This is a genomic window from Streptomyces sp. NPDC005281 (assembly GCF_040607495.1).
In the GTDB taxonomy this organism is placed as follows: Bacteria; Actinomycetota; Actinomycetes; order Streptomycetales; family Streptomycetaceae; genus Streptomyces.
This window is the reverse complement of record NZ_JBEXGX010000017.1, coordinates 1-55,790: the sequence shown is the minus strand read 5'-3', so window position 1 is coordinate 55,790 and position 55,790 is coordinate 1. Positions and strand designations below refer to the sequence as shown.

Here is a 55,790-nt window from a genome sequence, read left to right as displayed (position 1 = left end):
CGCGCGTGCTGGACCGGCTGCTGGCCCTCACGCGCGACGACGTCTGAGACACCCGTCCTCCTCTAGGATTCTGACGGCCTGTCAGAATCCTGAGGGGGTACGGATGATCGACACCACCCGCACGGACATCCCGGAGGGCGAGGAACGCCTCCGCCTCGACATCGAGGACGGCATCGGCGTACTCACCCTGTGCCGGCCGGCGAAGCTCAACGCGTGGAGCTGGGAGTCCACACGCCAACTCGGCCTGTTCGCCGACCGGATCCGCTTCGACCCGTCCATCCGGGCCGTGCTGCTGCGGGCCGAGGGGCGGGCCTTCTGCGCGGGCATCGACGTGAGCGCCCCGGGCGGCGCGATCACCGGCCGCTCGGGTTCCGAGCGCGCCCGCGCCTACTACGAGGGCATCCGCTGGGCCCACGAGCGCTTCGCCGCCTTCTCGCGGCTCCCGCAGCCCGTCGTCGCTGCCGTCCAGGGCTATTGCCTCGGCTTCGGGTTCGAGCTGGCGCTGATGGCGGACATCAGGATCGCCGCCCGCGACGCCGTGTTCGCCCTGCCCGAGGCCCAGTTGGGGCTCGCCGTCGACGCCGGCGGGGATCTGCGGATCGCCCGCGAGGCGGGCGCGGGGTGGGCGAAGTACCTCGCGCTGACCGGCAGGCGGCTGGACGCGGGGACGGCCGAGCGCCTGCATCTCGTCCAACTCGTCGCGGCGGAGGCCGAGCTGGAGGCGACGGCCCGAGCCGTCGCGGCCGAGATCGCGGTGAACGCGCCGCTCGCCGTGCAGGGCGTCAAGCACGACATCGACGCGTACGCCGAGGCCCCCGTGACCGCGGCTCTCGACCGGGTCGCCCTGTCCGCCGCGCTCACTCTCACCTCCGACGACGCGGAGGAGGGGTACGCGGCCGGAGGCGCCCGTCGCGCGCCCCGCTTCGAGGGAAAGTGACCCACGTGTTTTGATCGGTCACCGGCGCGTACGACGAGACTGGGGGATCGATGCACGACAGTGAAGTGCTCGCGGACGAGTTCGAGGAGCAACGGGGCCGGCTGCGGGCCGTGGCCTACCGGATGCTGGGGTCGCTGAGCGAGGCGGACGACGCGGTCCAGGAGACGTGGCTGAAGCTCGGCCGCACCGGTGCGGACGAGATCAAGAACCTGGGCGGCTGGCTGACCACCGTGACCGGGCGGGTGTGCCTGGACATGCTGCGCTCCCGCACCGCGCGCCGCGAGGACCCCCTGGAGCCCTCCGGCACCTTCGTTCCCGACCCCGTGGTCAGCCCTCTGGACCGGATCGACCCCGAACAGGAGGTGCTGCTGGCCGACTCGGTCGGGCTCGCCCTCCTCGTCGTCCTGGAGACCCTGGAACCCGCCGAGCGGCTCGCCTTCGTGCTGCACGACATGTTCGCGGTGCCCTTCGACGACATCGCGCCCGTCGTGGGCCGCAACCCCGCCGCCACCCGCCAGCTCGCCAGCCGGGCCCGCCGCCGGGTCAAGGGAGCCACCCCCGAGCCCGAACGGGACGTCGTCCGGCAGCGGGAGGCTCTCGGTGCTTTCCTCGCGGCCTCGCGCGACGGGGACTTCGAGGCGCTCGTCACCGTCCTCGATCCCGATGTCGTGCTGCGGGCCGACGCGGGCGCGCTGGTCGGCGGCGTGACCGTGTCCAAGCTGGTGCGCGGCGCCGAGGCGGTGGCCCGGCAGGCGCTCACCTTCCGCCGGTTCGCGGCGAGTTCGCGGCTCGTCCAGGTCAACGGGGAGGCGGGCGTCGTCTCGATCGTGGACGGCCGGCCGCAGTCGGTCATGGGTGTCACCGTCGTCGACGGCAGGATCGTCGCGATGTACATCCTGGCCGACCCCGAACGGCTCGCCCGGCTCGATCTGGCGGGGGAGCGGCCGGGGGAGTGACGGTCAGCCGGTGAAGGGACCACGCCCCAACTGGTCCCGCACCGGCGTGACCGGCGGGGTGACCAGATCCCTGCGCTGCCAGTTGGCGCCGTCCACCACCAGGGTGTGACCGGTGATGAAACGGGCGTAGGGCGACGCCAGGAAGGTGGCGGCCCAGCCGAGTTCACGAGGTGCGCCGACGCGCAGAGCCGGCTGACGCCGGTCGAGCGCGCCGCGCCGCCCGTCGTCCTCGCCGCCAGGGCCGCCCCCTCCGCCCTCCCCGGCTCGGGTGCGGGCGCCGTCCCCGGCGTTCGCGCCGTCCGCCGGGGCGGTTTCGGCCGCGGCCCGGGCCAGGTTGCCGCGGATGTCGTCCGTCATGTCCTCGTGCGGCATCAGCCCCGGCACCAGACCGTTGACCTGGATGCCGTACGGCCCCCACTCCACGGCCAGGGTCCGCACGAGGCTCTCCACGCCCGCCTTGGCGGCCGCGCTGTGCGCGAAACCGGGGCCGCCGGTCCAGGCGTAGGACGCGCCGACGTCGATGACCGAACCCGGTGTTCCCGCCGCCAGATGCCGGCGCCCGAACTCACGGGTCATCAGAAACGTTCCCGTGAGCGTGATGTCGACGACCGCCTGCCACGCGTTCGGGGACATGTCCTCCGTGGCGACGGGGAAGTTGGCGGCGGCGTTGTTGACCAGTACGTCGGGCAGCGCGCAGCCGTCGAACACCTCGGAGACGCGCTTGGGGTCCCGGATGTCGCAGACGGCGGACCTGACCCGGGTCCCCAGCCTCGCCAACTCCACCCGGGCCGGGGCGAGATGCCGCTCACGACGGCTGACGATCAGAAGATCGGCGCCCAGCCGGGCGAACTCCGCCGCGATCGCCTTGCCGAGTCCCGTTCCGCCACCGGTGACCAGTACCAGGGAGCCCTCGTACGTCCCGGCAGGCAGGGCGCTCGCGCCCAGCGGGGGAGGGGCGGGCAGGCCGGGGAACGCCGTGGAGTCCATGGCGGACTCGATACCCGGCGCCGCCGTGGAACATCCGGACGGGAAGCGCCGGGAACACCCCGCCTGCGGTCCGGGACGTCATGTCGGCCCGGCTCGGGGAGTGTTCCGCTGAGTAGGCTGGAGACCATGCACGAAGACGCAGGCACATCCCCCGACCCGCGAACCGAACTGCGAGCCGACTGCGGCCGGTGCTTCGGACTGTGCTGCGTCGCCCTGCCCTTCGCCCGCTCGGCCGACTTCGCGATCGGCAAGGGCGCGGGCGAGCCCTGCCCGAATCTGCGGAGCGACTCCCGGTGCGGTATCCACGACCGGTTGCGGCAGACGGGCTTCACGGGCTGCACGGTCTACGACTGCTTCGGCGCCGGGCAGCACGTCTCCCAGGTGACCTTCGGCGGCGTGGACTGGCGCTCGGGGTCCAGGGAGCGCGCCCGGCTGATGGTCGACGCGTTCCCCGTCGTACGCCACCTCCACGAACTGCTGTGGTACCTGAACGAGGCACTGACGCTCCCCGCCGCGCGTCCGGTGCACCCCGACGTACGGCGCCTGATCGCCACGACCGAGCGCCTCACGCGGGGGACCCCGGAGGAACTGGCCGCGCTGGACGCCGGCGCGCACCGGCAGGAGGCCGGCGATGTGCTGCTGCGGGCCAGTGAGCTCGTACGGGCGGGGGCGGGCGGGGGCAGGAGGAAGGACCGGCGCGGCGCCGATCTGATGGGTGCCCGTCTGAAGGGCGCCGACCTGCGCGGCGCGAGCCTGCGCGGGGCGCTGCTCATCGCCGCCGATCTCGCCGGCGCCGATCTGCGCGGTGCCGACCTGCTCGGCGCCGACCTCCGGGACACCGACCTCACCGACGCCGATCTGACCGGGGCCCTCTTCCTCACCCAGCCGCAGCTGAACGCGGCCCGCGGCGGCGACGGCACCCGGCTCCCGGACTTGCTCGCCCGCCCCGGCCACTGGACCTCTCCGAGCTGAGCGGGCCTGCGGGGACCTTGGGCCGGGAGACCTCCGGCCGGCAGTCGGGCCTCACTCGGCCGCACGGGCCAGGGTCGCCTCCCGCCCCGGAAGCACGGGCGGACGCCGTTCGAGGTGCAGGCGCAGGCCCTCCGGCATCAGCGTCAGCCGCTCGGCCACCCGCAGCCGGTAGCCGGGGTCGGGCCGCAGGTCGTAGCGGCGCAGCAGCAGTCCGAGGACGAGCGTCGCCTCGTGCAGCGCGAACTGGCGGCCGATACAGGCGCGGGCCCCGGTGCCGAACGGCTTGAAGGTGTGCGCGGGCCGGGCCCGTACCGCCTTCGCGTCGAAGCGGTCCGGGTCGAACTCCTCCGCGTCGGCGCCCCACACCTGCGGATCGCGGTGCAGCATCGCGGTCAGCACCAGGGCCCACGCCCCCTGCCGCATCGGATGGACACCGCCGAGCACGGTGTCGTGCCGGGCCTCTCGCGCGAACGCCGGGGCCGTCGGCCACAGCCGCAGCGACTCGTCGAGGACCCGGCGGACGTAGCGGAGTCTGGCGACCTGCTCGTAGGCCGGCCGGTCGGTGTCGCCCCAGACGCGCTCGACCTCGGCTCGCGCACGGGCGGCGGCCTCCGGGTGCCGGGACAGGTAGTGCAGGGCGAAGGACAGCGCGCCCGAGGTGGTCTCGTGGCCGGCGATCAGGAACGTGATGACCTGGCGGCGGATGTTCTCCGGGGTCAGTCGCTCCCCGGTTTCGGGGTGTGCCGTCTCCAGCATGCGGTCGAGCAGGTCGCCCTCGCCGCCGCCGGCGGCCCGGCGCGAGGCCACCACGGCGTCGACCGTGCGGTTGAGGTGGGCCATGTCCGCCGCGTTGCGCCGGGAGGCGCCCCGCAGCAGCAGCGGGGCCAGCGGGACGGGGACGACGTTGAGGCGCTGAGCGTAGGTCAGCGTGCCCACCATCGCGTTCACGAACGGGTGCGGCCGGGACCGCTCGAAGGAGGCGAAGTCATGGCCGAAGCCGGTCCTGGCGATCGTCTCCAGCGTCAGTTTGGTCATGTCGCCGGGCACATCGACCGTGCGGCCCGCGGCCTGTTCCCGGTCCCAGTGGTCCGTCAGCCGCTCGGTCACGGCCAGCATCATCGGGTGGTAGCCCTCCATGGCCTCGCGGCTGAAGCCGGGGGCGAGGACGTCGTGCGCCAGCTGCCAGTTGGGCTCGTGGTTGTAGGCGGTGAACAGTCCGTCCCCGGCGACCGGGCGGAGGTTGGCGACTCCCAGGCCCACGTGCTTGGCGAACCGCGACTCGTCGGCCAGTTCGGCGGCGAGATCCGCGCCCCAGACGAAGACGATCTCGTTGCGGAAGGCGCGGCGCCGGAAGATCGGTCCGAGTTGCCGCCCGAACTTCATGGAGTCCTGCAAGGGGGAGCGGATGTCGGCGCCGAGCACATCACCGACCAGAGGCACGCGGCGCGGCGGGTGCGGGATGCGGTGCAGCTCCGGCCAGCCCAGTTCCGCGCTGCGGAACCCCTTGGGCCGCGCCGCCTCCGTCGTCTCCGCCATCACGCCATCTCCCTTGTGTCCCGGGCAGGTTGACTCTGTTGTACTCGAGTTCAATAGCGGTGTTCAGTCTGATCCCGTTGTTGAACCGGCGTCAAGTAAAGTGCGGGCATGACGGGGAAGCAGGGGGAGCGCGCACGCCGCCGGCTCAGTACCGAGGAGCGCCGGGAGCAGCTGCTGTCGGTCGGCGCCTGCCTCTTCTCGGAGAGTCCGTACGACGACGTCTGGATCGAGCAGGTCGCCGAGATCGCCGGAGTCTCACGCGGGCTGCTGTACCACTACTTCCCGACCAAGCGGGACTTCTTCGCCGCCGTGGTCGAGCGGGAGAGCGGGCGGATGCTGCGGATGACCGCGGCGGTGCCCGGTGTCCCGGTGCGCGAGCAACTGGGCGCGGGCCTGGACACCTTCCTGGCGTACGTGGAGGAGCACGCGCACGGGTTCCGCGCCTTCCACCGCGCCGACGCGGCCGGTGACCGGACCGTGCGCCGGGTCTACCAGCAGGCGCTCGCCGCGCAGGAACAGCAGATCCTTCAGGCCCTGGCCGCGGATCCCGAGCTCGGCCGCTCCTCGGAGGACAGGCCCGAACTGCGTGTCGCCGTCCGCGGGTGGCTGGCCTTCACCACGGCCGTGTGCCTGGAGTGGCTCCGGGGCGCGGATCTGACCCGGGACCAGGTGCGGGATCTGTGCGCGCGGGCGCTGCTCGGCGCGATCACACCCTGAGGCCCGCCGTGCCGGGTGACCGCGTCGCCCGTGCCGGCGGGCGTTGATCCGGCGGCGCGCCCATCGGTCGGTGAGGCGTGGTTGGCGTACGCCCCGATCTTCGATAGGTTAGGCAAGCCTTACCTAAGGAGGAAGTCGATGGGTGACCGTCACACCTGGACGGCCGCGCCCGCCGCGGCGGAGCACGCCCGCTCGGTGCTCGCCGCGGCCTGGTCCTGCGCGGTGAGCGCCGAGGGCGGCCGGGAGGAGTTCGTCGGCTCGCACTCGGTCACGGCGGACGGCCGGGTGCTTCTGCGGGTGCCGGAGGACAGCGCGCTGCTCGCCGCCGCCATCTGCTCGCCGCGCGGAGAACCGTCCGCCGTCCTGGAGTTCGCCGATGTCGCGCCGGTGCCGGTACGGAACCGGATCCGGGCCCGGCTGTGGCTCGCCGGCTGGTTCGTCCCCGAGGGCGGGCGGCTGTCGTTCCGTCCCACCCGCGCGGTGCTGCGCCGGCCCGGCGGGACCGTGGTGGTCGACCTGGACGAACTGGCCGCCGCCGGGCCCGACCCGCTCGCCCTCGCCGAGGCCCAGCTCCTCACCCATCTCGCCGACGCCCACCCGGACGCCGTCGAGCGGCTCACCCGTCTCGTCGAACCGGACAGCCTGCACGGCGTGGTGCGGGTCCAGCCCCTCGCCGTCGACCGCCACGGACTCACCCTGCGCATCGAACGGGCGCGCGGCAACGGCGATGTGCGCCTGCCGTTCCACGCGCCCGCCGACGACGTCTCCCAGCTCACGGAGCGCATGCACGTCCTGCTCACGCAGGCGAGCGCCGCCTCCTGCCCGCGCCCGCTACAGCGGCAGCGCACAGACCGCGAGGGGTGAGGCGAACGGCTCGCCCGTGCGCCGGAGTTCACCGCTGTTCCGGTCGACCTCGAAGACCGTGACCGTGCTCGACCGCTGGTTCGCCGCGAAGAGCAGCCGTCCGTCCGGCGAGAACGCGATGTGGCGCGGGAAGTCGCCGCCGGCCGGCACCGTGTCCAGGAGCCGCAGTCGGGCGCCGTCCGCCTCGATCGCGTACCGCGTCAGGCTGTTGTGGCCGCGGTTGGCGAGATACGCGTACGAGCCGTTCGGCGTCACCAGGATCTCGGCCGGGTAACTCGTGCCGCTTCCCGTGCCCGTGGGCTGCGGTTCGCCCACCGAGAGGCGGCCGGTCGCCGGGTCGTAGCCGCAGACCGTCACCGTGTTGTCCACCTCGTCGGCGAGATACGCGTACCGGCCTCCCGGATGGAAGGTGAGATGGCGAGGGCCCGCGCCCGGCCTCGCCCGTGCCCTGGAGACCTCGGTGAGCGTGCCCCGGGTGTCGTCGAGGCGGTAGGTGTAGACCGTGTCGGTGCCCAGGTCCACGGCGAGCAGGTGCCCGCCGTCCGGAGTGGTGACGAACTGGTGCGCGTGCGGGCCCTGTTGGCCAGGTCCGGGCGCCGGGGTCGAGTGCGTCACCAGATCCGTGCGTTCGCCGAGCGCGCCGGAGGCGTCGACGGGATGCACCGCGACGCTTCCCGAGGCGTAGTTCGCGCTCAGCAGCCAGCGGCCGCTCGGATGCACGGACAGATGGCAGGGACCCGAGCCACCGGTGGGGCGGCTGCCCAGCACCTCGGCCCCCGGCAGGCGCACCGCCGTGACCGCCCCGGCGGCCTGCTCGTCGACCGCGTACAGCGTCCGGCCGTCCGGATGCGCCGCGAGGAACGACGGGTTGTCCACGCCCGCGACCACGCCCCCGCCGGTGATCGCGCCGGTCACCGGGTCGTACGTGGCGACACCGATCCCCTTCCCGCCGCCGTCGCCTGAGGTGTAGGTGCCCAGGAACAGCGGACGCGGACCGGAGCGGGGGGCCGGGGACGAAGGAGCCGACGCGGACGCCGAAGCGGAGGGGCCGGCCGGCGGCGCCTTCGGGAGCGGCGCCGCCACGGTGGGGTCCGCCCGGGGCGCGGCCGGTGCCGGGACCGTCGTGATCGCGGCGGCCCCCGCCAGCACGCCGACGAAGCGGCGTCTGGTCCAGCCGCCGCCCGCGCCGTGCGACGGCCGTGCGCCACTGCTCATGCCTGCACCTCGGGGTGTCGGTTGCCTCGGCCGGGACAGCCACCTTGGCGTGCGACACCCAGGAAGTGCAAGAAAGGCACCGCGCGTTGCACGGCACGCAACGCGGAGAGCCGTCGAGCGCTGCCGGCCGCCGTCCCGGACGGGCCCGCCCGGCGCGTCACCGGGCGGCCGCATCACATGGGACTCGTCACTTGGAAGGACGGGAGGCGGCGGAACGCTTCCGGCTGCGGCGCCGCGGACGCAGCCGGCTCCGCAGCCGGGTCAGGCGCGGCCGGCGCTCGCGCTGCTCACGGGTGCAGCGATCCAGCTCCTCGAACAGCCTGCGGGTGCGGTGCTCCGTGTCGAGCTCGTCGATGATGCGGGTGGTCTCGGTCAGGACGGAGCCGTGCAGCTGCCACTGGCTCGGATCGCGCCGGACGTCCTCGAGGAACAGCTGGGCCAGTTTGTCGCGGGTGGCGGCGGCGGTGGTGAGTTCGGCGCTGAGCCGCTCCTCGGCGGACGCGGCGTTCTGGGCGACATCGGTGGTCACCAGCACCGCGAAGCTGACGATCGCGTCGGCCACCTCGGAGAGCAGCTCCTGGAGGACCGCCCCGGCCTGCGGCTCGAACAGGGGCCGGGGCTCCCGTTCCTTGGCCAGGTCGGTGAGGCTGCGCGCGAGAACCCGCAGGACGACCGTGCAGATCTCCAGGGTGTCCAGGCCGGTACGCAGCACGACCCGGTGCAGCAGTCCCTCGCGCACCCGCGGGTTCAGCTTCAGACTGTCCTCGGCCTGCCGCAGGGCCGCGTCGACACCGGAGATGTCGTGATCGAGCCGACGGGCTTCATGCAATTGTTCGGCCGCCACGTGGTACGGGGTGTGCCCGGCGGCCTGATCGCCGACCCGCAGCATCAACTGGCGCATCCGGCGCGCCAGGTCCTCGATCTGCTCCCCGGCCATGTCGACCCACACAGGCGGCGCGAGCACGAGGTTGCAGGTGAGGCCCACGACAGCCCCGATCAGTGTCTCCAGCACCCGGGCCCACGCGGTGTCACCCACTCGGGTGACGCCGAGGACCAGCATGGCGCTGATCGCGACCTCGGGCACGAACTCGCTGACCCGGACCAGGTGTCCCACCGCCAGCGAGGCGAGGATGATCAGGCCCAGACTCCACCAGGTCAGGCCCACGAGGCTGCTGAAGCCGATGGCGATGACGACGCCCACCACCACGGAGTTCACGCGCCGGATCGCGGTGGTGATCGTCGAGTACAGGGTGACCTGGACGACGAGCAGCGCGGTCAGGGGCGCGGTCAGCGGCGCGGGCTCGGGACTGAGATGGATGGCCACCACGTACGCGATCGTCGCGGCGGCCGTCGAACGAAGTGTCTGGACGACCACCGGCTCCCGGCGCCGCTCCACGATCTTCGCGACGGATGCCGTCCACTCACCACGTGCCTCGCGCATCCTTGGGGCCTTCCCGTTTAACACGGGTACCGAACGTGCCGATTGCGGATAACACGGGTACCTGACGTGCCGATTGCGGACCGTATCTGTCCGCAAAGGGTCCTAGATTGAAGGCATCAGCTGGGTCGGACCGCATCAGGAGGCACCGGAATGAGCGCAACGAGCAACGTCGAGGGCATCGAACTGCTGACGCTGTCGCACGACCGGCTGCGCGCCGTGGTCGCGGGTGTGCCCGAGGGCGCCTGGTCGGTGCCGACGCCGTGCAGCGAGTGGACGGTGGCCCAGGTCCTCAATCACGCCCGCCTCGACCAGCAGGCGTACGGGGCGGCGGTCACCGGCACCGGGTGGCCCGAGGCGGACGCCTTCCACCCGGCGGACGCTCTGGACGTCGACGTGACGGCGGAGCTCGACAAGGTCCTCACCGGCGTCGCCGACGTCTACGCGGGGCTGCCCGCCGACGCGGAGGAGGTCGCGACGCCGCTCGGACCGCTGCCGTTCCGCGTGGCGGCGGCCGCGGCCGCCATGGACGCGGCCGTGCACGCCTGGGACATCGCCGTGGCGACCGGTCAGGCGTCCCCCCTCGACGACGCCCTGGCCGGGGGTGTCCGGCTCGCAGCGGACCGGCTGGCCGACCACCTCCGCGACGCGTTCGGCGTGTTCGCCGCCGCACGCGAGGTCCCGGAGGGTGCCGGCCGGGCCGAGGCGCTGCTCGCCTTCCTGGGCCGTGACCCGCACTGGGCGCCCGCCGGGGCCTGACGGGCTCCCGGCGTCCGAGCGGCGCCCCGCGAGCTCCCGGCGCCGGAGCGGCTCCCGGCCGTCTCACGGGCGTCCGTGCGGCCGCCGGGTTCAGTCGTGCAGCTTCGCCAGGAAGGCGGACAGGTTGTCCACCGTCCGGGCGATCTGCTGTTCCGTCGTGAGGGTCTCCTCGAAGCGGCTGCCCGGCCGGAGGGCCTTCCTGCCGCGGACGTAGAGGGAGCAGGCCAGGTCGGCGCAGATGTAGACGCCGACCGAGTTCCCCTGACGGCCCGCCGCGCCCGCCTTGCGGGCCGTCATCAGCGAGACCCCGTCCCCCGGGTGCGTGGTCAGGCACAGTGAGCACATGCTGCGGTGCGGAAACCCGCGCCGGGAGCAGGGCAGGCGCAGGGTGACGCCGATGAGGCCCCCGTCGTGTTCGGCCACGAGACAGCTCCGGTCGGGAGCGCCGGGATCGCGCCAGCCCAGGAAGTCCAGGTCGTCCCAGGGGCGTTCGCCGAGATCGCGGGGGACCGCGAGCCGTCCGGCCTCACCCCGGGAACAGTTGACGAACGAGTCGCGGACGGCCTGCTCGGTGAGTGATCTCAAGGGGTCCTCCTGGTCTTCCTGATGGGCTTCGATCGAAATCCGAGGCAAACCTAGGGGTACTAGGTTTTGACCGAAGGTACCTAGTTCAATGGCCAGGAGCCAGTGGATTTGAGGAGGAGCGACGACCGCCCCGACGCGATCGGCCGGGGTGCGAACACCCCGGCCGACAGCGTTTCCGGTGACTCAGGCCGCCTTGCTCGCACCCCTGCGATGCTCGCGGACGATCTCCGCGTAACGGTGACCGCTGCCCTTCACCGTCCGTACCTGCGTCTTGTAGTCGACGTGCACCAGACCGAACCGCTTGTCGTAGCCGTACGCCCACTCGAAGTTGTCCAGCAGCGACCAGGCGAAGTACCCGGCCAGCGGAACGCCCTTGCGGGCCGCCGAGGCGCAGGCCGCCAGATGCTGTTCGAGGTACGCGACGCGCTCCGGGTCGTCGACGGTGCCGTCGGGGCGTACGACGTCGGGATAGGCGGAGCCGTTCTCCGTTACGTACAGCTTGCGGGCGCCGTACTCGTTCGTCAGGCGCAGCAGCAGACGCTCGATGCCGGCGGCCTCGACCTCCCAGTCCATGCCCGTGACGGGGACGCCCGGCCGGCGGAGCGAGCGCGCGTACGGGGCCGGACCCGTCGGGTCGTCGACGACGCTGGACGGGAAGTAGTAGTTCAGCCCCAGCCAGTCGAGCGGCTCGGCCATCGTCTTCAGGTCACCCGCGACCTCCGGGAGCTCGACCCCGTAGACCTCGACCATGTCGGCGGGGAAGCCGCGGCCGTGCACCGGGTCGAGCCACCAGCGGTTGGTGTGCCCGTCCTGCCGCCTCGCCGCCGCGATGTCCTCCGGGCGGTCGGTGGCGGCCTCGATGCTGCCCAGGTTGTTGACGATGCCGATCTGCGCGCCCGGCACGGCCGCGCGGATCGCCTGGGTGGCGAGTCCGTGGCCGAGCAGGAGGTGGTACGAGGCCCGGACCGCGGCCGTGAGGTCGGTCAGGCCGGGGGCCATCCGCCCCTCCAGGTGGCCGATCCAGGCCGAGCACAGCGGCTCGTTGAGGGTGGTCCAGTGCTGGACGCGGTCACCGAGGCGCTCGGCGACGGCCGACGCGTAGGCGGCGAGGTGGTAGGCCGTGTCACGGGCGGGCCAGCCGCCCCGGTCCTGGAGCACCTGCGGCAGGTCCCAGTGGTAGAGGGTGACCGAGGGCGTGATGCCCGCCTCCAGCAGGCCGTCGATCAGCGCGTCGTAGTGGTCGAGTCCCTTGGCGTTGACCGGGCCGTCGCCGTCCGGCATCACCCGGGGCCAGGCGATGGACAGCCGGTAGGCGTTGGTGCCGAGCCCGCGCATGAGCCCGATGTCCTCGCGCCAGCGGTGGTAGTGATCGCAGGCGAGGTCCCCGTCGTCGCCGTTGTCGATCTTGCCCGGAGTGTGCGAGAAGGTGTCCCAGATGGACGGGGAGCGGCCGTCCTCGGCTACGGCGCCCTCGATCTGGTAGGCCGACGTGGCCGTGCCCCACAGGAAGTCCTCGGGGAGGGCGGCGAGGTCGATGGTCACTGAAGTCCCTTCGTCATCGGTGGAGTCGGTGGTGGTGGGATCCGTGGCGATGGAGTCCGTCACTTGACGGCTCCCGCCGTGAGACCGGCGACGAGATAGCGCTGGAGCAGCAGGAAGCCGGCCACCACGGGGACGCTGACGACCAGCGAGGCGGCCATGATCTGGTTCCAGTACACGTCGTTGAGCGTGGAGTAGCCCTGGAGACCGACGGCGAGTGTGCGGGTGGCGTCGTTGGTCATCACCGACGCGAACAGCACCTCGCCCCAGGCGGTCATGAAGGCGTAGACGGCGACCGCGACGATGCCCGGGATCGCCGCCGGAACGACGACCCGGAAGAGCGCCCCGAGCGGCCCGCAGCCGTCCACGAGCGCCGCCTCGTCGAGATCGCGGGGCACCGAGTCGAAGTACCCGATCAGCATCCAGATCGAGAACGGCAGCGAGAAGGTCAGATACGTGAGGATCAGGCCGCCGCGCGAGCCGAACAGCGCGATCCCGGTGGCGTTGCCGATGTTGACGTAGATGAGGAACAGCGGCAGCAGGAACAGGATGCCGGGGAACATCTGCGTGGAGAGCACGGTAACCGTGAAGACGCGCTTGCCGCGGAAGCTGTAGCGGCTGACGGCGTAGGCGGAGAAGACGGCGATCACGACCGAGCAGGCCGTGGCCGCCCCCGCCACGATCAGCGAGTTCACGAAGTACTTCGCCAGCGGCACGGTCGACCAGATGTCGATGTACGGCCGCAGGGTCAGACCGCTCGGTATCCAGCGGAACTTCCCCGAGACGTCCGCGAGCGGCTTCAGCGAGCTGGAGACCATGACGTAGACGGGCACCAGGACGAAGCTCGTGAGCGCGGTGAGGAAGATCCGCCGGGACCACAGGAAGGAACGCGGCGGCGCCATCGGGGAGCGGGGCGTGGTGGAGGTGCTAGACATCGGCCGTCTTCCTTCCCCGGGAGGTCAGCAGCAGGTAGGCGCCGGTCACCACGAGCAGGAAGAGCAGCAGGAGCACGGACATCGCCGAGCCGGTGCCGAAGTTCCAGGTGACGAAGGACGCCTGGTAGATGTGGACCGAGATGAGGTCCGCCTGGTCGGGGGCGGTCCTGCCGAACAGCACGAACGGCGTGTTGAAGTCGTTGAACGTCCACAGGAACAGCACGAGCACCAGCACCTGGTTGACCGGCCGCAGCGACGGCATCGTGATGCGGCGCAGCTGCTGCCACAGTCCCGCGCCGTCGAGGGCGGCGGCCTCGTACAGTTCGCCCGGGATGTTCTGGAGGCCCGCCATGACGATCAGGAAGGCGAACGGCCAGCCCTTCCAGACGGACACGGTGAGCAGGGCGTAGAAGCTGTTGTCGCCGATCAGCCAGAAGGACGGCTTGTCGGTGAGGTGCAGCTGGTCGTGCAGGACGTGGTTCACCAGGCCGTTGTCGTGCTGGAACATGAACACCCAGGTGATCACTGCCGCGTAGACGGGCAGCGCGTACGGCACCAGGAACAGGGCCCGCAGCACACCGCGCCCCACGAAGTTGTCCTGCATGTAGACCGCGGCCGCCGTGCCGATCAGCCAGCACAGGCCGACCGAGAGCAGGGTGAAGGCGATGGTGACGAAGAAGGAGTGCAGCAGCGCCTTGCCGACGGGCTCGTCGAAGTGCACCGACACCGAGTAGTTGTCGAAGCCGGCCCAGGGCGCCGTGCTCCAGTCGCGGATGTAGAACTGCGTGAGCTCCTTGAAGCTCATCACGATGCCGATCACCATCGGCACCAGGTGGACCAGGAGTTCGAGGACCAGCGCGGGCAGAAGCAGCAGGTAGGGGAGTGCGATGCGCTTGATCCGCCCGGTGCGGCGCGGGCCGCGCGCCGCACCGGGGGAGCTCTTGCGCACCGTCCGCTCGCCGGGTTCGGCGGAAGCGGCGGTCGTGGTGGTCATGGCGGTGTCCGCACTCACTTCTTCGGCATCTGCTGCTGGGCCTTCTCGAGCGCCGCCTTCACCGACGCCGTGGTCACCGCGCGTCCGGCGGCGGCTTCGGCGAACAGGCCCTTGACGGCCGTACCGACCGCGGTCTCGAACTGGGACTCGTCGGCGACCTGCGGCAGGGCGGCGGCACTCTTGGCCAGGGTGTCCTTGAGAACCGCGTTCGAGGGGGAGTTGAACGCGGTGTCCGTCTGGGCGGTCTTGACCGGCGGGATCGAGGTGTAGGCGCCGTTGAGGATCTTCTGCTCGGGGTCACTGGTCAGGAACTTCACGAACTTCGCGGCGCCGTCTAGGTTCTTGGTGTTCTTGAACACCGCGAGGTTGATGCCCGCGACCATCGAGTTGACGTTCGTGCCCGTTCCCGGGGCGCCGGACTGCACGGGCACCGGGGCGATGCCGTACGTGTCGTCGGCCATGCCCTGCGACTTGAGGTTGGCGGCCGCGGACTGCCACAGCAGCATCGCGTTCTTGCCCTTGGCGAAGTCGCTCACCGACTGGTTCTGGGCGTACTCGGCGTTGCCCGGGGCGATGATCTTGTCCTTGGCCATCAGGTCGACGTACTGCTTGACCGCGGAGACGACCCCGTCGTTGGTGAAGTCGGCAGTGCCGTCGGCGGTGAAGAAGTCGGCGCCGTGCTGCTTGGCGAAGACGAAGGCGTGGTGGATGTTCTCCGAGGCGTTCGAACCCTCCGCGCCGAGGCCCCACTTGCCGCCCTTGGAGAGCTTCTTGCCGTCGGCGACCAGCTCGTCCCAGGTGGCCGGCGGGCCCGCGATCCCGGCATCGGCGAACATCTGCTTGTTGTAGTAGAGCGCGTACGCCATCGAGTACAGCGGCACCGCGGCGGGGTCCTTGCCCTCGGCGCCGGTGGAGCCGAGGGCGGAGTCGACGAAGCGGTCCCTGCCTCCGATCTTGGCGAAGTTCTTCGCGTCCCACGGCAGCAGTGCGCCGGTGGCCTGGAGCGAGGCGCTCCAGGTGTTGCCTATGTTCAGGACGTCCGGGCCCTGGCCCGAGGTGGTGGCGGTGAGGATCCGGTTCAGCAGGTCGGACCAGGGCACGACCTCCAGCTTCACCTTGATGCCGGTCTGCTTCTGGAACTTGGCCAGCTCGGGTGCGAGCACCTTCTTGTCGATCTCGATGCTGGCGCCCTGGTTGGACGCCCAGTAGGTGAGCGTCTTCGGCGAGGCGTTGGACCCGCCGCTCGACGAGCCGCCGCCACAGGCGGTCGCGGCGGTCAGCAGGGAGATGGTGACCGCACCGGCGGCCGCGGCTCGGATTCTGCGCATGGCTGCGTATGTCCCTTTCCCGGAGGGAGCGCACGAGGGGCGTCCGTGTTCACTTCCCGAACGATCCTCATGGCTTAATTTAGGACGTGAGTTAAGACCCGGAAGAAAGTCGCGTCAAGGGATCGCGCAGGGGTATCTTGCAGGTCGGGCAGGCCGGAAGGGACATCACATGGCGGGGCGGAACGGGCGGACAGTGCGTGACCTGCGACGGGGCAATCGCACCGCCGTACTACAACGGTTGTATTTCGACGGGCCGATGAGCCGCTACGAGCTCGGTCCCGCGACCGGGCTGAGTTCCGGATCCATCAGCAACGTGGTCGCCGAACTCGTCGCCGACGGCCTCGTGGAGGAGGCCGGAAGCGTCGACTCCGACGGTGGCCGCCCCCGTACCCTGCTCCGTGTCGTGCCCGGCAGCGGCCACATGATCGGTGTCGACGTCGGCGAAACCCGCGTCCGCATCGAGCTGTTCGACCTCACCCTCACCGAACTCGCCCGCGTCGAAAGGCCGTTGGAGCGCCAGGGGTACGAGACGGACCGGCCGCTCAGGCGCCAGGAGTACGACGTCGACGTCATCGTGGGCCACATCCGCGACGGCATCGCGGAGGTCCTCGCCGAGGCGGACATCGCCCCCGAACAGCTCCTGGGCGTCGGCATAGGGGTGCCCGGCATCGTCGCCCGGACCCCCGAGCGCGGCGCGGTCGTGCACGGCCAGACCATCGGCTGGGACGCCGTCCCGCTGGAGTCCCTGCTCCGCTCCGCCTGCGAACTCCCCGACACCGTCCCGTACTTCGCGGACAACGGCGCCCGCACCCTCGGCCAGGCCGAGATGTGGTTCGGTGCCGGACGCGGTGCCCGCAACGCGGTGGTCGTGCTCTTCGGTTCAGGCGTGGGCGCCTCTCTCGTCACCGAGGACGTCGAGAACGGCCGCTCCGTGGAGTGGGGCCATCTGACCGTACGGGTCAGGGGCCGCCGCTGCCGCTGCGGCGCCCTCGGCTGTCTGGAGGCGTACGCGGGCGCGGAGGCGCTGCTCGACCGCTGGCGCGAGGAGGGCGGGCGGCCCCCGGAGGGCACCGACGAGGAGACCGCGCTCACCGCGATGCTCGCGGCCGCCTACCCGCCCGAGGGCACCGAACCCGACCCCATCGCGCTCGCCGTCCTGGAGGAGACCGCCGAGTACCTGGGCGCCGGACTCTCCGACCTGATCAACCTCTTCCAGCCCGAACGCATCCTCATCGGCGGCTGGGCCGGCCTTCAGCTCGGCTCCCGCTTCCTGCCCGCCGTCCGCCGTCACGCCTCCTCGTACGCCCTGCGCTACCCCGCCCAGCACGTCACAGTGGACCTCGGCCGCCTCGGCCCCGACGCCGTCACGGTCGGCGCCGCGATCCTGCCGCTGGCCGACTTCTTCGCCCGCGGCGGCCGGCGCGCGGAACCGGCGCCGACGGGCCCGTCACCCGCCTGGCGCACGGCCCTGGAGGAACGGGCTCCGCACTGACCGCGGGCGCATGACCCCGGAGGTAATCGACGTCGCCGTGGCGTCCCGGAACCATGAAGGGAAGAGCAACTCGCCCTGAGCACCACCGGATTCCGGGAGGTCCACATGCCCTGCTTCGAGAGCCCCGTCGACGGCGCCCGCCTGCACTTCGTCGACCACGGCCCCGCCACCGGGCAGGTCGCCGTGTTCGTCAACAGCTCCTACCTCGGCACGGAGATGTGGGAGTACCAGATGCTGCCGCTCGCCGAGGCCGGCTACCGCTGCGTCGGCTTCGACCGGCGGGGACACGGCCGGTCCGACGACGTCTGGGGCGGCTTCGACCTCGACAGCCTCGCCGACGACGTCGACGGCCTGCTCCGGCACCTCGACCTGCGCGAGGTGACCCTGGTCGGGCACTCCGTCGGGGCCGCCGAGGTCGTCCGCTGCCTCACCCGGCACGGTTCAGGGCGGGTCTCGAGGGTGGTGCTCGTCGCCGGCATGACGCCGGGACTCGTGCGGTCCGCGGACCACCCCGAGGGCGTCGACCCCGCGCTCGTCGAGACCGGCAACGAGACGTTCCGCCGCGACCGGGCCGCGTTCTTCGAGGACGGCGCCCGCGCGTTCCTCGCCCTCGACCTCCCCGGCAACGAACTCTCCGACGCCTACGTGCGGTCCTTGATCAACCGCTGCCTCGGATCCACCGCACGCGCCGGGACGGCCCTCGGCGACCTCGTCCTCACCCTGGACGTCGCGCCCGAACTCGCCAAGATCGACCTGCCCGTGCTCGTCGTGCACGGCACGCACGACGTGTCGGCACCGCTGGAACTCACCGGCCGCCGGGCAGCGCAGCTGCTGCCCGACAGCACGTTGAAGGTCTACGAGAACGCCGGCCACGGCCTGTTCGCCACTCACCGCGAACAACTGACGGCGGATCTGCGAGAGTTCATGTCGGGCTCCTGAAGGCAGAAGCCCGCGCGACTCACGCGAAGGCGTTCACTCCGGTCAGCTCCGCCGACAACTCCCAGAGCCGGGCGGCCTGTTCGGGGTCGGTGGCCCAGGAGCGCACGCCGGTGCGGGCACCGTCCGCCGGGGCGGGCTCGGCGATGTCGCAGTCCTCGCAGTACACCCCGCCCAGGCCGGCGAGCCGGGGCGAGGTCGCGGCCCAGACCTGCGTCGCCGCTCCCTGCTGGGGCGACTTGAAGCCCTCGGGGTTCAGCGGCCTGCCGTCCTCGTCGATCCAGCCGCGCTCGACCATCTCCTGCTTGGGCAGGTGCCGCTGGAGCGGGGTGAGGATGCCGCCGGGGTGCAGCGCGAAGGCCCGTACGTCGGACTCCTTGCCGCGCCGGTCGAGTTCCACGGCGAACAGCACGTTCGCCGTCTTCGCCTGCCCGTAGGCCTCCCACTTGTCGTAGCCGGTCCGCCAGTGCACGTCGTCCCAGCGGATGCCGGAGTAGTGGTGGCCCGCGGAGGACACGGAAACGACCCGCGCGCCACCCGGCGCGATCGCCGGCCAGAGCCGGTTGACGAGCGCGAAGTGACCGAGGTGATTGGTCGCGAACTGCGCCTCCCAGCCGGGACCGACCCGCGTCTCCGGGCAGGCCATGATGCCCGCGCTGTCGATGACGATGTCGACGGGGCGGCCCGAGGCGAGGAACCGCTCGGCGAAGGTGCGCACGCTGTCCAGGTCGCCGAGGTCGAGCTCGTCCGTCTCGACACCCTCGATGCCGTTCAGTGCCTCACGCGCGGTCGCCGGGCGCCGGGCGGGGACGACGACCCGGGCGCCCGCCCGGGCCAGCGCCCGGGTCGTCTCCATGCCGAGCCCCGAGTAGCCGCCCGTGACGATGGCGAGCTTTCCGGAGAGGTCGATCCCGTCGAGGACGTCGTCGGCGGTGCTCCGGGCGCCGAACCCCGAACCGATCTTGTGCTGTGCAGTGCTCATGCCTCGCACGCTACGAATTGGAGCGGACTCGAAGTCAAGCGGACACGGCCGGCGCGGCGGACGTCCGGCCCCGGCCCCGGCCCGGTGCGGGGCAAAGGAAAGACCCCGACCGGACGGGGGAATCTCGGTCGGGGTCGCCTGTGGTGGGCGCCGATGGCGGTCGCCTCGCGGCGAATCGCTCCACAGGGCTTCAGCCGGACGATCGTCCCTGCGGGCAGAGGTGAGGCCCGGGGACACTGTCCCATCCGCACCCACGGTTCGTTCAACGGGTAACTACCTGTCGGTGTTCCCCGGAACCGTGCCACCTGCGGTGACGTGCGTCACGGTGCCTCATGGGTCCGGAGTCGTGGTGTCTCCCGGGCCTGGGGGTCACTGAGTTTCCCGGGTCCGGGGCTCACAGCGTCCCCCGGAACCGGGAGTCACGGTGTCTCACGGGTCCGGGCCCAGGTGAGCAGCTGCTCCAGGGGCCATGTGGTGACGACACGCTCCGGCGGTACCCCGCACTCCTCGGCCCGCGCGCACCCGTGGATCTGCCAGTCGAGTTGTCCGGGCGCGTGCGCGTCCGTGTCCAGGGAGAACAGGACACCCGCGTCCACCGCCCGGCGCAGCAGCCGGCGCGGCGGGTCGAGGCGTTCCGGGCGGCTGTTGATCTCGACGGCCGTGCCGGTCTCCGCGCAGGCCGCGAAGACGGCGTCCGCGTCGAACTCGGACTCGGGCCGGCCGCGGCCGGCGATCAGCCGGCCGGTGCAGTGGCCGAGGATGTCCGCGTGCGGATTGCGGACGGCGGCGATCATGCGGCGGGTCATCGGCCGTGCGTCCATGCGGAGCTTGGAGTGGACGGACACGACCACCACGTCCAGCCGCTCCAGCAACTCCGGCTCCTGGTCGAGCGATCCGTCGTCGAGGATGTCGCACTCGATGCCGGTGAGCAGCCGGAAGGGGGCCCAGCCTTCGTTCAGGGCGGCGACCACCGCCAGTTGCTCGCGCAGCCGCTCCGGGGACAGGCCGTTCGCCACGGTGAGCCGGGGCGAGTGATCGGTGAGCACCGCCCACTCGTGGCCGAGCCGCGCCGCCGTACGCCCCATCTCCTCGATCGGGCTGCCGCCGTCCGACCAGTCGGAATGCAGATGACAGTCTCCTCGCAGCAGCTCGCGCAGTGCCTCACCGCCCTCGGCGAGCGGGCCCGCGGCCTCGCGCTCCACCTTCTCCAGGTAGCCGGGCACCTCGCCTGCCAGTGCCTCCCGCACCACCTGCGCGGTCTTCGGGCCGATGCCCTTGAGCGACTCCAGGGTCCCGTTCTCCGCGCGCTCACGGACCTCGGCGGGAGGCAGCCCGGCGAGCAGGGTCCGCGCGGTACGAAAGGCCCGTACGCGATAGGTGGGGGCCAGGCTCCGCTCCAGCAGGAACGCGATCCGGTCCAGGGCCTCGACGGGGTCCATCGGCGTCCCTCCCTGTCGTCGTGTCGGCCGTCGCACGCTCTCCCCAGCGTTGCCCAGCCGCCGCCCGGCCGCACGGCGGACGTCCGGTGCGTGCGCGGTGCCGTGCTCCGGACCCGCCCGGCCCGGAGCCTCACCCGACCGGGTGAACGCCCGGTTGTCCGCCGCTGCGTCCCGGCCGGGCCGCACGGGCGGCGGACTCGCGGCGCGCCACCGCTGACCAGCGGGAAGAGCGGAGACGCCCTTACGCTCGTGTCATGACCGAAAGCGCGAGCCCTCACATCTCCAACCCGCGGATCATGGTGCTCGGGGTGCAGCCGGGCACGCCGCCGTTCCGGATCATGGAGATCGACGGCGAGATGGTGGGCGAGGCGAAGGCGATCACGGACGTCCTGGAGTACGCGGCCGCCTACGGCATCACGGTCCACGATCTCGACGACCCCGACGTGGTCCGCTGGGTGGGCGGCGACAAACTCACCTGGTATCCCGGCTGACGCGGTTGCTCTGGAGCCGGAGTTCCTTCGCCCTGTCCCAGGCGCGCAGTCCCCAGCGGAAGGTGTGCAGGTCGCCGGGGCCGAGCTCCACCAGACCGGCGCCGCTGCGGAACGCGTCCGGCGGACACGACATCGGTTCCACCGCGACACCTCGGCGTCGAACCGGCCCGGACAGCGTGTCACCCGTGTACACCTGGAGGAAGTCGGCTCCTTCGCCCAGCCAGAGTTCGCTGCCGTGCGAACCCGAGGGGTGTTCGAGCCGTACCAGGGCACGGCTGGAGGAGTCCCGCCGGAGGTCGGTGAAGGGGGTGTCCAGGCGCTGTGAGCCGATGGCGCGCGGCGTGCGGAAGTCGAACGGCGTGCCGTCCACGGGCTGGGCCACGGCGAAGTCCCCACCGTCCGCGGCCGGGAGCCACTTGCGGGCCGGGAGGGTCAGCACCCCCTCGTCCACCGTGTCGGTGCCCACCGTCAGGTAGGGGTGCTGGCCGACGCCGTAGGGCGCGGCCACCGTGCCGAGGTTGCGCGCCGTCACAGTGACCGCAAGTCCCTCGGCGCCCAGCCGGTACTCCGCACGGACTCCGAGGTGGAAGGGATATCCAGGCTGCGGAAAAACGGTCGCTCCGAGCAGGACACGGTCCTCCGACCGCTCCAGCGGCTGCCACGACGCCCAGCGGAGCAGTCCGTGGATGGCATTGCCCGCCTCCGGCTCGGTCAGCGGCAGTTGCAGATCATTGCCTCTCCAGCGATACCGCCCGCCGCCGATCCGGTTCGGCCATGGCACCAGCAACTGCCCGCGACCGCCCGTGATCTGCTCGTCGGCGGCGAAGCCGTCGAGCAGGGCACGGCCGCCGACCGTGCAGCAGCGCAGCGCCGCGCCGAGCTCCACCACTACGGCGCTGCTCTCACCACTTTGAAGCTCGTAGTGCTGTCCGGTCGGGCTCTGGGACATGGCGGGCCTCCGAGTAGAGCGGGGAGCGCGACGAGCGCGGTTCACGGGGACGACACGGGGGCCGGCGGCGGAGCGGGGGCGAGCCGCAGCGAGAGGACGTAGGAGACCACCACCGCGACAATCACGAGCGGCATCACGGTGAGGCCCTGCGTTCCCAGCAGCAGAGTGGCCAGCAGGACCGCGGTCATCGGCAGCTTCAGCATCGCCACGCACATCGCCCCGACACCCATCGCGAAGCCGGACGTCACGTCCAGTCCGGGCAGATGGGCCATGGCGAGTCCGCCGGCCGCTCCCACGAACATCGACGGGAAGACGGGGCCGCCGCGGAAGCTGCTGAGCGAAAGGCTGTAGGCGACGGCCTTGCAGACCACCAGGACCATCAGGGTGCCGACTGTGTAGCCGGCCTGACCGGCCAGCAGCGGGCTCAGCGCGTTCTGGCCGGAGTACAGCACCTCTGATGCGTCGTTGCCCGTCCCTTCGGCGTACACCAGCGCGGCCACTCCCACGAGCGTCCCGGTCAGTACCGTGACCACCACCCGCCGCCGTTCGACCCGGGCCTGCAGGAAGAGGGCCGACCGGTGGATCCCGGCGCCGAGGAGGGCCGAGGCGACGCCGATGACGAGTGCCCAGCCGAAGCCGGCGATGTCGGGGCGGTCGGCATGCGGCACATGACCGAGGACCAGCGAGTACGTCCCCAGGCCCGTCCACGAATCCAGACCGGTGAAGATCAGCGCGCCCACCCCGGCCGCGAGCAGGCCCGGTGCCAGAACGACCCCCATCATCGTGCCACCGAGGCCGGCCGCCTCCATCAGGAGGAACGCCCCGAGCAGCGGCGAGCCGAGCAGAGTGCTCACGGCCGCGAAACTCCCCGCTGCCCCCAGCACAGTGCTCGCGCCCGGCTGGATGTCACGCTTCACGGACCGGACGGCGAACACCGCCAGGCCGCCGCCGAGCGCGATGAGGGGCGCTTCGGGCCCGATCACCGCCCCGGCCGCCAGCGAGGCCACCGCGGCGAGTGCGATCCCGGGGAGTTCCGCCGCCGACGGCGCTCCCTTCGAGACCAGCCCCTCGGCCGGTTTGTGTCCGCCCTCGCCCGGCAGATACCGGATCGCCAGCGCCACCAGCAGTCCGGCCACGGTGAGCAGCGGGATCGGCCACCACGAAGGCGTCCCGGCGAAACCGAGCCCCCTGGGCAGGTCGGTGTAGGTCAGCGACTGAAGTTCGGAGACGAGCGCGAGGAAGCCGAACGCCGCCGCTGAGATCGGAATGCCGAGAAGCGCTGTCATGACGAGCAGCACGGCGTACCCGCGTGAGCGGACCACTGTGAGGGGATCGGGCGGAGCCGGGGCGGACGGCCCGATGGGGGTGGCTGACACGCTCATCGTCTCGTCAGCCGCCGGTGGCGAAGCCGGGGAAGAGGGTCATCCCGCCGTCGACGAACAGGGTCGTGCCCACGACGTAGTCCATGAGGTCCGAGGCCAGTACCGTCACCGCGGCGGCGATGTCGGCGGTGTCGCCGACCCTGCGGTAGGGGATCAGTTTGAGCAGTTCGGCTTCCGCCTCGGGGGTCTCCCAGGCGCTGCGGTTGATCGGGGTCTTGATGGCACCGGGGGCGACCGCGTTGACCCGGACTCCGTGCGGGCCCAGTTCCTGTGCCAGGGTCTGCATGAGCATGAGGACGCCGCCCTTGGACGCGGCGTAGTTCAGATGGCCGGACCACGGAATGATCTGGTGCACGGAACTCATGCAGATGATCTTTCCGGCGGAGCGGGAGACCTCCGGCACGACACCGCGCCGCAGGAACTCCTTGGTCGCCTCCCTGGCGCACAGGAACTGGCCGGTGAGGTTGACGTCGATGACCTTGTGCCACTGCTCGACGGTCATCTCCGTCACCGGCGCGTCCCGTTGCAGGCCCGCGTTGGCCACCAGGATGTCGATCGTGCCGAACTCCTCCATCATGCGCGCGAACATCCCGACGACCTGACGTTCGTCGGACACGTCCGCCTCGCACGCGAAGGCCCGTACGCCGAAGCCCTGGATCTGCCGGACCACGTCCTCGGCGGCTTCCTGCCCGTGGACGTAGTTGACGACGACGTCGGCGCCCGCCTGGCCCAGTGCGACCGCCGTCGCCAGTCCGATGCCGGAGTTCGCCCCGGTCACCAGGGCTTTCTGACCCTTCAGCAACGGCAGCGCCGCCAGCTGCGCACCTGTCTCCGTGCCTGAGGTCACTGCCGTCTCCCGTCGCTCGCCGAACTTCGGTACCGAGGCACAACATTCCTCGGCCTTCGGCCCGTGCGCGGGCCGAAGGGTCGCCCCACCCGCCCATCCGGGCAGGGATTGCCCCCCAACGGCCCAGCGCGGGCTCGTCTCATCCGTCGGAGGAGATCCGCCGGCGGAAGACGTGGTAGGTCCAGCCCTGGTAGCAGAGGACGACGGGGAGCAGGACGAGGGCGACCACGGTCATGACCTTGAGCGCGTAGGGGCCGGACGCGGTGTTGTGGACGGTCAGGTCGTAGGCGCTTCCCGTGCTGGAGACCATGACTCTGGGGTAGAGCTCGGTGAAGAGCGACGCCACGGTTCCGGCGATGGCGAGAGTGGTGGCGCTGAAAGCCCAGCCGTCGTGGCCGCCGCTGATCAGCCAGGCCGCTGCGGCGACGGCCAGGACGGTGGCGAGTTCGGCGAGGTTGAGCAGGATGCCGCCGCTCGCGAGCGAGCGGGTCCAGAAGACGTAGGCGAGGGCCACCAGGCCGGCGGGCAGGACGGTGAGCCGGGCCAGTCGGCGGGCCTTGTCGCGGATGTCCCCGCTGGTCTTCAGTGAGAGGAAGGTCGCGCCGTGCAGGAGGCAGAGCACGGTGAGAGTGATCCCGGTGAAGACGCCGTAGCCGGTGAACAGGTCGGCGAAGGTGCCCGTGTACTCCTGGTCGTGGCCGATGGGGATGCCGTGCAGCAGGTCACCGAGGGCGATGCCGAGCACCAGGGGCACGGTCACGCTGCTCGCGGTCAGCAAGGCCGTCCAGTTCCGCCGCCATCGCGCGCTGTCGACGCGGCCGCGGTACTCGATGGCGATGCCGCGGACGATGAGTCCGGCCAGCAGGAGCACGAGAGCGAGGTAGAAGCCGGAGAACAGGGTGGCGTACCAGCCCGGGAAGGCGGCGAACATCGCGGCGCCGGCGGTGACCAGCCAGACCTCGTTGCCGTCCCACACCGGTCCGATGGTGTGCAGCACGGCCTGGCGTTTCGATTCGTCGCGGGAGAGCAGTCCGTGGAGCATGCCGACCCCGAAGTCGAAGCCCTCCAGAACGAAGAAGCCCGTCCACAGCACGGTGACAAGGATGAACCAGAGGGTGGTGAATGCCATCGCGGGCCTTCCGGCGGCTCGGGACCTCAGTAGGTCATCTCGGGGGCGGGCTGGTCGTCCTGATGCAGGGGGCCGGTGCCCTTGCGTGTGTGGCGTGTCATCAGCACGGCGGCGATCACGGCCATCGCGGCGTAGAGGAGGAAGAAGGCCACGATGCTGATGGCGACCTCGGCGGTGCTGACGGAGGAGGAGACGCCGTTCTTCGTCAACTGGAGGCCTTGCACGATCCAGGGCTGGCGTCCGTTCTCGGTGAGGAGCCAGCCGGAGGTGTTGATGAGGAACGGCAGCAGCACGGCCCACACCGCCGCGGTCAGGAACCAGTGTGAGCGGGTGAGCCGTTCGCGCCGCAGCAGCCACAGACCCCACACTCCGAGGAGGAGGGCGAGCGAGGCGAGGTAGGCCATGACGCGCATCGCCCAGTACTGGATGAAGACGTTGGGTACGTAGTCGCCCGGACCGTACGCCTGCTGGTACTGGCTGTTGACCTCGTTGAGGCCGAGGACCTTGCCGTTCCAGTGGTTGGTGGCCAGCAGGGAGAGCAGGTGCGGGATCTCCAGGATCTGTGTGGGCGTCTGGTCGTTGTTGCCCCCGCCGATCTGGAAGAGGGAGAAGGAGCAGGGCTGGCAGGTCTTCCACTGAGCCTCGGCCGCCGCGATCTTCATCGGCTGGTACTTGCCCTCGGTGACGCCGAGTTCACTGCCCACGAGCATGGCGAACAGCAGGGCCGGTACGAGGATGAACAGCGACAGGCGGGCTGACAGCCGGAACCCCGAGGCCGCCTCCTTCCCTGCGTCCGGGGCGCCCTCGTCCCCGACCTCGGCCTGAACCTCGGTCCGGACCTGGGTGGCCTTGTCCTCGGCGCGGCCCTTGTCTTCGCCCTCGCCGTCTCGGAGGACCTTGCGCAGATGCCAGGCGGACACGGAGAGCATGACCATCGAGCCGGTGACCAGCGCGGCCAGCAGGACGTGCAGGTAGCCGCGAAGGAAGACGGGGTTGGTGAACAGGGCCCATACGTCATCGAGCTGCGGGCGGCCGGTGGACGGGTCGATCTTGTAGCCGACCGGGTGCTGCATCCACGAGTTCGCGGCCATGATGAACAGCGCCGACAGCGCGCTGCCGGCCGCCACCGCCCAGATGGTCGCCAGGTGGACGCGCCGGGACAGTTTGTCCCAGCCGAAGATCCACAGGCCGAGGAACGTCGACTCCAGGAAGAACGCGGCGAGGCCTTCCATCGCCAGGGGCGCCCCGAACACGTCACCGACCGTGCGGGAGTAGCCCGACCAGTCCATACCGAACTGGAACTCCTGGACCAGGCCGGTCACCACTCCGACGGCGACGTTGATCACCAGCAGGGTCCCGAAGAACCGTGTCAGCCGCAGGTACGCGACCTGCCCTCCTCGGTACCAGGCGGTCTGGAGCAGGGCCGTCAGCAGGCTCAGCCCGATCGTCACCGGGACGAACAGGAAGTGGTAGATCGACGTCATCGCGAACTGCAGCCGCGCCAAGTCCAGCTGGCTCATCTGCCCTCATCCATCGGATCGCACCGCAACGTCAGCTGATTCGACCGCCCGGACAGACGGGTTCCCCGCCAGTCGACGAACCGTGCTCGTGGAGGGCCATGGCCATCCGTTTGGGGGATTTCCTCCGTCACCCTCGTCGGCCTCCCGGCCGTCAACGTGCTTGCCTGCCAACGTCGCGGAAGCCCGGGTCACCCGGACGGCTTCGCGGCGGTGCGTGCCGTACGCCGGTGTAGTGGATTGGACCTCGACGCAACTGCTGCGTCCCCATGGCCGGTCCGGGTGCGGGCGTACTCGTCGGATGCCCTGAAGGCGGCCCTCGTCCGCGTCGAGTCGGGCGCGGTCGGATTTCAAGATCCCCTGGAGGCGGGGCGCAGGGATGGTGGACGCGCTCGAAATCCCGCGGCACCGAGCGGTGGAACGAGGACGGCCGCCATGACCGATGAGGACATCCTCCTGGGCATCGCCCTGACTGTCGCCCTCGCCACGGGCTCACAGATCCTGGCGAACAAGCTGCGCGTCCCCGCGCTGATCATCCTCTTGCCCGTCGGCTTCACGACGGGCGCGCTGATGGACGTCATCCACCCCGGACGGCTCGTCGGTGCGGACTTCCCCGCGCTGGTCTCGCTGTCCGTCGCCGTGATCCTCTACGACGCGGGTCTGGGGCTGAACCTGCGCAACCTGACCGGCCGTACCCGCTCGACCGTCGTCCGTCTGCTGATCATCGGCATCCTGGTCACCTTCCTCGCCGTCGCCGCCATCGGACCGGCCCTGTTCGGCATCCCGCTGCGGGGGGCCGCGATGATCGGCATGATCCTCGTCGTGTCCGGTCCCACCGTCGTCGGCCCCCTGCTCGAATACGTCCGGCCGACGGACCGGCTGAGGCGCATCCTGATCTGGGAAGGAACACTGACCGACCCGATCGGCGCCATCCTCGGAGCCTGCTGAACCACATCGAGGCGTTCCTGCACGCCGTCGGACGTGCCGGAACCCGCGGCCGGTACGTGCTCGCCGACGACCGTGGCAGGCCACGCGTCGTGCTGCCCGGCCGCCCCTGGGAGAACTACCTGGAACTCGCTGTCACCGAGATCCGCGACTTCGGTGCGACTTCCGTCCAGGTCTGCCGGCGGCTCCGGGCCCTCCTCGAGGGTCTCCTCGCAGCGATGCCGGACGTTTGCGGTCCCGCGATCCGCGCCGAACTCCGCCTTCTCGACGACGCGGTCGAAAGAGAGTTCGGCCACGCCCCCCGTCGCGACGACGCGCGGACGGCCGACCCCCAGGGCATCGGGGGACGGCGCAGACAGGGTGCACCTCGCGACGCCTCACCACAGGGGGAGCCCGGCCCGTAGGGCATCTGCAGGGCGTCCTCACCAAGATCCCGGAAAGCGCCGCCCCATGTGAACGCTCCATCGCCGGTACCGTGTCGTCTTTGGCGGCGAGGTGTATTACTCCGAGCCTTCCTGCCGCGGGCCCCGCGCCTGATCCGCACTCAACTGCTGCACTACCCGGCCGGAGAGCCCCTGGCGAACATCGTGACGAAAGGATCACCCTGAGACGCCTTGAGATCTTGGCGTCCTTGAGCGCGAGAAGAGCCGGTCCAGTGCCAAGGTGCGGTCAGTGCCGCCGGTGGGCCTCGAAGTCTGCCAGGGCGGCCTCTGCCGACTCCACGATCTCCTCCGCGCCGGATGCGGCGTCGATGACCAGCCCGGGCTCTTCCGCTCGCAACGGTTCCAGGTCGGCGAACTGGGAGTCGAGGAGGGAGGCCGGCATGAAGTGTCCGGTCCGCTGCGCGATCCGCGCCCGCGCTGTCTCGGGGTCCAAGGTGAGATGGAGGAACCACACCCCGGCGCCGGCCGTGCCAAGGAGCTGTCGGTAGCGGTATCTGAGCGCCGAGCACGAGATCACGACACCCTCCCCGCATTCCGTCGCAGTTCGAATACGGGCGGCGATGACCCGCAGCCAAGGCGCGCGGTCTTCGTCGGTCAAAGCCTCGTCGGCCGACATCTTCGCCATGTTCGAGGGAGGGTGGAGATCATCACCCTCCACGAAAGGCACACCGCGGCGGCGGGCGAGCAGCTTGCCCAGGGTCGTCTTGCCCGAACCGGAGACGCCCGTCACCACGATGATCGTCGGTGTTACTGCAGATCCGGTCACGATCCTCCTCGCAGTCGTTCACCGAAACCCGGTCCCACCTGGTCCCGACCTCGCAGACCGCCAGGGAAGGACAGCGGCGGAGTCGCGAGGGCCTTCGGTGCCCGGTGCTCAGCCCAGGCGCTCGGCGATGCGGTCTCCGACCCGTAGGGCGTTGGCGATGGCGGTCAGCGACGGGTTCACCGCGCCGATGCTCGGGAAGAAGCTGGTGTCGACGACGTAGAGGTTGTCCAGATCGTGTGCCTTGCAGTCGACGTCGAGGGCCGAGGCCGTCGGGTCGGCGCCGAAGCGCACGGTGCCCGCCTGATGGGCGGTGGCGCCGATCGGCATGCCCTTGTGCAGGTAGAGGCTGTGTGGCAAGAGATGGTGAGGGTGCATGCCGAGGTGGCCGAGCATCTTTCGCAGCTTGTGCTGGAGGCGCTTCAGCCCTTCGGTGTTGTTCTTCTCGTCCAGGGCGAGGTGAATGGCCCCGTCGCCGTCGAGCGTGACGCGGTTGTCGGGGTGAGGGAGATCCTCACCGCAGAGCCAGAAGTCCACCGCGTGATGGGCCAGCAGTTCGAAGGGAAGATCCGGCGAGGCCATGCCGGCCCACCGCGGCGCCTCGCCGTGGATCTGGTCGGAGTCCGACTTGCCGAGCATCTGGATGCCGCCCAGCGGGTAGTCCCAGTCGTCCGCCCCCAGGTACCAGTCGTTCAGAGCAAGAGTCTTCTGGAACTGGGTGTTGTTGGGCTCCTTCGACACCGCCATCAGGGCGAGGTTGTTGTGCCGCATGTAGTGGCGGCCCACCACGCCCGAGCTGTTGGCCAAGCCGTCCGGATGGCCGTCGTTGGCCGAACGCAACAGCAGAGCGGCGGAGTTGACGGCGCCACACGCCACCACCACGATGTCGGCGGAGTACTCCGCGACAGACCCGTCAGCGAGTTCGGCGATGACCTTGTCGACACTGCGGCCGGTCGGGCCGGTCTCCAGCCGGCGAACGTTCGCCCCGGTGACCATCGTGACGTTGGAGTGCTCCAGAGCTGGGTCGACACAGATGACCTGGGCATCGGCCTTGCCCTGCACCAGGCACGGGAATCCGTCGACGCGGTTGCAGCGGATACACACGCTTCCGTGAGCTGCTCCACCATGGGCGTCCTGGGTGAGGTTGACTCCGATCGGCAGGTGGAAGGGGTGCAGGCCCTGCTTCTCCAGGTCGTCGCTGAGCTGTTGGATCCGCAGTTCGTGCCGCACCGGCGGATACGCGTACTGGGCACTGACAGGCCCCTCACCCGGGTCCTCGCCGTGGCGGCCGTGCACCAGGTACAGGTGCTCGGCCTGGGTGTAATAGGGCTCCAGATCCTCGTAACGGATCGGCCAGGCCGGGGAGATGCCGCCGTGGTGACGCAACTCGCCGAAGTCCTCGGGGCGCAGACGGAACAGCGCGGCGCCGTAGAACTTGGTGTTCCCGCCCACGTAGTAGTTCACTTCGGGCGGGAACTCCTCGCCGTGCTTGTCGTACCAGAATTCCGGTGCGCGGTATTTGCCCTTGACGAAGACCGCGGTGGACTCCCAGTTGTCCCGCTCGCGCGGCAGATATCCGCCGCGTTCGAGAATCAGGACACGCTTGCCGGTGGGAGCGAGGCGGTGGGCGAGAGTGCCACCGCCTGCTCCGCTGCCGATGACGATGACGTCGTAATGCTCGGTTCCTGTCATGGGGGCGCCTCGGATCACGGGGGGATGGGTGCGGGCCGGCCGGGACCAGTCGGCTCATGGGTCACAGGATGGCGATGGGATTGACGGGTGAGCCCGTGGCCGCGGGGAGCCGCAGGGGTGCGACGACGCAGAGGAACGACCAGCGGTCCGCCTCCTCGCAGAGCGGCACCAGGTCCTCGAACCGCAGGTAGTCCATGAAGGGCAACCCAAGGGCGTGGATGCCCAGGACGTGGACGGGGAAGTCCACGCCCTCGGTGAGGCTGGGGGCCGTGTCGTTGTTGCCGTCGCCGCCCAGTACGGCAACCCGGCGCTCGGCCAGGAACTCCATGGCGGCCGGGTGCAGGCCGGCCCGGCTGCGCGAGGCATCCCACGGTCCCGCCTCCTCACGTCTGCGGCGGTGGCCGACCCGCACGAGGAGGATGTCCCCCGTCCCGACCCGCACGCCCTGGGCGCCCTCGGCGGCTCTGAGGTCGTCGGCGGTGACGTGGTCGCCGGGCTCCAGCCACGGCACGCCCCGCAGTCGCGGGATGTCGAGCAGCACGCCACGGCCGACGATTCCGTCGTGAAGGAGTTCCACGGACAGTGCCGTGGCACCCTCCGCCGTCACGGTGCTCGCCGGGACGCCGCCGTGCAGCGTGCCGTTGTAGACGACGTGACACAGGGCGTCGAGGTGACTGTCGGCATCGCCGTGAACGTTCATGGCGAAACGGTCGGTGGCGAAGTGCAGCCCCGTGGCCGCCGCCGCGGTCTCCGGGCCGCTGGTGAGCCGGTGGGAGGCCGGGTGCGGATCGTCGGGAGTCACGTCGGTCTCGATCGGAGACGACAGCGACGCCGTCCGGCCCGAGCGGACCTCGGCCGCCGCGGCCAGGACCGTCGCCGGGGTGATGGCGGCCAGCGCCCCGGGGCTGTCCGTGGAGGGCGGAGATCCGGAGGCGTCCGCCCGCTGCCGCAGGCGCGCGTACAGGGCGTCGAAGGCGCCTCGGCTCTGTGCGCGGCGCTCGGCGTTCGGCGCGCCCGGACCCGGCTGCCCGGGCTCCGGCTCAGCCACGCTGCCGGTCAATGGCCTCGTCCAGGGTCGATGCCGCCATGATCAGCGACAGATGGGTGAACGCCTGGGGGAAGTTGCCGAGTTGCTCACCACTCGGGCCGATCTCCTCGGCGAACAGGCCGACATGGTTGGCGTAGGTATGCATCTTCTCGAAGGTGTAGCGGGCCGGACGGATCCGCCCGGCGCGGGCCAGGGCGTCGACGTAGAGGTAGGTGCAGAGGCTGAAGGTCCCTTCCGAGCCGCGGAGACCGTCCGGGGAGGCGGCCGGGTCGTACCGGTACACGAGACTGTCCGACACGAGCTTGCGCTCCATGGCATCCAGGGTGGAGAGCCAGCCGGGGCTCTTCGCGGCGAGAAACCCGACACGCGGGATCAGCAGGAGGGAGGCGTCCAGCACGGCTCCGCCGTAGTGCTGCACCAGGGCCTGCTCGGCCTGGCTCCACCCCTTGTCCATCACCTGTTCGAGGATGTTGTCCCGGGCGTTGCGCCAGCGCGGGATGTCGGCGGGCCGGCTGAGCTCCGTGGCCAGGCGCAGGCTCCGATCGAAGGCGACCCAGCACATCACCCGGCTGAACGTGAAGTCGTTGCGGCCTCCGCGCGTCTCCCAGACGCCCTCGTCCGGACGGTCCCAGTTGTCGGCCAGCCAGTCCAGCGTCCGGGCGAGCCCCTTCCAGCCGTGGAAGCCCAGTTCCTCGCTGACATCCATGCCCTCGGCCATCGCGTAGAGGGCCTCGCCGTAGATGTCGAGCTGCAACTGGTCCGCGGCGGCGTTGCCGGCACGTACGGGCCTGGATCCCCGGTAACCCTCCCAGTGGTCGAGGATCTCCTCGGTCAGGTGCGGGTCCCCGTCCACCCGGTACATGATCTGCAGCCGCTCGCCGGGCAGGTCCGCCCGGTCGCGCATCCGCTCACCCAGCCACTTGGTGAACGCAGACGCCTCCTCGGCGAACCCGAGGTCGAGCAGGGCCCGCACGGAGAGCGATCCGTCTCTCACCCACGAATACCGGTAGTCCCAGTTGCGCTCACCACCGACCTGTTCCGGCAGACCCATGGTGGCGGCAGCGACCGGCGCACCCGTCGGGTGGTAGGTCATGAGCTTGATCGTGATGGCGGAGCGGTTGACCATCTCGGCCCAGCGGCCCCGGTAGTGGGAGGTGTGCAGCCACTTCTGCCAGAAGTCCACCTCACGCCACAACGCCTCTGTCACACCGTCGACCGTGAGCGGAGGCGGCGCCTCGCCGTCGACGGCGCACGTGGTGAACACGGCGACGGCCGACTCGCCGATTCCGAGGGTGACCGCGCCCTTCACGTCCTGCCCGTCCCGGGTCAGCGGAAAGGACGCCTGCAGGTGACCCGCGATCCCGGGTCCTCGGAACACCGCCTCCTGGGGCCGTAGGTCCAGCTCGTGGTCGGCCCGGCCGTAGTCGAACCGCGGCCGGCACTCCAGCAGGAACCGCACGGTTCCGCGCACCACGCGAATCACCCTTATCAAGCTGTGCCGGTCGGTGGGGGTGCGACTGGTGTTCGCGGGCATCCAGTCGATGACCTCACCGACGCCCTCCGGCGACATGAACCTCGTGACCAGCACACCGGTGTCCGGGTAGTAGAGCTGCTTGCACGTGACGTCCGAGTGCTCCGGCGCAAGCCGGAAATACCCGCCGCGGTCGTGATCGAGCAGCGAGGCGAAGACACTCGGCGAGTCGAACCTCGGCGAGCAGAACCAGTTCACCACGCCCTCGGAGGACACCAGGGCGGCGGTCTGCAGGTCGCCCACCAGACCGTGGTTGGCGATGGGGGGATAGCGGTCCATGAGCGTCCAATCGAGGAATTTCCGTCGCGGTCCACTGTCTGACAGGCCTCGTACGGACGCCTCTCGGCGCTCCGGACGGGCGAATCGGGCCATGGACAACGGCCCGCGGTGGCCGCGAGCCCGGATGCTCCGCGCCGCCTGCCTCCATTTCCGTCGCTCCACGGTCAGACGGCACTCCCGGGCGGGCCGTATGGGCGAGTCGGTGTCAGCCCGCCGGCTGGACCGCAACCGTGATCCCGTTCGGATCGAGCGGTCCGCGGTGCTCGCACCGGCCTCCCTCGCTTGACGGCGCCGGGCGACCCGCGCCGCCATGCGGGGTGCCCGGGACAGTTCTACGGTTGAGGGGAAGCACTGCGCTCACAGACGTTCGAAGAACCACCGGCGTCGGTATCGAGGGGCCAGGGCTGAGAGCAGCCTCCCAGCCGGACAAATGATCGGCGCGGTCCACGAAGAGGCCGACGGAGCATGGGGACATGCCCTGACCGTCGTGTTCCCTGGCGCGCCGAGGACCACAGGGGCAGGAATGGAGAGCCTCCGATGCCCAAGCGTGCGAGCACGGCGATGCGTACGTCACCTCACGCGACACCCGCGGAGCGCGAGGCTCTGGGCAAGGAGGCACGTCGCCGCTGTCCGCGGTCGGCGCACGCGGTGTACAAGCCCGGCTCGAAGAGACCGGACCCGCTGGCGATTCTGGAGTTGCAGTCCGCGGCCCGGGTGCAGGAGTTGGTGCCGATCCGGTACAGCCGGATGACCGAGTCCCCGTTCCGGTTCTACCGGGGCGCTGCGGCGATCATGGCGTCCGACCTGGCCGGCAGTCCCGTCTCGGGCATCAACGCTCAGTTGTGCGGAGACGCCCATCTGCTCAACTTCCGGCTGCTGGCCTCGCCCGAGCGGAAGTTGATGTTCGACATCAACGATTTCGACGAGACCCTGCCGGGCCCGTGGGAGTGGGACGTCAAGCGGCTGTCGGCGAGCTTCGTCATCGCCGCCCGGGCCAACGGCTTCGACGACGCCGAGCGTGCCCGGATCGTGAGCGGCACCGTGCGCTCGTACCGCGACGCCATGCGCCGTTTCGCAGGCATGAGCAATCTCGATGTCTGGTACGCGAAGATCGACGCCGAGCGCCTCAAGGACCTCACGACGGACCAGCTCCGCAAGCGTGGGCAGGAGAAGCTGGACCACGCCTTGGCGAAGGCCCGCTCGCGCGACACGGTGCAGGTCTTCGACAAGCTCACGCGCCAGGTCGACGGCCGGCCGGTGATCGCGCCGGATCCCCCGTTGCTCGTGCCCATCACCGATCTGCTGCCGAACGCCGAACGCACCACACTGGAACGCCAGTTCCGGGGACTCATCGAGCGGTACGGAGTCACGCTGCCGTCCGACCGGCGCGCCCTCCTTGACGACTACCAACTGGCGGACGTCGCCCGCAAGGTGGTCGGAGTCGGCAGTGTCGGCACCCGGTGCTGGATCATCCTGCTCCTCGGCCGGGACGGCCGCGACCCGCTCTTCCTGCAGGCCAAGGAGGCCGACACCTCCGTTCTCGCCGACCACGTCGGGGCCAGCCAGTACCGCAACCAGGGCGAACGCGTCGTCGCGGGACAGCGGTTGATGCAGGCGGCGAGCGACATGTTCCTCGGCTGGGAACGCGTGGACGGCGTCGACGGCAAGCGCCGCGACTTCTACGTACGGCAACTGCGGGACTGGAAGGGCATCGCGATGCCGGAGACTATGTCGCCCCTTCAGCTGGAGACCTTCGGAGGCGTCTGCGGCCTCACGCTCGCCCGCGCGCACGCTCGGTCCGGTGATCGGATCGCGATCGCTTCGTACCTGGGTACGAAGGACTCCTTCGACCGGGCTCTCGTCGCGTTCGCGGAGGCGTACGCCGACCAGAACGAGCGCGACCACCAGGCACTCGTCGACGCGGTGCGGGCGGGACGGCTACCCGCGGAGGACGTCCCGTCCGACTGACCACGCCTGCCGAAGCAGGGATCTTGGGTGGGCGGACGCCCCGGTGCCGCGTCGACACGTTCACACCGGGGCGCCTCGTCGTGCGGGCGGACCGTTCGCTCAGTCCTCGAACGGCTGAGACGAGCGGTGTGTCAGCCCACCGTCCACTTCTGGTTGGCGCCGCCGGTGCACGTCCAGATCTGCAGGCGGGTACCGTTGGCCGCGTTGCCGCCCGTGACGTCCAGGCATTTGTTCGCCTGCGGATTCACGAGGTCGTGAGCCGCGGTGACCGTCCATTTCTGGTTGGGTCCGCCGGTGCAGTCCCAGAGCTGGACCGTCGAGCCGTCCGCCGTGCCGTTGCCCGTGACGTCCAGGCACTTGCCGAGCGCGCGGATCGTGCCGTCGGCGGACACCGTCCACTGCTGGGCGCCCGTTCCGTTGCAGTCGTAGAGCTGTACGGGCGTCCCGTTGGCGGAGTTGGCGGCGGCCACGTCCACGCACTTGCCCGCGAGGCCCTTGATCGGGCCGCCGGTGCCGCCCGAACTGTCGCTCGTGGTCACCTTCACCTCGTCGACGACGAGTTGCTGCGGGAAGGAGGTGGAGCCGTCGGGGTCGCCCGGCCAGTATCCGCCGACCGCGAGGTTCAGGATCAGGAAGAACGGCTTGTTGAACACCCAGGTGTTGCCGCCCAGATCGGCGGGCGTCCGCGTCTGGTAGACCGTGCCGTCCACCGACCAGGTGATCGAGTTCGGTGCCCAGTCGACCGCGAAGGTGTGGAAGGCGTCCGCGAAGGCCTGGCCGTTCGGGAGGGAGTAGCCGGCACCGATACCGGCGGAGCCGGAGTACCCGGGACCGTGGATCGTGCCGTGCACGGTGGACGGCTCGAAGCCGACGTTCTCCATGACGTCGATCTCACCGGAGTTCGGCCAGCCGACCTGCCCGATGTCGCTGCCCAGCATCCAGAACGCCGGCCACATGCCCTGCCCGCGCGGGATCTTCATCCGGGCCTCGACGTGACCGTACGTCGACGTGAACTTCCCGGAGGTGTTCATCCGGGCCGACGTGTACTGGCATGTGCCGTACCAGCACTGATAGTTGGCCGGATTCTCCTTGCGGGCCGTGATCACCAGATGGCCCTGGCCGTCCAGCGCGGCGTTCTTGTTGCCCGACGTGTAGTACTGCCGCTCGTGGTTGTTGACGTTGTCGCCGGTCTCGAGCTGCCACTTGGCGGAGTCGACGGCCGAACCGTCGGAACCGTCGAAGGTGTCCTGGAACGTCACGGCCGCCGCGGCGGCCGCCGGACCCGCGTGGGCGGGAGCGGCGACGGTCGAGGCGGAGGCGACGAGCGCGGCGGACAGCGCGGCTAAAAGACATCGGCGGAGCAGGCGTGGGGAGTCCATGACACTCATTTCCGTACGGCCGCCCGTGACGGGTGAGCCGACTGAGGTGGGGGGTCAATGGTGGGGGGTCCATGCTTCGCCTCTTGATTTAAGGAGTGAGGAAACAAGGTGTCAATACTCTGGTACGGACCAGCGGTTGCCGTCGGCTCAGGCGCGAGCTCAGCCGCGAGAGCGCTTCCTGGGGTGCACTGCCCGGCCGAGTCGTCGGCCCAGGAGGAGGTAACCCACCAGCGCCCCGGTCGTGTTGAGGATGACGTCGTCGATGTCGAAGGAGCGTCCGGTGATGAGGGCTCCCTGAACCAGCTCGACCAGGAGCATGACCGCCGCGGTGAGCGCGAGGACGCGCAGGATTCCGCGGGTCTTCGGGAACACCACCGGCAGCAGCACACCGAAGGGCACCCCGAGCACGATGTTCCCGCCGATCTGCTTGACGGCGTCGCGCAACTCCGGCTGGTCGAGATAGGCCCGCAGCGAGGCCCCGGGGTGGAGATTGTTGTGGATCAGTGCCGTGGACGCGGGTGACGGCTCCAGTGTCAGCCGGGCCAGTACGACGGCGAACCCCACCATGGCCGCGAACGCGACCAGCATGGCCAGGAACCGGAAGGGCAGAGCCAGCGCCCGGGTCTCCCGCGCCGGCGCGGGGGTCCGTGCCGGTGTCCGCTTCGGCGTCCCACGTCCGAAGAGTGACCGTGACTTCCCCTTCGTGCCCCGTTCCGCCTTCGATGCGGACCTGCCGCGCGAGGACTTCGACGCCGGCTTTTCCCGTTCCGACTTCGACTCGGTCTTGCCGCGCTCGGCCTTCGGCGCGGACTTTCCGCGGACCGATCCCGACTTCGGCGCCGGCTTCAGGCCGCCGACCTTCGCGGCACGAACGCGCCATGCGGTGCGGACCATCGGATCCTCCCCTTTTCAACTGCTCACTGGTGCAGCCCGCATACCCCCGAAGGGGCCGAGAATGCCGGGGTCCGGCGAGCGGTGCGGGCTTTGAGACAGAGGGGGGACTGCCATCCCCACGACCGTCATCCCCAGGGCTGCCACCACCAGGACTCCCCGGGACCGGCGTCCCCAGGTCCGCCGTCCGCGGGACCCGCTCCGTGACGGCCGTCGGCCCGGGCGGCCATGAGCCGGGCCCGGCGCCGACGGCGGTGCCCCGGCTCAGGCAGCTCCGTAGGTGACGGTCACCTCCGTGAAGCCGAGAGAGCGCAGCAGGCCCTCGAGCATGGTCCTGGTGTTGTCCTCGGCGCGCGCGGTGAGGCGGCTGTCCTGCGCGGCCTTGCCGATGTGCTTGGCCGCGAGCCGCTGCACGGCCCGCTCGTCGTTCGGGTTGTCCGAGAACATGTCACCGATCCGGTCGAGGAGACCCCGCTGTTTCGAGACGGCGTAGGAGTGGTCGGGGTCGAGGGCCGGTTTGCCCAGTGCCGCGTGCGGCAGACGGAGCGTGGCCGACGTACGGTCGCTGTTGACCGTCACGTCCCTCTGTCCGAGACGCCCCAGATCGACATAGGCGTCGACGGTGCCGGCCCCCACGTACAGCGTGCGGGTGCCGCGGATCGCGTCGGGCAAATACTTCGCGTCCTTCTCCAGGTCCACGACCACCTGGAAGTTGCCCGAAGCGGCGTCGTAACGGCTCATGTCCTGAATGGACTTGAGCAGGGTGGGGCCCGAATTGTCGTGGCTTTCCGTGCCGAACACATCGCGCAGCCCCGGCAGAACGGCCAGCCGCAGCCCGGCGAAGAGCACCACGAGCACCAGCACGAAGGCGGATACGACCTTCGCCCAGCCGGGCATGCGCTTGATGGACGTCGTCATGTCGACGTTCCTCCTTTCAACCGTCCGTCTACCCTCCAAGTCCCCGGGCAGGCCGCCGGGCGCGTCCGGCACTTCGTGAGCGGATCCGCAACCGGAAACTCCCCGGTCGAAGGCCCGAAAGGTCCCCAGTAGCATGAGGTGCGCACTCCGGGCCGATCTTGCGCCCGGCGACGCAATCCGGTTCGATCATGCGAGGAGCGGACGTGCGTGACATCGCCGTGTTCAGCGGTAGTGCCCATCCCGAGCTCGCGGCCGAGCTCTGCGCGCACCTCGGTGTGCCGCTCAGCCCGACCCGTGTCAGTCGGTTCGCCAACGACTGCCTGGAGGTGCAGCTCCAGGCCAACTGCCGCGAGCGTGACGTCTTCCTCGTGCAGCCCCTCGTCACTCCGGTGCAGGAGCACCTGGTCGAGCTGCTGATGATGTGCGACGCGGCGCGCGGTGCCTCCGCCGGGCGGATCACCGTGGTCATGCCGCACTATTCGTATGCACGTTCGGACAAGAAGGACATGCCCCGGATCTCCCTCGGCGGCCGGCTCGTGGCGGATCTGCTGGTGGCGGCCGGCGCGAGCCGTGTCCTCGCGATGACCCTGCACTCCCCGCAGGTCCACGGCTTCTTCTCGGTGCCGGTCGACCATCTGCACGCGCTTCGGGAGCTGGCCGCCCACTTCCGGACCAACGACCTCTCGCGTACGACGGTGGTCTCGCCCGATCTCGGCAACGCCAAGGAGGCCGCCGCGTTCGCGCGGCTGATCGGCGCCCAGGTGGCCGCCGGTGCCAAGCAGCGGTTCGCCGACGACCGGGTGAGCATCAGCTCCGTCATCGGCGAGATCTCCGGGCGCGATGTCATCGTCCTCGACGACGAGATAGCCAAGGGCAGTACGGTCCTCGAACTCCTGGACCGGCTGCGCGAGTTGGGTCCCCGGTCGATTCGAGTCGCCTGCACCCACGGCCTGTTCGCTGCGGGCGCGCTCAAGCGGCTCAGCGAACAGCCGGACGTACTGGAGATCGTCTGCACCAACACCGTGCCGGTCCCGGTCGAGGAGCACACCGAGAAGCTGAGCGTCCTGTCCATCGCCCCGGCGCTCGCCGAGGCGGTGCGGCGCATTCACAACGGTGAGTCCGTCAGCGCTCTGTTCGACGCGCCGCGGAGCCAATAGACAGGAGGGAGCGGAACTTCCCTCCCCGTCGCCCGGTCACCAGGACCGGCTGCCGTGCCCGGCCGGGAAGCCGCTGAGCAACGCTCGGCGTCACCCAGGTGATCAGGAGGGCTCGCAGTGGCCAAGGCGAAATTCCAGCGGACCAAGCCGCATGTGAACATCGGCACCATCGGGCACATCGACCACGGCAAGACGACGCTGACCGCGGCCGTCACCAAAGTGCTGCACGACCGCTTCCCCGATCTGAACCCGTTCACGCCGTTCGACCAGATCGACAAGGCGCCCGAGGAACGGCAGCGCGGCATCACGATCTCGATCGCCCATGTCGAGTACCAGACGGAGAACCGGCACTACGCGCACGTGGACTGCCCGGGACACGCGGACTACATCAAGAACATGATCACGGGGGCCGCGCAGATGGACGGCGCGATCCTCGTCGTCGCGGCGACCGACGGCCCGATGCCGCAGACCAAGGAACACGTCCTGCTGGCACGGCAGGTCGGCGTCCCGTACATCGTGGTCGCGCTCAACAAGACCGACATGGTGGACGACGAGGAGATCCTGGAACTCGTGGAGCTGGAGGTGCGCGAACTGCTCAGCGAGTACGAGTTCCCGGGCGACGACGTCCCGGTCGTCCGGGTCTCCGCGCTGAAGGCACTGGAGGGCGACCCCGAATGGAGCGCGACGATCGTCGAACTCCTCGCGGCCGTCGACGCGTTCGTTCCGGAACCGGTGCGCGATGTGGACCGGCCCTTCCTGCTGCCGATCGAGGACGTCTTCACCATCACGGGCCGCGGCACGGTCGTCACCGGCCGGATCGAGCGCGGGGTGCTGAAGGTGAACAGCGAGGTCGAGATCATCGGCATCCACGAGCAGAAGACGCGGACGACCGTCACCGGCGTCGAGATGTTCCGCAAGCTCCTCGACGAGGGCCGGGCGGGCGAGAACGTCGGGCTGCTGCTGCGGGGGGTCAAGCGCGAGGACGTGGAGCGGGGGCAGGTCGTCATCAAGCCGGGTTCGGTGACCCCGCACACCAGGTTCGAGGCGCGCGCCTAAATCCTCTCCAAGGACGAGGGCGGCCGGCACACGCCCTTCTTCGACAACTACCGCCCGCAGTTCTACTTCCGCACGACGGACGTGACCGGAGTGGTGACCCTGCCCAGGGGGACGGAGATGGTCATGCCGGGCGACAACACCACCATGGAGGTGCAGTTGATCCAGCCGATCGCGATGGAGGAGGGGCTGAAGTTCGCCATTCGTGAGGGCGGCCGGACGGTCGGCGCCGGGCAGGTCACGAAGATCCGCGAGTAGGCTCCGGGGCGATGGACAGGACGCTCAGCGCCTCCTCCAGGGAGGCCGAGGGCGGCAGGATCCGCGAGAGCCCCGTCAGCCGGAACATGCGGAGGGTCAGCGGGTGGGTGCACACCAGGTGCAGCCGGCCGCCCCTGTCCTCGACGCGGCGCCTGGCGCGGTACAGCAGCCGCAGGCCGGAGCAGTCGAAGAACTCGACGCACCGCAGGTCGATCACGACCTGCGGTGCGGGGTCCGAGGTCACCGCGTCCAGCAGCGGGGTGATCTCCACTGCGGCGACCAGGTCGATCTCCCCGTGCAGTTCCAGCACCACATGACCGTGGCCGTGGTGGATCCGCAGATGCCTGGTGCATGGTGCGGAGTCGCTCTTCACGCGGACATCACCTCCAGCCGGCTGTCGGCCCGCTCCTGACGGCAGGAGTGCGGGTTCACCGGAGGCCGGGGCGACGACACGTCAAGCGATCACTGGACACGACCCCGGGCGCCGGTTCGAGTAAAACCGTTTGCTGCCCTGCAAGTTACCCTCGTTGAGGTGAATTCCAGCATGTTCGATTGACATATGTCTCCGCTGTGCGCGGCGAGTTGGCCATTCTTGACCGGCTGACCGGCTGACCGGCTGACCGGCTGACCGGCTGACCGGCTGACCGGCTGACCGGCTGACCGGCTGACCGGCCGCACGCCGCACGTCCGCGCGACCGTCCCGTCGTCCCGTCGCCCTGTCGCCCCGTCGTCAGTCGACCACCAGGACGAGCTTCCCCGTGGTGCGGCCCGTGTCGCCCAGGGCGTGCGCCTTGGCGGCGTCGGCCAGCGGGAAGGTCTCGGCGACCGTGGCACGCAGCGCGCCCTTCTCGACGAGATCCGCGACCGCCTTCATGCCCGACCGGTCGGCGTCGACGAGCATCCGCACCGCCCGGACTCCGAGCCGCTCGGCCTCCTCGTAGAACTCGTCGGAACCGACGGGCAGGATCGAGACGACCACGCCCCCGGGACGCAGCACCCGCAGTGAGCGCAGCCCGGTCTCGCCGCCGACCGTGTCCAGGACGACATCCACGTCGCGCACGGCCTCGGCGAAGTCGACGGAGGTGTAGTCGACCGGCTCGTCCACGCCGATGGACCGCAGGAAGTCGTGCTTGCCCGCGCTCGCGGTGCCGATCACATGGGCGCCGAGGGACTTGGCGATCTGCACGGCCACATGGCCGACCCCGCCGGCCGCCGCGTGGATCAGCACTCGCTGCCCGGGCCGGACGTCGGCGCGCTCGGTCAGGGCCTGCCAGGCGGTCAGGGAGACCAGCGGGAGGGCAGCGGCCTGCGTGTGGTCGATCGTCGCCGGCTTGTGGGTGAAGGCGCGGGCCGGACCGGTCACGTACTCGGCGTGCGAGCCGTGACCGAAGGGGTACGGCAGCATGCCGAAGACCTCGTCGCCGGGCCGGAAGTGGGCGACGCCGATCCCGGTCGCCTCGACCACGCCGGAGACGTCCCAGCCGAGGACGAAGGGCGGCTCGCCGAGGAACCCTCCGGTCGCGCGGTGCTTCCAGTCGGTCGGGTTGATGCCCGCGGCCCGTACCCGGATGAGGATCTCGTTCGGCCGCGGCGAGGGCCGTTCCAGGGTCACTTCCTCAAGAACCTCGGGACCGCCGAGGACGGTCTGGCTGATGGCTCGCATGGTGTTCTCAGTGCTCATGGTGAACCAGCCTGCCCGGGAGCGCCCCGACAGAAAATGGCATGATTGCCAACCTTCGATAAGATCGTGCCATGAAGCAGGAGCAGGAGCAGGAGCAGGAGCAGGAGCAGGTGGAGCGGGTCGTCGTCCTGGCGCTCGACGGCGTCTATCCCTTCGAGCTGGGCATGCCCAGCCGGATCCTCGGCGCGGCGGACGGCCGCTACGAGGTGGTGACCTGCACCGTCGACGGAGGGCCGGTCCGTACCGACGCCGACTTCTCCATCACCGTCGACCACGGCCCGGAGGTCCTGCGCACCGCGGACACGGTGGTGATCGCGGCCGTCACCCCGGCCCGGATCGCCGCCGCCCTCTCCGGCGAGGTGGCCGCCGTGCTCGCGCTCATCCGTCCGGGCACCCGGGTCGTGTCCATCTGCACGGGCGCGTTCGTGCTGGCCGCCGCCGGACTGCTGGACGGACGACGGGCGACCACGCACTGGCATGTGACGGACGCGTTCCGGCGCATGTTCCCGCTGGTCGACCTGGACCCGGACGTCCTGTTCGTCGACGACGGCGACATCCTCACCTCCGCCGGGGCCGCGTCCGGCATCGACATCTGCCTGCACATCGTGCGCCGCGACCACGGCAGCGAGCTGGCCAACAAGGTGGCCAGGCGCTGTGTGGTCCCGCCGCTGCGCGAGGGCGGCCAGGCCCAGTTCATCGAGCAGCCCGTCCCGGAACCGTCGACGGCGAGCACCGCCGCCACCCGCGACTGGGCGCTGGCGCGTCTCGGCGATCCGCTGACCCTGACCGAGCTCGCCGCTCACGCCGGAATGAGCCTGCGCACCTTCGCCCGCCGCTTCAACGACGAGGTGGGCCTCAGTCCCGGCCGCTGGCTCATCCAGCAGCGGGTCGCCAGGGCGCGCCATCTGCTGGAGTCCAGCGATCTGCCGGTGGACCGGGTCGCGGGCGAGGTCGGCTTCGCGACGGGCGCCTCGCTGCGTCAGCACCTCCAGGCGACGATCGGTGTCTCGCCCCAGACGTACCGCCGGACCTTCCAGACCACGCGCTGACCGGCGAACGAACCTGCGCACCCGTGCGTCGTAGGAGGACGAACGAGGGGCGGAGGGACAGTGGTGGGGACGCGCAGCGGGATCGTGGCCGCGGTGGTGCTTGTGGGGTTCGCGGCGGTGGGGTGCGGCGGGGACGGGCACGGCCCTCTGGTGGTGACCGGCACCGCGCCGGTGACCCCGTACGCCGGGCCGCTGAACCTTCCGTACACGACGGGGGGCGACGGGGACGCGCAGGAGAGTTCGGGCGCGGCCGGCCGGGCGCTGGAGTGCGACGGCGCGATCCGGGCGGGCGACGCGGGCGACTCGTGGAGCAAGGGGGACGGCGGCGCGACGCCCGAGGAGGGGCTGAGGGCGTACTTCGACATCTACCAGCCCGAACTGCCGGAGCGGGGCTACCGGATGGAGCGCGAGGAAGGGGATCGCGTCCTGTTCTCGTACGACGTCGGGGGCCGGACCAGGGTCGCCGTCGTCGTCGCCAAGGACCAGCCACGGAGGCCGGGTTGGGGCCCGGAGACCAGCGCGTCCTGCGACCCGTCCGAGTTCCCGGCGAGCTGGACGAAGGCGCGCGGGTTCGAGATCTGGACGGACCGGGACGGCCGGCGGGTGCCGACCACCGAGGTGTCCAGTTCGGCCGGCCCCGAGCACTGCGACTGGCAGAGCGCGCACTTCCTCGACCTCGGCCGGTACGGCCGTCAGTACGTGCGCGATCCGCACGGGGTCCTTCCGCCCGACGGGCCCGCCGCCGCGTACGACGTGCACGTTCGCATGCCCGCCGACGCGCGGGACACGGGTTATCGCTACGGCGACTGGCGGCTCTGGCTGACGCCGGACAGGTCCACTGCGTACATGAAGACCTCCGAAGGGGTGGAGGCGTGGACGGCGACGACGTCCCGCTTCGGCTGCCGGTGAGAGGCGCGGGCGGCGCCCCGCCGGGTACCTCGGGTGATCCGTACGCCCGTGGTGTCACCTGCTCATGTGCAGGGCGACGAGAAGCTGCCAGACCTCGTCCGCGACGGTGTCCGGGGTGCCCTCCAGCAGGCCGTGCAGCCAGTCCGCGAGGACGCCCGCGAACGTGGCGGCCACCGCGGACGCGACGAGGGGGGCGTCCGGCGCGCCCGCGAGGGTGCGCTCGGCGAGGCTGCGGGCCCGCAGATCGCGGTGGAGCACGAGTCCGAGCGGGCCGCCGCCGCCCGGACTCAGCAGCGCGCGGTAGAGACCGGCGTGCGGGGCGAGCCCGGTGAAGAAGGCGCGCAGCGCGGGGGGAGCGGACACCGGGTCGGGCCGGCCGCGCCAGGCGTGCAGCGCCTCCACCGCCTCCCGTACGACATCGGCGCACGCGTCGACCGCCAGCGCCTCCAGGTCGGCGTAGTGCACGTAGAAGGTGGCCCGGCCCACCCCGGCCCGCCGCACCAGCGCGGCGACGCCGGTCTCCTCCAGAGGGTGCTCGGCGCACTCCTCCAGCAACGCCTGCCTCAGTTTCGCGCGGGTCCGGGCGGCGCGTGGGTCGTCGGGCGTCATCCGGCGAGCAGGACGGCGGCGAGGGCGATCGCCCCCGGCAGCGCCTGCGCGAAGAGGATGCGGCGGTTGGCGGTGACCGATCCGTACACACCCGCGACCACGACACAGCACAGGAAGAACACCTGCGCGTCGTGGCCGGTCGGGTCGTCCGCGATCAGCCCCCAGACCAGGCCCGCGGCCAGAAATCCGTTGTAGAGCCCCTGGTTGGCGGCGAGCGGCGCGGTCGCCCGGGCCATCGGCGCGTCGAATCCATGGAGCCCCCGCCCCGGCTTCCTCTCCCACAGGAACATCTCCAGCACCAGGATGTACGCGTGCAGCGCGGCCACCAGGCCCACCAGCACGTTCGCGACCGTTTCCACCGTCGAAGACTCCGATCCGCCTCGTCACTTCTTGGACAGGTGTCCACTATAGCTGGACGACTGTCCAAGAAGCGACGGCCGGTGGGCGTCAGGCGTCCGGTGCCGCGTACACGCGCTCCCCTCCGACGTAGGTGAGCGCGACCCCGGTCTCCTTGATCGCCTCCGGCGGCCCCGCGAAGGGGTCGCGGTCCAGGACGACGAGATCCGCGAGGGCGCCCACCCGTACGCTTCCGGTGTCGTCGAGGTGGTTCACGTACGCCGTTCCCGCGGTGTACGCCGTCAACGCGGCCCTCAGATCGACGCGTTCGGCCGGCAGGAACACCGGCCCCCGCTCGTCCGGGCTCACCCGGTTGACCGCGACATGGATGCCCTGGAGCGGGTCGGGACTGCTGACCGGCCAGTCGCTGCCCGCCGCCAGCCGTGCGCCGGAGCGCAGCAGCGACCCGAACGGGTACTGCCAGGTCGCGCGTTCGGGCCCGAGGAAGGGGATGGTCAGCTCGTCCATCTGTGGCTCGTGGGCGGCCCACAGCGGCTGGATGTTCGCCGTGGCCCCGAGCGCCGCGAAGCGGGGAACGTCGTCGGGGTGCACGACCTGGAGATGCGCCAGGTGCGGACGGGTGTCGCTCGGCCCGTTCGCCTTCCGCGCCGCCTCCACGGCGTCCAGGGCGTGGCGTACGGCGCCGTCGCCGAGCGCGTGGAAGTGGCACTGGAACCCGAGAGCGTCCAACTCGGTCACGTACGCGGGCAGACGATCCGGATCGATGAAGCTCTTGCCCCGATTCGCCGTGGCGCAGCCGCACTTGTCGAGGTAGGGGTCGAGCAGCGCGGCGGTGCCGTTCTCGGCGACGCCGTCCAGCATCATTTTGACGCTGGTCGCCCGGAACCTGCCGTGCGCCAACGCGGCCCGCCGCTCGACGAGTTCGGGGATCTGCTCGGCACCGCGGGCCCGGTCCCACCACAGGGCGCCGACCACTCGCGCGGTCAGCGAACCGTCACGGGCCGCCGTCATGTACGCCTCGGACGGGTCCTCCATGCCGAGGAAGTCGCCGAGGATCGCGTCCTGCCAGGCGGTGATGCCCAGCGCGTGGAGATGCCGCTGGGCGTGCAGCAGCGCCGCCAGCCGGTCGGCCGGCGTGGCCGGCGGGGTGAGCCGGCCGACCGACTGCATGGCCCCTTCCTGGAGCATGCCGGTCGGCTCACCCGACGCGTCCCGTTCGAAGCGCCCGTCGGCGGGGTCGGGTGTGTCCCGGGTGACGCCGGCGAGTTCGAGCGCGCGGCTGTTGGCCCAGGCGCCGTGATGGTCCCGGTTGGGCAGATACACCGGCCGGTCCGGTACGACCGCGTCCAGGAGCTCCTTCGTCGGCGTACCGCCCGCGAAGGCCTCCATGGACCAGCCGCCGCCCGTGATCCACTCCCGCTCGGGGTGGGTCTCGGCGTACGCGCGGACGGTGGCGACGGTGTCCTCGGCGGTCCGCGCGCCGGTGAGATCGCACTGGCCGAGTTCCAGGCCGGCGGGGAGCGGGTGGACGTGCGCGTCCTGGAACCCGGGCAGCAGCAGCCGCCCGGCCAGGTCGACGACCTCGGTGCGGGGGCCGGTCAGTTCATGGACCTCGGCGTTCCCGACGGCGATGATCCGATCGCCGGTGACGGCCACCGCGGTCGCGGCGCGGCCCTCGGGAGTGAACACCGGGCCGCCGGTGAAGAGAAGGTCAGCGTGCATGGTTCCGTTTCCTTGTCCGAGCGCCCGGAAGCGCTCAGTTGGGGGTGGCCAGGAGCTGGGGAGCGTCGGCGTCGGTTCCCCGTCCGGTGGTGAAGTACGCGGACTTGCGGACCCACTTGGCCCACGCGGCGGCCACGAAGCCCGAGAGGACCATGACGGTCGGGGCCAGCAGCAGGAACCAGCCGTTGTCCGCGCTGACCTCGAAATGATCGGTCGAGTCGTAGAAGGACCAGGCGAGGTAGCCGCCGAGGCCGAGCAGCGCCACGGCGCTCAGGGCGGGCAGGACCACCGCGCGTATCCCGTCCCACAGGTTCTCGCGCAGCAGTCCGCGGAACCGGGCGGCCGCCGCGAGGGCGATGAGCGCGTACGACAGCGCCACGACGATCCCGACGGCGTTGACCGTCGCCATGATCATGTCGGAGAGCCGGGGAATCACCAGGGAGAGCGTGGCCACGACGACGGCCATCGCGCCGATCAGCAGCGTGCCGGTCGCCGGAGTCCCGTACCGGGCACTGACCTTGGACCACACGGGTCCGAGCGTACGGTCCCGGCTCATCGCGAACATCCCGCGCGCCGTCGGGATCACCCCGGCCTGGAGCGAGGCGACCGCCGAGAACATCAGCGCCACCAGTGGCAGCGCGGCCAGCGGCTGGTCGGCGAGCCGGTTGCCGAGGAAGGCCAGTCCCTCGGCGCCGTGCCCGGCCAGCTCGTTCTCGGACAGCACCCGCTGGAAGGCCACCGAGCCGAGCAGGAACAGTCCCAGCATGGTCACCAGCGTGATGGTCCCGGCCCGTGAGGCGTCCCGCGGATCGCGCACCTCCTCGTTCACGGTGAACGCCGCCTCGAAGCCCCAGTAGCAGAACACCGAAAGCAGCAGCCCCTGCGCCAGTGCCGTCGCCGAGGGGATCTGGAACGGGTCGAACCAGCTCAGGCTGAAGGGGTGCGGACCCGTCACGATGCCGTATCCGCAAAAGCCCAGCAGGACGACGTACTCGAAGACCAGCAGCCCGCTCTGGAGCCGCGCCGCCGTTTTGACGCCGGTCACCGCGGTGAGGGTGACGGCGACGAGGATCAGGACGCCCACGGCCGTGGTCTGGGCGGTCGAACCCGGGTCCAGCGCCAGCCCCGCCACCTTGTGCACGCCCGCCTGGCCGGCGAGCTGGATCATCGCCGAACCCGTCACAGCCGTGGTGTACGCGAGGAACGCCACCGTGGCCACGATGCTCACCCATCCGACCAGGAAGCCCAGCCAGGGGCTGAGCGAACGGCCCACCCACACATAGCCGTTGCCCGCGTTCGGCTCGACCTTGTTCAGCCGGGAGAACGCGCCGGCGATCCCGAGGATCGGCACGAAGGCCAGCAGCATGATCGCGGGCAGATGCAGCCCGACCACCCCCGCCGTCACTCCGAGTCCGATCCCGATGCTGGTCGTGGCCGCCGTGCTGGAGGCGGCGATGGCGACACCGTCCATGACGCCGAGCGTCCTGCGCAAGGACGGGGGATCCACACCGTACGACTTCTGCGTCATGGCCTGCTCCGATCGCACCCGGGGCCTGATTCCGGCCCGATGACCGGAAATGAAACTGCCCGGGGCCTTAACAGGTCAACGGCGTTGACATAAGGTGCCCGCACCGGGGGAGACCTCATGACGGCCACGTGCCCGCACTGGAGGGAGACCTCATGACGCCACGTGCCCGCACTGGAGGGAGACCCCATGACGTCCACGTGCCCGCATCGGAGGGAGACCCCATGACGTCCACGAACGACCGCGTCGTCCCGCCCGCCGCCCGGCGGCGCAGACGCCCCACCAAGACCGGCGTCGTCCTCACCGAGGAACTGATCGTCGAGACCGCCCTGCGGCTGCTGAAGGAGCACGGCGCCGACGCGCTCACCGTCCGCCGCCTCGGCCTCGCCCTCGGCGCCGACCCCAGCGCCCTGTACCGCTACTTCCGCGACACCGACGACCTGCTGCTCGCCATCGCCGACGAGCTCATCGGCCGGACCCTGTACGCCTGGCGCCCCACCGGGGACTGGCGCGCCGACCTCCGGGATCTCGGCCTGCGTGTGCACGCCGGATCGCTCGCCCATCCCCAGGCCGCCGTGCTCAGTTCCTACCGGGTGACCGGCCGGGCCCACGAGATCCAGGCGGTGGAGACGATCCTCGGCGTGCTCCGCGGCGCCGGGTTCCCCGACCCGGAGGCCGTACGGATCTACCACGCCTTCATCGACCAGGCGCTCGCGTTCGCGGCCCTGGACGCCGCCAGTCTCGCCCTCCCCCCGGCCACCCGCGAGGCCGAGGCGGCCGTGTGGCGGGCTCTCTACGCCCGGCTGCCGGCGGACAGCCACCCGAACATCGCGGCGGCGGCCCGCCATCTCGTGCTCGACATGCGGCGCAGCGCCTACCCGACGGCACTCGGCATGCTGCTGAGCGCGGCGGCGGCCCGGCTCGCGGAGATCACGGCGGACGGCGCCGCGGCAGGACCCGTGCGGGTGGGTGAGGGCGCAGGACCCGTGCCGGTGGGCGGAGACGCGGCAGGCCCGGCGCCGCGATCGTCCGGCCCGTCACACTGAGGCCTTCTCGACCGTCATCCGTGCAGAGCCACCCGCCCGCACCGGGGCGGGTGCGCTGCCCGTCCGCCGTATGCCGCGCGCCGCACACCGTGCGCCCTCGCGATCAGGAGGCCGTCCGCAGATGAATCCGCCCGTCCGTACCCGCAAGCAGCGCAAGCAGGACACGCTCGACCGGCTGGAGTCCGACGTCGACGTCTGGGTGTCCACCGCCGACAGCGCCGGGGGAGTGCCCGCTCTCGTCCCCCTGTCCTACCTCTGGGACGGAACGACCGTCCTGCTGGCCACCCCCGCCGCCAGTCCCACCGGCCGCAACCTGCGCGCGACCGGGGTCGTACGGCTCGGCTTCGGGCCGACCCGGGACGTCGTGATGATCGACGGCACCGTCCGGACCCTCGAAGCCGACGAACTGGCCGAGGGGGCCGGTGACGCGTTCGCCGCCAGAACCGGTTTCGACCCGCGCGGACTCAGCACCCACTACCGGTACTTCAGCGTCAGGCCGGTCCGGGTGCAGGCCTGGCGCGAGGCCGACGAGCTCTCCGGACGCGACCTGATGCGGGACGGCGAGTGGCTCGTGGCCGACTGAGACACCCGGGCGGGGGAACCCGGTACGGGCAGGGCGGTGGCGGTCGGCTGCCACCGCCCTGCCCGTAAGAGAACCCTCAAGGGCACGGGCCCCCAGGTTCGTGCCGCCTCAGTCGCGGCCGGACTTGTCGGGGGAGGGCCAGACGCCCGTGGAACGCTCGATGGCCTTCGCGCCCGAGCGGTCCACCGCGCTGCGCACGACGGCGAAGATCGCGCCCTGGAGGGCGGCGGCCAGCAACACCTCGCCCCAGCCGCGGTCCCGGTCCAGGGCGTCGGGAGCGTCCTCCTCATGACGTATCGCCATCCAGGCCTTCTGGAAGGCGATTCCGGCGACAGCGCCTCCGGCCCAGCTCAGCACGAAGCCGACCGGTTTGTACGCCAGGGACAGTTTGCGCTTCTTCTGCTTCTTCGACACCGAGGCTCCTTCTCCGCTCGTGAGGCCGCGGACCCGCGGCGGCCTCCTCCCGTCGGGTACGGGTGCCCTGTGTGCCGCGCTCGTACCCTCGGCCCGATTCTCCCGGCCGGCCCGGTGTGAGGTGCGGCCCCGAGGGAAACCGGCCGGTGTGAGTGGTCAAGAGACGACGGAGACGACGGAAGGACCCGATCGCGCCCCATCGGCGCGACAGCGGCGGCGGAAGGAGGACGGCTCGGACGGCAGGACCAAGGTCACCGTGATCGTGGCGCTGGGCGCCAACCTGCTGATCGCCGTGGCCAAGGCGGTGGGCGGCCTGATCTCGGGATCGCCCGCGCTCCTCTCGGAGGCCGCGCACTCCGTGGCGGACAGCATGAACGAGGTGTTCCTGCTGGCGGCGCTGCGCCGCAGCCGCCGGCCCGCCGACCGGCGGCATCCGTTCGGCTACGGCAAGGAGCGGTTCTTCTGGTCACTGCTCGCGGCCGTCGGCATCTTCGTCATGGGCGGCTGCTTCTCCTTCTTCCAGGGCTTCGAGGCGCTGCGCAACGGCGCCGAGGAATCCTTCCGCGGCTACATGACGGGGATCGCGGTCCTCGTCGTGGCCCTGCTCGCGGAAGGCGCCTCGCTGCTGCGGGCTCTCGTGCAGGCGCGTGGCAAGGCGGGCGACGGCATGCGCGACCCGGCCCTGCGGACGGTCGTCGCCGAGGACGGCACCGCGGTACTGGGCGTGAGCCTCGCGATCGTCGGCATGGTGCTCCACATGATCACGGGCCAGGTCGTGTGGGAGGCCTCCGCGTCCTTCGCCATCGGGCTGCTGCTCGTGTCCATAGCCTTCTGGCTCGGCAGCGACGCCCGCGAGCAGCTCATCGGACGGGCCGTCGACGAGGAGCAGAGCGGCCGGATCCGCGAACTGCTGAAGGCACAGCCCGAGATCGACAGTGTCGAGGCGCTGCTGACCATGGAGCTCGGCCTCGACTCGACCCTGGTGGCCGCACGGATCGACCTGGTCCCCGGGCTCGACAGCGAGGAGGTCGAGGAGGTCGCCGTCCGTATCAAGCGCTCCGTCGCCCACACCTTCCCCGAGGCCGACCAGATCTTCCTCGACGTGACGGACGCGGAGGCGGCGCGGTCGGCCGCGCGCCGCGACGAGAGCGACGAGAGCGGGGCGAGCGGGGCGAGTGACGGGGGCCGGAGCGGCGACGTGCCGACGGGAGCCGCGGCTGCGGTGGAAGACCCCGCTTCCGGGTGAGTTCCGGCGCCCGGAGGAGGTCACGCCTCCGGGGGAGACGCGTCCGGGGGAGACCCCGCCACGTCAGGAAGCCCCGCCGCGACGGGGGAGCGCGGCGGGGCCTGACATGCGGGTGCCCGGTGTCCTTCGGTTCATGCGCACCGACACGGGGGACATTCGGGAGTACCGGTACGCCTGGGTCAGCCGGCCGGCTCCAGGACGAAGAGGGGGATCACCCGGTCGGTCTTCTCCTGGTAGTCGGCGTACGGGGGATACGCGGCGACCGCGCGCTCCCACCACCGGTCCTTCTCGTCTCCGGTGATCTCCCGGGCCGTGAACTCCTTGCGCTCGGACCCGTCCTGGAGCTCGACGCGAGGGTCGGAGATGACGTTGTGGTACCAGACCGGGTGCTTGGGAGCGCCGCCGAGCGACGCGACCACGGCGTAACGTCCGTCGTGCTCGACGCGCATCAGCGGGGTCTTGCGGATCTTGCCGCTCTTGGCGCCGCGTGTCGTGAGAATGATGACGGGCATGCCGGTGTCCATCAGGGTCGTTCCCTTGGTCCCACCGGAACTCTCGTACAACTCCACCTGGTCCCGGACCCACTGCGTGGGGCTGGGCTCGTACTCGCCCTCAAGTGGCATGACTTCCGTCCCATCGTCGCGTCGGACTGGTCGTGTCTCGGCACGATTCAACACCAGGGCGGACGAGAATCTTCCGCACCGCGGCCCGCGTGGCTCCCCGCGCCGGGCTGATCCCCCGGTGGGGCGTACCCGGTGCGACCGGCGTACCGGGCGTGCACCGGCCGGCGGCCCGGGTTCTCATGAAGGGGCCACGAGTACGCGTACGGCCAGCAGCATGATCACGGCGCTCGACGCGAGCCCCGTCACCAGCCGCCCCCGGTGTCCCGTCAGAGTCCGGCCGAGGAGGGCGCCGCCCCCGGCGATCAGGAGCTGCCAGCTCGCCGACGCCGCGAACGCGGCGAGGACGAACACCCCCTGTTCCAGCGGACGTACCGCCTCGGCCGTCCGGCTGCCGAGCACCAGCGCGGCGAAGTAGACGACGGTGGTCGGGTTCAGCAGGGTGATACCCAGAAGCGCCAGGTAGGCGCGGCCGGGGTGCGGAGGATCCTGCCCGGTCCGCTCGGCGAGCCGGCGTTCGCGGTACTGGCGGACCGCGCCGATCGCCCCCCGGACCGCCAGCACGGCGAGGACGAACGCGGAAGCCCGGCTCAGCGGGAGCATCACCGGCTGGAGCGCCGCGGCGAGCGCCGCACCTCCGAGGGCGGCGACCAGGGCGTACAGGCCGTCGGCCGTCGCCACGCCGAGCGCGGCCGAGGCGCCGATCCGCAGGGACGTACGAGCGGTGAGGGAGACGAGGTAGGTCGCGACCGCTCCGACGGGCATGGCGATGCCATAGCCCGCGAGAAGCCCCGCGACGAGCGCGGCGGTCACGACCGGGGAAGCTCGGGCCTCCGCGGTCGGCCGGGCTGCTGCTGGACCCGCACCGGACGGACGGCGGCGGAGGTCGGCGGCAGGAAGGCTTCGATCGTGGACATGGGCCGATGTTCGGGCCGCCGGACGGCCCGCGCAACCCATTTTCGGAAGGGGTCTCCCGAGGGGTTCGAGCCATCGCCGGGCAGTCGGGGAGCCGGCGGGATGCCGGAGGGGCCGCGAAATCCGCGGGAACCGGAACCGGGCCCACCGCGCTTCGGCCAGATCGCGCGAGCCGCTCATCTGGCCGAACTTCGTGTGGCCGTGTAGGTGCCTGGGGCATCTAATGAAGATCGGCAAGAGGGAACCGTCGCTTGCGAGGTCACTCATGACAGAAACCCCCCTGACCCGATCCCCGGCATTCCGGCCCGCGGAGTCCGAGCCGTCACCGGTCGCCTTTCCGCAGGACCGGACATGCCCCTACCACCCGCCCGCCGCCTACGCGCCGTTGCGTGAGGGGCGTCCGCTCTCGCGGATCTCCCTCTTCGACGGGCACGTCGTCTGGGTGGTCACCGGTCACGGTGCCGCCCGTGAACTCCTCGCCGATCCACGGCTGTCCACGGACCGTACGCGGCCCGCGTTCCCGGCGGTCACCGAGCGGTTCGCCGCGGCGCGCAACCGCAGGATCGCGCTCCTCGGTGTCGACGACCCCGAGCACCACGTCCAACGCCGCATGCTGGTACCGAGTTTCACCCTCAAGCGGATCGGCGCGCTGCGCCCCGGCATCCAGGAGACCGTCGACCGGCTGCTCGACCGGATGGCGCGACAAGGCCCGCCCGCCGAGCTGGTGAACGACTTCGCGCTCCCCGTGCCCTCCATGGTGATCTGCGCCCTTCTCGGTGTGCCGTACGGCGACCACGACTTCTTCGAGGCACAGTCCCGCCGGCTGCTGCGCGGCCCGGCCGCCGCGGACATCGAGGACGCGCGGGACCAACTGGACGCCTACTTCGGCTCGTTGATCGAACGCAAGGAGAAGGACCCCGGGGACGGGCTCCTCGACGAACTGATCCGTGATCAGCTGCGCGAGGGAAGGGTGGATCGCCAGGAGCTGATCTCGCTGGCGACGATTCTGCTCGTCGCCGGGCACGAGACCACGGCGAACATGATCTCGCTCGGCACCTTCACCCTGCTCAGTCATCCGGAACAGCTCGCCGAACTGCGGGCCGAGCCGGCTCTGATGCCCGCCGCCGTGGAGGAACTGCTGCGGTTCCTGTCCATCGCGGACGGCCTGTTGAGGGTCGCGGTCCAGGACATCGGGATCGCCGGGGTGACGATCCGTGAAGGCGAGGGTGTGGTCTTCTCCACGTCCGTCATCAACCGCGACGAGCAGGCGTTCCCCGAGCCCGACACCGTGGACTGGCACCGGTCGGCCCGGCACCATGTCGCGTTCGGCTTCGGCATCCACCAGTGCCTCGGCCAGAACCTCGCGCGGGCCGAGATGGAGATCGCGCTGCGCTCCCTCTTCGGCCGCTTCCCCGGCCTGCGGCTCGCCGTCCCCGCCGACACCGTGCCCTTCAAGCCCGCAGACACGATCCAGGGGATGCTCGAACTCCCCGTGACCTGGTGAGCGGCGGCGTTGCCATGGACATCGGCATCACGATCGACAAGGACGTCTGCATCGGCGCGGGCCAGTGCGCCCTCGCCGCGCCGGGGGTCTTCACCCAGGACGACGACGGATTCAGCGCGTTGCTGCCGGACCGTGCGCGGGGCGGCGGCGATCCGATGCTCCGGGAGGCGGTCCGGGCCTGCCCCGTGGGCGCCATCGCGCTGACGGAGCCGGCCGCCTCGACCCGCGACCGGCCCTGACTCCCTTCCGGGTGCGTCTCCGTCACCTACCTCTGATTTTGCGAGAGTGCCCCGGCCTTCAGGCCGGGGGTGAATCGCATCTTGGACTGCTTTGACCTCAGCTGTGGGCACGGGCCTGTA

The 55,790-nt window shown here is 70.8% G+C and carries 53 protein-coding genes and 1 pseudogene (1 of these 54 running past the window's edge); 22 read left to right on the top strand and 32 right to left on the bottom strand.

The genetic code is table 11. From position 1 onward, the window contains the following. The 3 genes in view from ABZV42_RS23770 to sigJ are tightly spaced (at most 56 nt apart) and all read left to right on the top strand, a layout consistent with a single transcriptional unit that may run on beyond the window. On the top strand, positions 1-47 hold the 3' portion of the coding sequence (locus ABZV42_RS23770; protein WP_355988221.1) for an alpha/beta fold hydrolase. The gene continues 1,255 nt to the left of window position 1, outside the view; only the last 47 of its 1,302 coding nucleotides appear in the window; its start codon lies off the left edge, out of view; its stop codon occupies positions 45-47. Between the two features lie 56 nt (positions 48-103). Then, positions 104-937, top strand: a complete 834-nt coding sequence (locus tag ABZV42_RS23765) for an enoyl-CoA hydratase/isomerase family protein (RefSeq protein ID WP_356053486.1) — start codon at positions 104-106, stop codon at positions 935-937. Between the two features lie 50 nt (positions 938-987). Next, positions 988-1,893: an RNA polymerase sigma factor SigJ gene (gene sigJ, locus ABZV42_RS23760; protein WP_356053484.1), complete on the top strand. Its 906-nt coding sequence runs from the start codon at positions 988-990 to the stop codon at positions 1,891-1,893. A 3-nt stretch (positions 1,894-1,896) separates the two neighbouring features. On the opposite strand, the gene ABZV42_RS23755 is transcribed toward sigJ, so the two are convergent. After that, entirely contained in the window at positions 1,897-2,880 is a 984-nt protein-coding gene (locus tag ABZV42_RS23755) for an SDR family oxidoreductase (protein ID WP_356053482.1), read from the bottom strand. A gap of 126 nt (positions 2,881-3,006) precedes the next feature. Between ABZV42_RS23755 and ABZV42_RS23750 the strand changes: the two genes are divergently transcribed. Then, positions 3,007-3,852 carry a pentapeptide repeat-containing protein gene (locus ABZV42_RS23750; RefSeq protein ID WP_356053480.1) on the top strand — a complete coding sequence of 282 codons (846 nt, stop codon included), beginning with the start codon at positions 3,007-3,009 and terminating at the stop codon, positions 3,850-3,852. 51 nt (positions 3,853-3,903) lie between these two features. On the opposite strand, the gene ABZV42_RS23745 is transcribed toward ABZV42_RS23750, so the two are convergent. Then, positions 3,904-5,388 carry a cytochrome P450 gene (locus tag ABZV42_RS23745; RefSeq protein WP_356053478.1) on the bottom strand — a complete coding sequence of 495 codons (1,485 nt, stop codon included), beginning with the start codon at positions 5,386-5,388 and terminating at the stop codon, positions 3,904-3,906. 108 nt (positions 5,389-5,496) lie between these two features. On the opposite strand from ABZV42_RS23745, the gene ABZV42_RS23740 reads away from it, so the two are divergent. Both ABZV42_RS23740 and ABZV42_RS23735 read left to right on the top strand, forming a co-directional pair. Then, complete coding sequence (locus ABZV42_RS23740; RefSeq protein WP_356053476.1) at positions 5,497-6,105, top strand: TetR/AcrR family transcriptional regulator; 609 nt, start codon at positions 5,497-5,499, stop codon at positions 6,103-6,105. 138 nt (positions 6,106-6,243) lie between these two features. Beyond that, entirely contained in the window at positions 6,244-6,969 is a 726-nt protein-coding gene (locus ABZV42_RS23735; RefSeq protein ID WP_356053474.1) for a DUF2470 domain-containing protein, read from the top strand. On the opposite strand, the gene ABZV42_RS23730 is transcribed toward ABZV42_RS23735, so the two are convergent. Together ABZV42_RS23730 and ABZV42_RS23725 are read right to left on the bottom strand one after the other, a co-directional pair. After that, on the bottom strand, positions 6,937-8,184 hold the full coding sequence (locus tag ABZV42_RS23730; protein WP_356053472.1) for a lactonase family protein: 1,248 nt from the start codon (positions 8,182-8,184) through the stop codon (positions 6,937-6,939). The two genes, ABZV42_RS23735 and ABZV42_RS23730, sit on opposite strands and share 33 nt — an antisense overlap. 187 nt (positions 8,185-8,371) lie before the next feature. Continuing rightward, the gene (locus tag ABZV42_RS23725) at positions 8,372-9,625 is read right to left on the bottom strand and encodes an aromatic acid exporter family protein (RefSeq protein ID WP_356053470.1); all 1,254 of its coding nucleotides are present in this window, start codon (positions 9,623-9,625) and stop codon (positions 8,372-8,374) included. Positions 9,626-9,775: 150 nt separating this feature from the next. Between ABZV42_RS23725 and ABZV42_RS23720 the strand changes: the two genes are divergently transcribed. Next, complete coding sequence (locus ABZV42_RS23720; RefSeq protein ID WP_356053468.1) at positions 9,776-10,381, top strand: TIGR03086 family metal-binding protein; 606 nt, start codon at positions 9,776-9,778, stop codon at positions 10,379-10,381. A 90-nt stretch (positions 10,382-10,471) separates the two neighbouring features. Here ABZV42_RS23720 and ABZV42_RS23715 read toward each other — a convergent pair whose 3' ends face one another. From ABZV42_RS23715 to ABZV42_RS23695, 5 genes are all read right to left on the bottom strand, one after another. After that, on the bottom strand, positions 10,472-10,966 hold the full coding sequence (locus ABZV42_RS23715; RefSeq protein ID WP_355988244.1) for an FBP domain-containing protein: 495 nt from the start codon (positions 10,964-10,966) through the stop codon (positions 10,472-10,474). A gap of 183 nt (positions 10,967-11,149) precedes the next feature. Further along, a complete protein-coding gene (locus ABZV42_RS23710) occupies positions 11,150-12,508 on the bottom strand; it encodes a GH1 family beta-glucosidase (protein ID WP_355988270.1) in 1,359 nt (452 codons plus the stop codon). Positions 12,509-12,567: 59 nt separating this feature from the next. After that, the gene (locus ABZV42_RS23705; protein WP_355988247.1) at positions 12,568-13,440 is read right to left on the bottom strand and encodes a carbohydrate ABC transporter permease; all 873 of its coding nucleotides are present in this window, start codon (positions 13,438-13,440) and stop codon (positions 12,568-12,570) included. After that, on the bottom strand, positions 13,433-14,434 hold the full coding sequence (locus tag ABZV42_RS23700; RefSeq protein WP_355988249.1) for a sugar ABC transporter permease: 1,002 nt from the start codon (positions 14,432-14,434) through the stop codon (positions 13,433-13,435). Before ABZV42_RS23700 ends, ABZV42_RS23705 begins: the two co-directional genes overlap by 8 nt. Before the next feature lie 14 nt (positions 14,435-14,448). Continuing rightward, complete coding sequence (locus ABZV42_RS23695) at positions 14,449-15,762, bottom strand: sugar ABC transporter substrate-binding protein (RefSeq protein ID WP_356053466.1); 1,314 nt, start codon at positions 15,760-15,762, stop codon at positions 14,449-14,451. 169 nt (positions 15,763-15,931) lie between these two features. On the opposite strand from ABZV42_RS23695, the gene ABZV42_RS23690 reads away from it, so the two are divergent. Together ABZV42_RS23690 and ABZV42_RS23685 are read left to right on the top strand one after the other, a co-directional pair. Next, positions 15,932-17,254 (top strand): ROK family transcriptional regulator, encoded by a 1,323-nt coding sequence (locus ABZV42_RS23690; RefSeq protein ID WP_355988253.1) that lies wholly within the window; start codon positions 15,932-15,934, stop codon positions 17,252-17,254. Positions 17,255-17,359: 105 nt separating this feature from the next. Then, positions 17,360-18,193, top strand: a complete 834-nt coding sequence (locus ABZV42_RS23685; RefSeq protein ID WP_356053464.1) for an alpha/beta hydrolase — start codon at positions 17,360-17,362, stop codon at positions 18,191-18,193. A gap of 19 nt (positions 18,194-18,212) precedes the next feature. Here ABZV42_RS23685 and ABZV42_RS23680 read toward each other — a convergent pair whose 3' ends face one another. Both ABZV42_RS23680 and ABZV42_RS23675 read right to left on the bottom strand, forming a co-directional pair. Continuing rightward, a complete protein-coding gene (locus ABZV42_RS23680; RefSeq protein ID WP_355988257.1) occupies positions 18,213-19,172 on the bottom strand; it encodes an SDR family NAD(P)-dependent oxidoreductase in 960 nt (319 codons plus the stop codon). A gap of 419 nt (positions 19,173-19,591) precedes the next feature. Next, on the bottom strand, positions 19,592-20,611 hold the full coding sequence (locus ABZV42_RS23675) for a PHP domain-containing protein (protein ID WP_356053462.1): 1,020 nt from the start codon (positions 20,609-20,611) through the stop codon (positions 19,592-19,594). Positions 20,612-20,865: 254 nt separating this feature from the next. Between ABZV42_RS23675 and ABZV42_RS23670 the strand changes: the two genes are divergently transcribed. Continuing rightward, on the top strand, positions 20,866-21,102 hold the full coding sequence (locus tag ABZV42_RS23670) for a hypothetical protein (protein WP_355988262.1): 237 nt from the start codon (positions 20,866-20,868) through the stop codon (positions 21,100-21,102). On the opposite strand, the gene ABZV42_RS23665 is transcribed toward ABZV42_RS23670, so the two are convergent. The 5 genes from ABZV42_RS23665 to ABZV42_RS23645 form a co-directional block, all read right to left on the bottom strand. Continuing rightward, positions 21,083-22,051 (bottom strand): aldose 1-epimerase family protein, encoded by a 969-nt coding sequence (locus ABZV42_RS23665; protein WP_356053460.1) that lies wholly within the window; start codon positions 22,049-22,051, stop codon positions 21,083-21,085. The two genes, ABZV42_RS23670 and ABZV42_RS23665, sit on opposite strands and share 20 nt — an antisense overlap. 41 nt (positions 22,052-22,092) lie before the next feature. After that, a complete protein-coding gene (locus ABZV42_RS23660) occupies positions 22,093-23,433 on the bottom strand; it encodes a chloride channel protein (protein WP_356053458.1) in 1,341 nt (446 codons plus the stop codon). A 7-nt stretch (positions 23,434-23,440) separates the two neighbouring features. Next, positions 23,441-24,280, bottom strand: a complete 840-nt coding sequence (locus ABZV42_RS23655) for an SDR family oxidoreductase (RefSeq protein ID WP_356053456.1) — start codon at positions 24,278-24,280, stop codon at positions 23,441-23,443. 139 nt (positions 24,281-24,419) lie between these two features. Next, positions 24,420-25,409, bottom strand: coding sequence for a cytochrome d ubiquinol oxidase subunit II (cydB, locus tag ABZV42_RS23650; protein ID WP_355989782.1), 990 nt, complete (start codon positions 25,407-25,409; stop codon positions 24,420-24,422). A gap of 26 nt (positions 25,410-25,435) precedes the next feature. Next, a complete protein-coding gene (locus ABZV42_RS23645; protein ID WP_356053454.1) occupies positions 25,436-26,929 on the bottom strand; it encodes a cytochrome ubiquinol oxidase subunit I in 1,494 nt (497 codons plus the stop codon). 432 nt (positions 26,930-27,361) lie between these two features. Between ABZV42_RS23645 and ABZV42_RS23640 the strand changes: the two genes are divergently transcribed. Both ABZV42_RS23640 and ABZV42_RS23635 read left to right on the top strand, forming a co-directional pair. Next, on the top strand, positions 27,362-27,874 hold the full coding sequence (locus ABZV42_RS23640) for a hypothetical protein (RefSeq protein ID WP_355989788.1): 513 nt from the start codon (positions 27,362-27,364) through the stop codon (positions 27,872-27,874). A 56-nt stretch (positions 27,875-27,930) separates the two neighbouring features. Then, positions 27,931-28,275 (top strand): DUF2254 family protein, encoded by a 345-nt coding sequence (locus ABZV42_RS23635; RefSeq protein ID WP_355989791.1) that lies wholly within the window; start codon positions 27,931-27,933, stop codon positions 28,273-28,275. 265 nt (positions 28,276-28,540) lie between these two features. Here ABZV42_RS23635 and ABZV42_RS23630 read toward each other — a convergent pair whose 3' ends face one another. The 4 genes from ABZV42_RS23630 to ABZV42_RS23615 all read right to left on the bottom strand — a co-directional run bounded on the left by ABZV42_RS23630 (position 28,541) and on the right by ABZV42_RS23615 (position 33,627). Further along, on the bottom strand, positions 28,541-29,080 hold the full coding sequence (locus tag ABZV42_RS23630; RefSeq protein WP_355989794.1) for a gluconokinase: 540 nt from the start codon (positions 29,078-29,080) through the stop codon (positions 28,541-28,543). Between the two features lie 108 nt (positions 29,081-29,188). Further along, positions 29,189-30,769: a GMC family oxidoreductase gene (locus ABZV42_RS23625; protein WP_356053452.1), complete on the bottom strand. Its 1,581-nt coding sequence runs from the start codon at positions 30,767-30,769 to the stop codon at positions 29,189-29,191. A 61-nt stretch (positions 30,770-30,830) separates the two neighbouring features. Further along, on the bottom strand, positions 30,831-31,721 hold the full coding sequence (locus ABZV42_RS23620; RefSeq protein ID WP_356053579.1) for a cyclase family protein: 891 nt from the start codon (positions 31,719-31,721) through the stop codon (positions 30,831-30,833). An 88-nt stretch (positions 31,722-31,809) separates the two neighbouring features. Next, positions 31,810-33,627 carry a glycoside hydrolase family 15 protein gene (locus ABZV42_RS23615; protein WP_356053450.1) on the bottom strand — a complete coding sequence of 606 codons (1,818 nt, stop codon included), beginning with the start codon at positions 33,625-33,627 and terminating at the stop codon, positions 31,810-31,812. Between the two features lie 537 nt (positions 33,628-34,164). Here ABZV42_RS23615 and ABZV42_RS23610 point away from each other — a divergent pair. Then, a complete protein-coding gene (locus tag ABZV42_RS23610) occupies positions 34,165-35,595 on the top strand; it encodes a DUF2252 domain-containing protein (protein WP_355989801.1) in 1,431 nt (476 codons plus the stop codon). 131 nt (positions 35,596-35,726) lie between these two features. Here the strand turns inward: ABZV42_RS23610 and ABZV42_RS23605 are convergent, their stop codons facing one another. From ABZV42_RS23605 to ABZV42_RS23595, 3 genes are all read right to left on the bottom strand, one after another. After that, positions 35,727-36,974 (bottom strand): family 16 glycosylhydrolase, encoded by a 1,248-nt coding sequence (locus ABZV42_RS23605; RefSeq protein ID WP_356053448.1) that lies wholly within the window; start codon positions 36,972-36,974, stop codon positions 35,727-35,729. Positions 36,975-37,133: 159 nt separating this feature from the next. Beyond that, a complete protein-coding gene (locus ABZV42_RS23600; protein ID WP_355989805.1) occupies positions 37,134-37,868 on the bottom strand; it encodes a VanZ family protein in 735 nt (244 codons plus the stop codon). Between the two features lie 261 nt (positions 37,869-38,129). Continuing rightward, positions 38,130-38,783, bottom strand: a complete 654-nt coding sequence (locus ABZV42_RS23595; RefSeq protein ID WP_355989807.1) for a DUF4230 domain-containing protein — start codon at positions 38,781-38,783, stop codon at positions 38,130-38,132. Between the two features lie 203 nt (positions 38,784-38,986). Here ABZV42_RS23595 and ABZV42_RS23590 point away from each other — a divergent pair, with 203 nt between their 5' ends. Both ABZV42_RS23590 and tuf read left to right on the top strand, forming a co-directional pair. Next, complete coding sequence (locus tag ABZV42_RS23590) at positions 38,987-39,940, top strand: ribose-phosphate pyrophosphokinase (protein ID WP_355989810.1); 954 nt, start codon at positions 38,987-38,989, stop codon at positions 39,938-39,940. 117 nt (positions 39,941-40,057) lie between these two features. Further along, positions 40,058-41,251, top strand: a pseudogene (gene tuf / locus ABZV42_RS23585) (elongation factor Tu). On the opposite strand, the gene ABZV42_RS23580 reads toward tuf, so the two are convergent. Further along, positions 41,232-41,624 (bottom strand): anti-sigma factor antagonist, encoded by a 393-nt coding sequence (locus ABZV42_RS23580; protein WP_355989815.1) that lies wholly within the window; start codon positions 41,622-41,624, stop codon positions 41,232-41,234. The pseudogene tuf and the gene ABZV42_RS23580 sit on opposite strands and share 20 nt — an antisense overlap. Positions 41,625-41,981: 357 nt before the next feature. Further along, complete coding sequence (locus tag ABZV42_RS23575) at positions 41,982-42,932, bottom strand: NADP-dependent oxidoreductase (RefSeq protein ID WP_355989816.1); 951 nt, start codon at positions 42,930-42,932, stop codon at positions 41,982-41,984. 71 nt (positions 42,933-43,003) lie between these two features. Between ABZV42_RS23575 and ABZV42_RS23570 the strand changes: the two genes are divergently transcribed. Both ABZV42_RS23570 and ABZV42_RS23565 read left to right on the top strand, forming a co-directional pair. Next, entirely contained in the window at positions 43,004-43,981 is a 978-nt protein-coding gene (locus tag ABZV42_RS23570) for a helix-turn-helix domain-containing protein (protein ID WP_356053446.1), read from the top strand. A 63-nt stretch (positions 43,982-44,044) separates the two neighbouring features. Next, on the top strand, positions 44,045-44,890 hold the full coding sequence (locus ABZV42_RS23565) for a hypothetical protein (RefSeq protein WP_356053444.1): 846 nt from the start codon (positions 44,045-44,047) through the stop codon (positions 44,888-44,890). Positions 44,891-44,944: 54 nt separating this feature from the next. Here ABZV42_RS23565 and ABZV42_RS23560 read toward each other — a convergent pair whose 3' ends face one another. The 4 genes from ABZV42_RS23560 to ABZV42_RS23545 all read right to left on the bottom strand — a co-directional run bounded on the left by ABZV42_RS23560 (position 44,945) and on the right by ABZV42_RS23545 (position 49,106). Then, on the bottom strand, positions 44,945-45,499 hold the full coding sequence (locus ABZV42_RS23560) for a TetR/AcrR family transcriptional regulator (RefSeq protein WP_355989822.1): 555 nt from the start codon (positions 45,497-45,499) through the stop codon (positions 44,945-44,947). After that, a complete protein-coding gene (locus ABZV42_RS23555; RefSeq protein WP_355989824.1) occupies positions 45,496-45,858 on the bottom strand; it encodes a DUF1304 domain-containing protein in 363 nt (120 codons plus the stop codon). The genes ABZV42_RS23560 and ABZV42_RS23555 overlap by 4 nt, the downstream gene beginning before the upstream one ends. Positions 45,859-45,946: 88 nt before the next feature. Next, the gene (locus ABZV42_RS23550) at positions 45,947-47,578 is read right to left on the bottom strand and encodes an amidohydrolase (protein ID WP_355989826.1); all 1,632 of its coding nucleotides are present in this window, start codon (positions 47,576-47,578) and stop codon (positions 45,947-45,949) included. 34 nt (positions 47,579-47,612) lie between these two features. Further along, complete coding sequence (locus ABZV42_RS23545; RefSeq protein WP_355989828.1) at positions 47,613-49,106, bottom strand: APC family permease; 1,494 nt, start codon at positions 49,104-49,106, stop codon at positions 47,613-47,615. Positions 49,107-49,327: 221 nt separating this feature from the next. Here ABZV42_RS23545 and ABZV42_RS23540 point away from each other — a divergent pair, with 221 nt between their 5' ends. Together ABZV42_RS23540 and ABZV42_RS23535 are read left to right on the top strand one after the other, a co-directional pair. Further along, complete coding sequence (locus tag ABZV42_RS23540; RefSeq protein ID WP_356053442.1) at positions 49,328-50,149, top strand: TetR/AcrR family transcriptional regulator; 822 nt, start codon at positions 49,328-49,330, stop codon at positions 50,147-50,149. 121 nt (positions 50,150-50,270) lie between these two features. Next, the gene (locus ABZV42_RS23535; RefSeq protein WP_356053440.1) at positions 50,271-50,732 is read left to right on the top strand and encodes a pyridoxamine 5'-phosphate oxidase family protein; all 462 of its coding nucleotides are present in this window, start codon (positions 50,271-50,273) and stop codon (positions 50,730-50,732) included. Positions 50,733-50,840: 108 nt separating this feature from the next. Here the strand turns inward: ABZV42_RS23535 and ABZV42_RS23530 are convergent, their stop codons facing one another. Then, positions 50,841-51,146: a DUF4235 domain-containing protein gene (locus tag ABZV42_RS23530; RefSeq protein WP_355989835.1), complete on the bottom strand. Its 306-nt coding sequence runs from the start codon at positions 51,144-51,146 to the stop codon at positions 50,841-50,843. Between the two features lie 148 nt (positions 51,147-51,294). On the opposite strand from ABZV42_RS23530, the gene ABZV42_RS23525 reads away from it, so the two are divergent. Beyond that, positions 51,295-52,392 carry a cation diffusion facilitator family transporter gene (locus tag ABZV42_RS23525; RefSeq protein WP_356053438.1) on the top strand — a complete coding sequence of 366 codons (1,098 nt, stop codon included), beginning with the start codon at positions 51,295-51,297 and terminating at the stop codon, positions 52,390-52,392. A gap of 179 nt (positions 52,393-52,571) precedes the next feature. On the opposite strand, the gene ABZV42_RS23520 is transcribed toward ABZV42_RS23525, so the two are convergent. Together ABZV42_RS23520 and ABZV42_RS23515 are read right to left on the bottom strand one after the other, a co-directional pair. Beyond that, positions 52,572-53,015, bottom strand: coding sequence for a nitroreductase family deazaflavin-dependent oxidoreductase (locus tag ABZV42_RS23520; protein WP_356053436.1), 444 nt, complete (start codon positions 53,013-53,015; stop codon positions 52,572-52,574). 177 nt (positions 53,016-53,192) lie between these two features. Further along, positions 53,193-53,825, bottom strand: coding sequence for a LysE family transporter (locus tag ABZV42_RS23515; RefSeq protein WP_355989843.1), 633 nt, complete (start codon positions 53,823-53,825; stop codon positions 53,193-53,195). A gap of 367 nt (positions 53,826-54,192) precedes the next feature. Here ABZV42_RS23515 and ABZV42_RS23510 point away from each other — a divergent pair, with 367 nt between their 5' ends. After that, a complete protein-coding gene (locus tag ABZV42_RS23510; protein ID WP_356053434.1) occupies positions 54,193-55,431 on the top strand; it encodes a cytochrome P450 in 1,239 nt (412 codons plus the stop codon). Between the two features lie 20 nt (positions 55,432-55,451). Beyond that, on the top strand, positions 55,452-55,670 hold the full coding sequence (locus tag ABZV42_RS23505) for a ferredoxin (RefSeq protein ID WP_355989851.1): 219 nt from the start codon (positions 55,452-55,454) through the stop codon (positions 55,668-55,670). The last annotated feature ends 120 nt before the right edge of the window (positions 55,671-55,790 follow it).

Coding starts and splice junctions, on each gene's coding strand:
- ABZV42_RS23765 (WP_356053486.1), top strand. CDS start 104: ATGATCGACACCACCCGCACGGACATCCCGGAGGGCGAGGAACGCCTC.
- sigJ (WP_356053484.1), top strand. CDS start 988: ATGCACGACAGTGAAGTGCTCGCGGACGAGTTCGAGGAGCAACGGGGC.
- ABZV42_RS23755 (WP_356053482.1), bottom strand. CDS start 2,880: ATGGACTCCACGGCGTTCCCCGGCCTGCCCGCCCCTCCCCCGCTGGGC.
- ABZV42_RS23750 (WP_356053480.1), top strand. CDS start 3,007: ATGCACGAAGACGCAGGCACATCCCCCGACCCGCGAACCGAACTGCGA.
- ABZV42_RS23745 (WP_356053478.1), bottom strand. CDS start 5,388: ATGGCGGAGACGACGGAGGCGGCGCGGCCCAAGGGGTTCCGCAGCGCG.
- ABZV42_RS23740 (WP_356053476.1), top strand. CDS start 5,497: ATGACGGGGAAGCAGGGGGAGCGCGCACGCCGCCGGCTCAGTACCGAG.
- ABZV42_RS23735 (WP_356053474.1), top strand. CDS start 6,244: ATGGGTGACCGTCACACCTGGACGGCCGCGCCCGCCGCGGCGGAGCAC.
- ABZV42_RS23730 (WP_356053472.1), bottom strand. CDS start 8,184: ATGAGCAGTGGCGCACGGCCGTCGCACGGCGCGGGCGGCGGCTGGACC.
- ABZV42_RS23725 (WP_356053470.1), bottom strand. CDS start 9,625: ATGCGCGAGGCACGTGGTGAGTGGACGGCATCCGTCGCGAAGATCGTG.
- ABZV42_RS23720 (WP_356053468.1), top strand. CDS start 9,776: ATGAGCGCAACGAGCAACGTCGAGGGCATCGAACTGCTGACGCTGTCG.
- ABZV42_RS23705 (WP_355988247.1), bottom strand. CDS start 13,440: ATGTCTAGCACCTCCACCACGCCCCGCTCCCCGATGGCGCCGCCGCGT.
- ABZV42_RS23700 (WP_355988249.1), bottom strand. CDS start 14,434: ATGACCACCACGACCGCCGCTTCCGCCGAACCCGGCGAGCGGACGGTG.
- ABZV42_RS23695 (WP_356053466.1), bottom strand. CDS start 15,762: ATGCGCAGAATCCGAGCCGCGGCCGCCGGTGCGGTCACCATCTCCCTG.
- ABZV42_RS23690 (WP_355988253.1), top strand. CDS start 15,932: ATGGCGGGGCGGAACGGGCGGACAGTGCGTGACCTGCGACGGGGCAAT.
- ABZV42_RS23685 (WP_356053464.1), top strand. CDS start 17,360: ATGCCCTGCTTCGAGAGCCCCGTCGACGGCGCCCGCCTGCACTTCGTC.
- ABZV42_RS23680 (WP_355988257.1), bottom strand. CDS start 19,172: ATGAGCACTGCACAGCACAAGATCGGTTCGGGGTTCGGCGCCCGGAGC.
- ABZV42_RS23675 (WP_356053462.1), bottom strand. CDS start 20,611: ATGGACCCCGTCGAGGCCCTGGACCGGATCGCGTTCCTGCTGGAGCGG.
- ABZV42_RS23670 (WP_355988262.1), top strand. CDS start 20,866: ATGACCGAAAGCGCGAGCCCTCACATCTCCAACCCGCGGATCATGGTG.
- ABZV42_RS23665 (WP_356053460.1), bottom strand. CDS start 22,051: ATGTCCCAGAGCCCGACCGGACAGCACTACGAGCTTCAAAGTGGTGAG.
- ABZV42_RS23660 (WP_356053458.1), bottom strand. CDS start 23,433: ATGAGCGTGTCAGCCACCCCCATCGGGCCGTCCGCCCCGGCTCCGCCC.
- cydB (WP_355989782.1), bottom strand. CDS start 25,409: ATGGCATTCACCACCCTCTGGTTCATCCTTGTCACCGTGCTGTGGACG.
- ABZV42_RS23645 (WP_356053454.1), bottom strand. CDS start 26,929: ATGAGCCAGCTGGACTTGGCGCGGCTGCAGTTCGCGATGACGTCGATC.
- ABZV42_RS23640 (WP_355989788.1), top strand. CDS start 27,362: ATGACCGATGAGGACATCCTCCTGGGCATCGCCCTGACTGTCGCCCTC.
- ABZV42_RS23625 (WP_356053452.1), bottom strand. CDS start 30,769: ATGACAGGAACCGAGCATTACGACGTCATCGTCATCGGCAGCGGAGCA.
- ABZV42_RS23615 (WP_356053450.1), bottom strand. CDS start 33,627: ATGGACCGCTATCCCCCCATCGCCAACCACGGTCTGGTGGGCGACCTG.
- ABZV42_RS23610 (WP_355989801.1), top strand. CDS start 34,165: ATGCCCAAGCGTGCGAGCACGGCGATGCGTACGTCACCTCACGCGACA.
- ABZV42_RS23605 (WP_356053448.1), bottom strand. CDS start 36,974: ATGGACTCCCCACGCCTGCTCCGCCGATGTCTTTTAGCCGCGCTGTCC.
- ABZV42_RS23600 (WP_355989805.1), bottom strand. CDS start 37,868: ATGGTCCGCACCGCATGGCGCGTTCGTGCCGCGAAGGTCGGCGGCCTG.
- ABZV42_RS23595 (WP_355989807.1), bottom strand. CDS start 38,783: ATGACGACGTCCATCAAGCGCATGCCCGGCTGGGCGAAGGTCGTATCC.
- ABZV42_RS23575 (WP_355989816.1), bottom strand. CDS start 42,932: ATGAGCACTGAGAACACCATGCGAGCCATCAGCCAGACCGTCCTCGGC.
- ABZV42_RS23570 (WP_356053446.1), top strand. CDS start 43,004: ATGAAGCAGGAGCAGGAGCAGGAGCAGGAGCAGGAGCAGGTGGAGCGG.
- ABZV42_RS23560 (WP_355989822.1), bottom strand. CDS start 45,499: ATGACGCCCGACGACCCACGCGCCGCCCGGACCCGCGCGAAACTGAGG.
- ABZV42_RS23550 (WP_355989826.1), bottom strand. CDS start 47,578: ATGCACGCTGACCTTCTCTTCACCGGCGGCCCGGTGTTCACTCCCGAG.
- ABZV42_RS23545 (WP_355989828.1), bottom strand. CDS start 49,106: ATGACGCAGAAGTCGTACGGTGTGGATCCCCCGTCCTTGCGCAGGACG.
- ABZV42_RS23540 (WP_356053442.1), top strand. CDS start 49,328: ATGACGTCCACGAACGACCGCGTCGTCCCGCCCGCCGCCCGGCGGCGC.
- ABZV42_RS23535 (WP_356053440.1), top strand. CDS start 50,271: ATGAATCCGCCCGTCCGTACCCGCAAGCAGCGCAAGCAGGACACGCTC.
- ABZV42_RS23520 (WP_356053436.1), bottom strand. CDS start 53,015: ATGCCACTTGAGGGCGAGTACGAGCCCAGCCCCACGCAGTGGGTCCGG.
- ABZV42_RS23510 (WP_356053434.1), top strand. CDS start 54,193: ATGACAGAAACCCCCCTGACCCGATCCCCGGCATTCCGGCCCGCGGAG.